Source organism: Streptomyces sp. SID5643 (assembly GCF_009872555.1).
Taxonomy (GTDB): Bacteria; Actinomycetota; Actinomycetes; order Streptomycetales; family Streptomycetaceae; genus Streptomyces; species Streptomyces iakyrus.
The window spans coordinates 1-56,686 of sequence record NZ_WWIC01000112.1; the positions used below are offsets into that span (position 1 = coordinate 1).

At 72.9% G+C, this 56,686-nt stretch carries 53 protein-coding genes, 2 pseudogenes and 1 riboswitch (1 of these 56 cut by a window edge); of the genes and pseudogenes, 20 read left to right on the plus strand and 35 right to left on the minus strand.

Features of this window, described 5'->3' with window-relative positions; all coding sequences use genetic code 11:
• From GTY56_RS14460 to GTY56_RS14475, 4 genes and pseudogenes are all read right to left on the minus strand, one after another.
• Positions 1 to 583 (minus strand): annotated as a pseudogene (locus tag GTY56_RS14460) (histidine kinase); the annotation flags it as partial.
• The gene (locus GTY56_RS14465) at positions 580 to 1,581 is read right to left on the minus strand and encodes a hypothetical protein (protein WP_161365764.1); all 1,002 of its coding nucleotides are present in this window, start codon (positions 1,579 to 1,581) and stop codon (positions 580 to 582) included. The pseudogene GTY56_RS14460 and the gene GTY56_RS14465, both read right to left, overlap by 4 nt.
• 90 nt (positions 1,582 to 1,671) lie before the next feature.
• Positions 1,672 to 2,145, minus strand: a complete 474-nt coding sequence (locus GTY56_RS14470; protein ID WP_161365765.1) for a GNAT family N-acetyltransferase — start codon at positions 2,143 to 2,145, stop codon at positions 1,672 to 1,674.
• A 3-nt stretch (positions 2,146 to 2,148) separates the two neighbouring features.
• Positions 2,149 to 2,922 carry an IclR family transcriptional regulator gene (locus GTY56_RS14475; protein ID WP_031109054.1) on the minus strand — a complete coding sequence of 258 codons (774 nt, stop codon included), beginning with the start codon at positions 2,920 to 2,922 and terminating at the stop codon, positions 2,149 to 2,151.
• A gap of 132 nt (positions 2,923 to 3,054) precedes the next feature.
• On the opposite strand from GTY56_RS14475, the gene GTY56_RS14480 reads away from it, so the two are divergent.
• From GTY56_RS14480 to GTY56_RS14500, 5 genes are all read left to right on the plus strand, one after another.
• Positions 3,055 to 4,584 carry an aldehyde dehydrogenase family protein gene (locus GTY56_RS14480; protein WP_161365766.1) on the plus strand — a complete coding sequence of 510 codons (1,530 nt, stop codon included), beginning with the start codon at positions 3,055 to 3,057 and terminating at the stop codon, positions 4,582 to 4,584.
• A gap of 124 nt (positions 4,585 to 4,708) precedes the next feature.
• Positions 4,709 to 5,317: a DUF1349 domain-containing protein gene (locus GTY56_RS14485; RefSeq protein ID WP_161365767.1), complete on the plus strand. Its 609-nt coding sequence runs from the start codon at positions 4,709 to 4,711 to the stop codon at positions 5,315 to 5,317.
• A gap of 47 nt (positions 5,318 to 5,364) precedes the next feature.
• A complete protein-coding gene (locus GTY56_RS14490) occupies positions 5,365 to 5,859 on the plus strand; it encodes a GNAT family N-acetyltransferase (protein ID WP_202510170.1) in 495 nt (164 codons plus the stop codon).
• 74 nt (positions 5,860 to 5,933) lie between these two features.
• On the plus strand, positions 5,934 to 6,650 hold the full coding sequence (locus tag GTY56_RS14495; protein ID WP_161365768.1) for a DsbA family oxidoreductase: 717 nt from the start codon (positions 5,934 to 5,936) through the stop codon (positions 6,648 to 6,650).
• A 96-nt stretch (positions 6,651 to 6,746) separates the two neighbouring features.
• Positions 6,747 to 7,799 (plus strand): aminotransferase class V-fold PLP-dependent enzyme, encoded by a 1,053-nt coding sequence (locus GTY56_RS14500; protein ID WP_161365769.1) that lies wholly within the window; start codon positions 6,747 to 6,749, stop codon positions 7,797 to 7,799.
• A 66-nt stretch (positions 7,800 to 7,865) separates the two neighbouring features.
• Here GTY56_RS14500 and thpD read toward each other — a convergent pair whose 3' ends face one another.
• From thpD to GTY56_RS14530, 6 genes are all read right to left on the minus strand, one after another.
• Positions 7,866 to 8,780 (minus strand): ectoine hydroxylase, encoded by a 915-nt coding sequence (gene thpD, locus GTY56_RS14505; protein ID WP_161365770.1) that lies wholly within the window; start codon positions 8,778 to 8,780, stop codon positions 7,866 to 7,868.
• Between the two features lie 7 nt (positions 8,781 to 8,787).
• Positions 8,788 to 9,186 carry an ectoine synthase gene (locus GTY56_RS14510; protein WP_031142802.1) on the minus strand — a complete coding sequence of 133 codons (399 nt, stop codon included), beginning with the start codon at positions 9,184 to 9,186 and terminating at the stop codon, positions 8,788 to 8,790.
• 44 nt (positions 9,187 to 9,230) lie between these two features.
• Positions 9,231 to 10,502 carry a diaminobutyrate--2-oxoglutarate transaminase gene (ectB, locus tag GTY56_RS14515; RefSeq protein WP_161365771.1) on the minus strand — a complete coding sequence of 424 codons (1,272 nt, stop codon included), beginning with the start codon at positions 10,500 to 10,502 and terminating at the stop codon, positions 9,231 to 9,233.
• Between the two features lie 58 nt (positions 10,503 to 10,560).
• Positions 10,561 to 11,067 (minus strand): diaminobutyrate acetyltransferase, encoded by a 507-nt coding sequence (ectA, locus tag GTY56_RS14520; RefSeq protein WP_030852474.1) that lies wholly within the window; start codon positions 11,065 to 11,067, stop codon positions 10,561 to 10,563.
• A 340-nt stretch (positions 11,068 to 11,407) separates the two neighbouring features.
• Positions 11,408 to 11,944 carry a DinB family protein gene (locus GTY56_RS14525; RefSeq protein ID WP_161365772.1) on the minus strand — a complete coding sequence of 179 codons (537 nt, stop codon included), beginning with the start codon at positions 11,942 to 11,944 and terminating at the stop codon, positions 11,408 to 11,410.
• A 51-nt stretch (positions 11,945 to 11,995) separates the two neighbouring features.
• Positions 11,996 to 13,099 carry an aminotransferase class V-fold PLP-dependent enzyme gene (locus tag GTY56_RS14530; RefSeq protein WP_161365773.1) on the minus strand — a complete coding sequence of 368 codons (1,104 nt, stop codon included), beginning with the start codon at positions 13,097 to 13,099 and terminating at the stop codon, positions 11,996 to 11,998.
• 131 nt (positions 13,100 to 13,230) lie between these two features.
• Here GTY56_RS14530 and GTY56_RS14535 point away from each other — a divergent pair, with 131 nt between their 5' ends.
• Positions 13,231 to 14,322: an amidohydrolase family protein gene (locus GTY56_RS14535; protein WP_161365774.1), complete on the plus strand. Its 1,092-nt coding sequence runs from the start codon at positions 13,231 to 13,233 to the stop codon at positions 14,320 to 14,322.
• A gap of 157 nt (positions 14,323 to 14,479) precedes the next feature.
• The gene (locus GTY56_RS14540) at positions 14,480 to 15,391 is read left to right on the plus strand and encodes an SCO1860 family LAETG-anchored protein (protein ID WP_161365775.1); all 912 of its coding nucleotides are present in this window, start codon (positions 14,480 to 14,482) and stop codon (positions 15,389 to 15,391) included.
• Positions 15,392 to 15,404: 13 nt separating this feature from the next.
• On the opposite strand, the gene cobC is transcribed toward GTY56_RS14540, so the two are convergent.
• The 15 genes from cobC to GTY56_RS14615 form a co-directional block, all read right to left on the minus strand.
• Entirely contained in the window at positions 15,405 to 16,460 is a 1,056-nt protein-coding gene (cobC, locus tag GTY56_RS14545; protein ID WP_161365776.1) for an Rv2231c family histidinol phosphate aminotransferase CobC, read from the minus strand.
• Complete coding sequence (locus GTY56_RS14550; protein ID WP_161365777.1) at positions 16,450 to 17,379, minus strand: CbiX/SirB N-terminal domain-containing protein; 930 nt, start codon at positions 17,377 to 17,379, stop codon at positions 16,450 to 16,452. Before GTY56_RS14550 ends, cobC begins: the two co-directional genes overlap by 11 nt.
• Entirely contained in the window at positions 17,376 to 17,963 is a 588-nt protein-coding gene (locus GTY56_RS14555) for a precorrin-8X methylmutase (protein ID WP_161365778.1), read from the minus strand. The genes GTY56_RS14550 and GTY56_RS14555 overlap by 4 nt, the downstream gene beginning before the upstream one ends.
• The gene (cobJ, locus tag GTY56_RS14560) at positions 17,960 to 19,651 is read right to left on the minus strand and encodes a precorrin-3B C(17)-methyltransferase (RefSeq protein WP_161365779.1); all 1,692 of its coding nucleotides are present in this window, start codon (positions 19,649 to 19,651) and stop codon (positions 17,960 to 17,962) included. Before cobJ ends, GTY56_RS14555 begins: the two co-directional genes overlap by 4 nt.
• Entirely contained in the window at positions 19,648 to 20,886 is a 1,239-nt protein-coding gene (gene cbiE, locus GTY56_RS14565; protein WP_161365780.1) for a precorrin-6y C5,15-methyltransferase (decarboxylating) subunit CbiE, read from the minus strand. The genes cobJ and cbiE overlap by 4 nt, the downstream gene beginning before the upstream one ends.
• Positions 20,883 to 21,701, minus strand: coding sequence for a precorrin-4 C(11)-methyltransferase (cobM, locus tag GTY56_RS14570; RefSeq protein WP_161365781.1), 819 nt, complete (start codon positions 21,699 to 21,701; stop codon positions 20,883 to 20,885). The genes cbiE and cobM overlap by 4 nt, the downstream gene beginning before the upstream one ends.
• Before the next feature lie 60 nt (positions 21,702 to 21,761).
• A complete protein-coding gene (gene cobI / locus GTY56_RS14575; RefSeq protein WP_202510171.1) occupies positions 21,762 to 22,493 on the minus strand; it encodes a precorrin-2 C(20)-methyltransferase in 732 nt (243 codons plus the stop codon).
• Complete coding sequence (locus tag GTY56_RS14580) at positions 22,490 to 23,875, minus strand: cobyrinic acid a,c-diamide synthase CobB (protein ID WP_161365783.1); 1,386 nt, start codon at positions 23,873 to 23,875, stop codon at positions 22,490 to 22,492. The genes cobI and GTY56_RS14580 overlap by 4 nt, the downstream gene beginning before the upstream one ends.
• Complete coding sequence (gene cobO / locus GTY56_RS14585) at positions 23,872 to 24,471, minus strand: cob(I)yrinic acid a,c-diamide adenosyltransferase (protein WP_161365784.1); 600 nt, start codon at positions 24,469 to 24,471, stop codon at positions 23,872 to 23,874. The genes GTY56_RS14580 and cobO overlap by 4 nt, the downstream gene beginning before the upstream one ends.
• Positions 24,471 to 26,468: a putative cobaltochelatase gene (locus GTY56_RS14590; RefSeq protein ID WP_161365785.1), complete on the minus strand. Its 1,998-nt coding sequence runs from the start codon at positions 26,466 to 26,468 to the stop codon at positions 24,471 to 24,473. The genes cobO and GTY56_RS14590 overlap by 1 nt, the downstream gene beginning before the upstream one ends.
• Positions 26,465 to 30,121 (minus strand): cobaltochelatase subunit CobN, encoded by a 3,657-nt coding sequence (gene cobN, locus GTY56_RS14595; RefSeq protein WP_161365786.1) that lies wholly within the window; start codon positions 30,119 to 30,121, stop codon positions 26,465 to 26,467. The genes GTY56_RS14590 and cobN overlap by 4 nt, the downstream gene beginning before the upstream one ends.
• Positions 30,118 to 31,626: a cobyric acid synthase gene (locus GTY56_RS14600; RefSeq protein ID WP_161365787.1), complete on the minus strand. Its 1,509-nt coding sequence runs from the start codon at positions 31,624 to 31,626 to the stop codon at positions 30,118 to 30,120. The genes cobN and GTY56_RS14600 overlap by 4 nt, the downstream gene beginning before the upstream one ends.
• Before the next feature lies 1 nt (position 31,627).
• Entirely contained in the window at positions 31,628 to 32,581 is a 954-nt protein-coding gene (locus tag GTY56_RS14605; RefSeq protein WP_161365788.1) for a cobalamin biosynthesis protein, read from the minus strand.
• Between the two features lie 103 nt (positions 32,582 to 32,684).
• Positions 32,685 to 32,823, minus strand: a riboswitch (cobalamin riboswitch).
• 130 nt (positions 32,824 to 32,953) lie between these two features.
• Positions 32,954 to 33,175, minus strand: coding sequence for a hypothetical protein (locus GTY56_RS14610; RefSeq protein ID WP_033310903.1), 222 nt, complete (start codon positions 33,173 to 33,175; stop codon positions 32,954 to 32,956).
• 34 nt (positions 33,176 to 33,209) lie between these two features.
• Complete coding sequence (locus GTY56_RS14615) at positions 33,210 to 34,451, minus strand: inorganic phosphate transporter (protein ID WP_161365789.1); 1,242 nt, start codon at positions 34,449 to 34,451, stop codon at positions 33,210 to 33,212.
• Positions 34,452 to 34,735: 284 nt separating this feature from the next.
• Here GTY56_RS14615 and GTY56_RS14620 point away from each other — a divergent pair, with 284 nt between their 5' ends.
• The 3 genes from GTY56_RS14620 to GTY56_RS14630 all read left to right on the plus strand — a co-directional run bounded on the left by GTY56_RS14620 (position 34,736) and on the right by GTY56_RS14630 (position 38,347).
• On the plus strand, positions 34,736 to 35,479 hold the full coding sequence (locus GTY56_RS14620; protein ID WP_161365790.1) for a class II aldolase/adducin family protein: 744 nt from the start codon (positions 34,736 to 34,738) through the stop codon (positions 35,477 to 35,479).
• A gap of 82 nt (positions 35,480 to 35,561) precedes the next feature.
• Positions 35,562 to 36,689 carry an alpha/beta fold hydrolase gene (locus GTY56_RS14625; RefSeq protein ID WP_161365791.1) on the plus strand — a complete coding sequence of 376 codons (1,128 nt, stop codon included), beginning with the start codon at positions 35,562 to 35,564 and terminating at the stop codon, positions 36,687 to 36,689.
• Between the two features lie 257 nt (positions 36,690 to 36,946).
• Positions 36,947 to 38,347: a hypothetical protein gene (locus GTY56_RS14630; protein ID WP_346345493.1), complete on the plus strand. Its 1,401-nt coding sequence runs from the start codon at positions 36,947 to 36,949 to the stop codon at positions 38,345 to 38,347.
• Positions 38,348 to 38,385: 38 nt separating this feature from the next.
• Here GTY56_RS14630 and GTY56_RS14635 read toward each other — a convergent pair whose 3' ends face one another.
• Entirely contained in the window at positions 38,386 to 38,802 is a 417-nt protein-coding gene (locus tag GTY56_RS14635; protein WP_161365793.1) for a VOC family protein, read from the minus strand.
• 222 nt (positions 38,803 to 39,024) lie between these two features.
• Between GTY56_RS14635 and GTY56_RS14640 the strand changes: the two genes are divergently transcribed.
• The 3 genes from GTY56_RS14640 (at position 39,025) to GTY56_RS14650 (ending at position 42,171) form a co-directional block, all read left to right on the plus strand.
• Positions 39,025 to 40,623 carry an ABC-F family ATP-binding cassette domain-containing protein gene (locus GTY56_RS14640; protein WP_062926080.1) on the plus strand — a complete coding sequence of 533 codons (1,599 nt, stop codon included), beginning with the start codon at positions 39,025 to 39,027 and terminating at the stop codon, positions 40,621 to 40,623.
• A gap of 375 nt (positions 40,624 to 40,998) precedes the next feature.
• Positions 40,999 to 41,217, plus strand: coding sequence for a helix-turn-helix domain-containing protein (locus tag GTY56_RS14645; RefSeq protein ID WP_010037790.1), 219 nt, complete (start codon positions 40,999 to 41,001; stop codon positions 41,215 to 41,217).
• Positions 41,218 to 41,367: 150 nt separating this feature from the next.
• Positions 41,368 to 42,171, plus strand: a complete 804-nt coding sequence (locus GTY56_RS14650; protein WP_161365794.1) for an enoyl-CoA hydratase/isomerase family protein — start codon at positions 41,368 to 41,370, stop codon at positions 42,169 to 42,171.
• Between the two features lie 22 nt (positions 42,172 to 42,193).
• Here GTY56_RS14650 and GTY56_RS14655 read toward each other — a convergent pair whose 3' ends face one another.
• Entirely contained in the window at positions 42,194 to 42,916 is a 723-nt protein-coding gene (locus tag GTY56_RS14655; protein ID WP_161365795.1) for a nucleopolyhedrovirus P10 family protein, read from the minus strand.
• Between the two features lie 87 nt (positions 42,917 to 43,003).
• Here GTY56_RS14655 and GTY56_RS14660 point away from each other — a divergent pair, with 87 nt between their 5' ends.
• From GTY56_RS14660 to amaP, 5 genes are read left to right on the plus strand one after another with little or no spacing between them, the layout of a single operon-like run.
• Positions 43,004 to 43,477 (plus strand): Asp23/Gls24 family envelope stress response protein, encoded by a 474-nt coding sequence (locus tag GTY56_RS14660; RefSeq protein ID WP_161365796.1) that lies wholly within the window; start codon positions 43,004 to 43,006, stop codon positions 43,475 to 43,477.
• A gap of 46 nt (positions 43,478 to 43,523) precedes the next feature.
• Entirely contained in the window at positions 43,524 to 43,706 is a 183-nt protein-coding gene (locus GTY56_RS14665) for a hypothetical protein (protein ID WP_033310926.1), read from the plus strand.
• The gene (locus GTY56_RS14670) at positions 43,703 to 44,086 is read left to right on the plus strand and encodes an Asp23/Gls24 family envelope stress response protein (RefSeq protein ID WP_161365797.1); all 384 of its coding nucleotides are present in this window, start codon (positions 43,703 to 43,705) and stop codon (positions 44,084 to 44,086) included. The genes GTY56_RS14665 and GTY56_RS14670 overlap by 4 nt, the downstream gene beginning before the upstream one ends.
• A complete protein-coding gene (locus GTY56_RS14675) occupies positions 44,083 to 44,766 on the plus strand; it encodes a DUF6286 domain-containing protein (protein WP_161365798.1) in 684 nt (227 codons plus the stop codon). Before GTY56_RS14670 ends, GTY56_RS14675 begins: the two co-directional genes overlap by 4 nt.
• Positions 44,763 to 45,350, plus strand: coding sequence for an alkaline shock response membrane anchor protein AmaP (amaP, locus tag GTY56_RS14680; protein WP_161365799.1), 588 nt, complete (start codon positions 44,763 to 44,765; stop codon positions 45,348 to 45,350). The genes GTY56_RS14675 and amaP overlap by 4 nt, the downstream gene beginning before the upstream one ends.
• 31 nt (positions 45,351 to 45,381) lie before the next feature.
• Here amaP and GTY56_RS14685 read toward each other — a convergent pair whose 3' ends face one another.
• From GTY56_RS14685 to GTY56_RS14720, 8 genes and pseudogenes are all read right to left on the minus strand, one after another.
• Positions 45,382 to 46,137, minus strand: coding sequence for an SDR family oxidoreductase (locus GTY56_RS14685; protein WP_161365800.1), 756 nt, complete (start codon positions 46,135 to 46,137; stop codon positions 45,382 to 45,384).
• 5 nt (positions 46,138 to 46,142) lie between these two features.
• Positions 46,143 to 47,924 (minus strand): glycoside hydrolase family 15 protein, encoded by a 1,782-nt coding sequence (locus tag GTY56_RS14690; RefSeq protein ID WP_161365801.1) that lies wholly within the window; start codon positions 47,922 to 47,924, stop codon positions 46,143 to 46,145.
• A gap of 159 nt (positions 47,925 to 48,083) precedes the next feature.
• The gene (locus GTY56_RS14695; RefSeq protein WP_346345494.1) at positions 48,084 to 48,881 is read right to left on the minus strand and encodes an SURF1 family cytochrome oxidase biogenesis protein; all 798 of its coding nucleotides are present in this window, start codon (positions 48,879 to 48,881) and stop codon (positions 48,084 to 48,086) included.
• Between the two features lie 49 nt (positions 48,882 to 48,930).
• Positions 48,931 to 49,164 carry a metallothionein gene (locus GTY56_RS14700; protein WP_078625432.1) on the minus strand — a complete coding sequence of 78 codons (234 nt, stop codon included), beginning with the start codon at positions 49,162 to 49,164 and terminating at the stop codon, positions 48,931 to 48,933.
• A gap of 98 nt (positions 49,165 to 49,262) precedes the next feature.
• Complete coding sequence (locus GTY56_RS14705; RefSeq protein ID WP_161365803.1) at positions 49,263 to 50,255, minus strand: DEDDh family exonuclease; 993 nt, start codon at positions 50,253 to 50,255, stop codon at positions 49,263 to 49,265.
• Positions 50,256 to 50,414: 159 nt separating this feature from the next.
• Positions 50,415 to 51,421, minus strand: a pseudogene (locus tag GTY56_RS14710) (CopD family protein).
• 150 nt (positions 51,422 to 51,571) lie between these two features.
• A complete protein-coding gene (locus GTY56_RS14715; protein ID WP_161365804.1) occupies positions 51,572 to 53,098 on the minus strand; it encodes a S8 family peptidase in 1,527 nt (508 codons plus the stop codon).
• 61 nt (positions 53,099 to 53,159) lie between these two features.
• A complete protein-coding gene (locus GTY56_RS14720; protein ID WP_161365805.1) occupies positions 53,160 to 54,689 on the minus strand; it encodes a S8 family serine peptidase in 1,530 nt (509 codons plus the stop codon).
• Between the two features lie 254 nt (positions 54,690 to 54,943).
• Here GTY56_RS14720 and GTY56_RS14725 point away from each other — a divergent pair, with 254 nt between their 5' ends.
• Both GTY56_RS14725 and GTY56_RS14730 read left to right on the plus strand, forming a co-directional pair.
• Positions 54,944 to 55,300, plus strand: a complete 357-nt coding sequence (locus GTY56_RS14725) for a DUF485 domain-containing protein (RefSeq protein WP_033310948.1) — start codon at positions 54,944 to 54,946, stop codon at positions 55,298 to 55,300.
• Positions 55,297 to 56,686: the 5' portion of a monocarboxylic acid transporter gene (locus GTY56_RS14730; RefSeq protein ID WP_161365806.1), read on the plus strand. The gene runs 254 nt beyond the window's last position; the window shows 1,390 of its 1,644 coding nt (coding positions 1–1,390); it begins with the start codon at positions 55,297 to 55,299; its stop codon lies off the right edge, out of view. Before GTY56_RS14725 ends, GTY56_RS14730 begins: the two co-directional genes overlap by 4 nt.

Here is a 56,686-nt window from a genome sequence, read left to right on the forward strand (position 1 = left end):
CGAGCAGCGGGGGCGCCCAGCGGGCCAGCAGCGCACCGCAGCCGGCCGCACAGCCGGCCAGGGCCACCAGCGAGAGCGCGCCCGCCACGGGCGCGAGCGCCAACGCCCAGGCGTGGTCCAGGACTTCGGGCAGCCCGAGCCGGTCGCCGCGCAACCCCGCGATGCCGGGCAGCAGGATCAGCACGACGGCGAACGGCGGCAGCGCCAGCGACATCCCCGCGATGATCCCGCCGAAGCCGAGATGCAGCGTGAACCAGGCCGCCGTACGGCGCTTCTCGCCCCGGGTCCGCGCCGGGGTGAGGGCGAGCCGGTCCGCGTCCACACCGCACAGCCAGCGCACGGCCGCCGCCTCCAGCGGCCGGGTCAGCGGGAACAGCGAGGTGACGGCCGCGAGCGGCAGGCCCACGGCGAACGAGCCGAGCTGGAGGGGCAAGGACCCGAAGACGTCCGTGGCGCCGGTGACCGGTCCGACGACGACCGAGCCGACCAGGACGTACGGCATGGCCAGCGCACCGCCGAGGATCAGATGGATCCACCGCAGGCGCGCCCGCCGGCCGAAGAGCAGCCGGGCGAGTGCGCTCACGCCGCCCGTCGCGCGGCCCCGGCCGAGCGCTCCGCGAAGTGATAGACGCCGATGGCGGCGACGAGGAGGCCCACGAGCATCTGGCCAGCGTAGGCGAGATGCATCAGCGGCGTGGGGCGGTCGGCGAGGTCCGCCGCGCCGCCGAGCGAGGCCAGCGACAGCCATCCGCCCCAGCAGGCCACGGCACCCGAGCCGACCCAGGCGAGAGCGAGCGGCACCGACACGGGCAGGGCCCGGCCGCGCCGGAACGCCAGCAGCACGGCACCGGCGACCGCCGCGAGGAGGAACGCGACATACACGGCCTCCAGGACGTAGAACTCACCGCCCCGCTCGGCCGCCCGCCCGTCACGCAGGCCGGCTGAGACCCCGCAGGCCCACAGGGCGTGGAGGGTGAGCGGCGGCAGGGCGAGCACGGCGGCGGCCACGGCGAGCACCCGGTGGGCCGGGCCGAGGGAGCCGGCGGGCAGCTCCCGCACCCGCCCGCGCCACAGGTGCCCCCAGCGGTCCCGGGCGTAGAGCGCGAAGAGGCCGCCGAGGGCGAGCCCCTGCGCGATGAACCCCGTGTACACGACGGCGAACACCCACTCGTCCAGGAACGCCTCCCGGCCGGCGGACGGGGCACCGCCGCCGAACGCCTTCACCACCAGCTGCGCCGGGAACCCGGCCATGATCGGCGCGAGCAGCCCGGTCGCGACCCACACCGGGAACACGAGCAGCCACGCGGGCACCCGCAGCCCCCACGGCCGGGTCAGCACCAGCGCCAGCACGATCACCCCGCTGTCCACCAGGACCGAGAGACCGTTGATCACGGCCATGCCGGCCCGGTCGTCGAGCAGCACGCTGCCCGCGGGTATCCCGATGTGACTCCCGGCGATCCAGGCCGCTTTGAGGGCGAGGTACGGCACACAGGAGACGACGGCGACGGCACGCAGGGCGCGCCGGGTGCGGCCGGGGCCGGCGGGGCGTGGAGCGGCGAGGGGAACGGTCGGCTGCGTCATGCGCTCAGGCTCCCGCGGGAAGGGCCGCGGACACCTCCTGCCCGGCGACGATCCGCCTCCGCCGGGCGGGGGAGAGGCGGGGAGGCCCGCTCAGCCCTCCAGGAGGAGCACCGTCTCGTCTATCTCGGCGCCGCGGGCCGGAGCGTACCCCCGGGCGGCCGCCACCACGCGGAACCCGCACTTCTCCAGCACGCGCAGCGACCCCGCGTTGTCCGACGCCGCCCGCGCGTACAGCGGGCGCTCGGGCACCTCGGCGAGCAGCGCACGCAGGGCCTGCGTGGCGATGCCCTTGCCCCAGTACGCGCGGTCGATCCAGTACGTCACCTCGCGCTCGCCCGGCACCCCGTACACCGCCGCGCTGCCCACCACGTCACCGTCGGCCAGGATCGTCCGCGCGACGACGTCGGGGGAGGAACGCTGCCGGGACCAGCGGGTGTCGAAGGCCGCCCGGTCGGCCGGGTCCTCCGGGGTGAACGCCGCCATACTCAGGGACTCGGGGTCGTTCATCTGCCGGAAGAAGACCGGCAGATCGCTGTCGTGGACCTGGCGCAGCTCGACATTCATGCCTCAGAGCCTACGGGTGGCCAGTGTCAGCCGGTCCCGGGCGTCGAAGAGCGCGTCCTTCACCAGCTGCTCGTGCGCCGGGGTCAGCCGGGCCACCGGCACCGAGCAGCTGATCGCGTCCCGCGCCGGCGTGCGGTAGGGGATCGCCACGCCGAAGCAGCGCAGCCCCAGGGTGTTCTCCTCGCGGTCCACGGCGAAGCCCTGCTCCCGGACCTGCCGCAGCTCCTCGATGAGCTTCTCCCGGTCGGTGATGGTGTGTTCGGTCAGGGCGGGCAGCGTCTCCGGGAGCATCTTGCGCACCTGCTCGTCCGAGTACGTGCTCAGCAGCGCCTTGCCGAGGGATGTGGAGTGCGCGGGCAGCCGGCGGCCGACCCGGGTGAAGGGGCGCAGGTAGTGCTGCGACTGGCGGGTGGCGAGGTAGACGACGTTGGTGCCGTCGAGGCGGGCGAGGTGGATCGTCTCGGTGGTGTCGTCCGAGAGCCGGTCCAGCGTGGGGCGGGCCGCCGCGACGACCTCGTCGCCGTCGATGTACGAGGTGCCGACCAGCAGGGCCCGCACGCCGATGCCGTACCGCGTGCCCGTCGCGTCCGTCTCGACCCAGCCCAGCTCGACCAGCGTGCGCAGCAGCATGTAGAGGCTGGACTTGGGATACCCGACGGCCTCCTGGACCGCCGCGAGGGAGTGCATGCCGGGGCGTCCGGCGAAGTATTCGAGCAGTTCAACTGTTCGTACCGCGGACTTGACCTGCGCCCCGCCGCCCGTCTCGCCAGCCGACATCGCCCTTGACCCCTTCGTTGGACGGGAAATAGTCTCCACAGCATATTCATCATCGGAGACAGCGTTCAGTATATCGAACGCCCCTGGTGGATGACCCAGTACTGCGGCAATACATGTGTGGAGGGACCCGCGGTGGCAGCAGCACCAGTCTGGAGTGTCGACCCCCGAACCGGGAAGCAGCGTGAACAGGTTGCGGTGGAGGCCACAGCCCAGGAGGTGGACGCCGCCGTCCGTGCCGCGCACGAGGCGCGCGGCTCCCTCGCGGACCGCACGGTCCGCGCGGCCTTCCTGCGCAGCGCCGCCGAGGAACTGGAGGCGGCCAAGGACTCTCTCGTCGAGACCGCCGACGCCGAGACCGCGCTCGGCCCGGTCCGGCTGACCGGCGAGCTCGCCCGCACCTGCTACCAGCTGCGGGCCTTCGCGGACATCGTCGACGAGGGCGCCTTCCTCGACGTCGTCATCAACCACCCCGACGACACCGCGACGCCGCCGATCCCGGACCTGCGCCGCTACAAGGTGGCGCTGGGCGTCGTCGCCGTCTACTCGGCGTCGAACTTCCCCTTCGCCTTCTCCGTCGCGGGCGGCGACACCGCGAGCGCCCTCGCCGCCGGCTGCCCGGTCGTCGTCAAGTCCCACCCGGACCACCCGGCACTGTCCGAGTACGTCGCCAAGGTGCTGCGCCGTGCCGCCGCCCGGCACGACATCCCCGAGGGCGTCGTGGGCCTGGTCCACGGCTTCGAGGCGGGCGTCGAGCTGATCAAGCACCCGCTGGTCGCGGCGGCCGGCTTCACCGGCTCCGTGCGCGGTGGCCGCGCCCTCTTCGACGCGGCGGCGGCCCGCCCGGTCCCGATCCCCTTCCACGGCGAGCTGGGCTCCCTGAACCCGGTCGTCGTCACCGAGGCCGCCGCCGCCGAGCGGGCCGAGGCGATCGGCGCCGGACTCGCCGGTTCGATGACACTGGGCGTCGGCCAGTTCTGCGTGAAGCCCGGCCTCGTCCTCGCCCCGGCCGGCGCCGCGGGCGACGCCCTGCTGAAGTCCCTGACCGACGCCGTCAGCGACACCGACGCCGGGGTCCTGCTCGACCACCGCATGCGCGACAACTTCGTGGCCGGCGTCGCCGAGCGGGCCGGGCTGCCCGACGTCGACTCCCCGGTCACCCCCGGCGCGGGCGGCGAGCACACCGTCAGCGCGGGCTTCCTCACGGTACCGGCGAGCAGGCTGGCCGCGGAGGGCGAGCATGACCTGCTCCTGGAGGAGTGCTTCGGGCCGGTCACCGTGGTGGCCCGCTACGAGGACGAGGCCGAGGTGAAGTCGGTGCTGTCGCGGCTGCCGGGCAACCTGACGGCGACGGTGCAGCTGTCCGAGGAGGAGGCGGCCGGCCAGGGCCGGGGCGCCGAGATCCTCGCGGAGCTGACGCCGCTGGCAGGACGGGTGCTGGTGAACGGCTGGCCCACGGGTGTCGCCGTCGCGCCGGCCCAGCACCACGGCGGGCCGTACCCGGCCACGACGTCGACGTCCACGTCGGTGGGCGGGACGGCGATCGAGCGGTGGATGCGGCCGGTTGCGTATCAGAACGCGCCGGAGGCGTTGCTGCCGGCGGAGCTGCGGGACGAGAACCCGCTGGGACTGCCTCGTAGGTTCAACGGGCGTTTGGAGCGTTGACGCCGTAGGGGGGCGGTGGATCGCGGGCTGCCGGGTCCGTTGTGGTTGATCGTGCCCACGCGGCGGAGCCGCAAATTGACACAGTCCCGCCCCCCTTGAGGCCGGACCTGGGAGACTCGGTCGAATGGATCTCGAGATTTCCGAACTCCCGTTCCCCCTGCGCACCTACGGGCCGGACGGTCACTGGTCCTGTGAGGACGGGGTGCTCACCGGGTGGGCCGGGGCGCGGCAGGACCGGTTCGTGCCGCCCACCGGTGAGGGGCTGGACCCCGCGTCCGACGCGCCCCGGCTGCTCGGGGCGCCGGAGGGCGACTTCCAGCTGATCGCCAAGGTCACCGTCGGGTTCGGCGCGGCCTTCGACGCCGGGGTGCTCTACGTCCACGTGGGGGAGCGGGCCTGGGCCAAGCTCTGCCTGGAGTACTCCCCGGACGTCCCCACCGTCTGCACGGTGGTGACCCGGGGTCACTCCGACGACGCCAACTCCTTCACGGTGGAGGGCAGTTCCGTCTGGCTGCGGGTGAGCCGCACCGGCCGTGCCTTCGCCTTCCACGCCTCCCGCGACGGCGAACGCTGGACCTTCGTCCGCCTCTTCACCCTCGGCGGGGAGAAGGAGACGGAAGCGGCCCTGGTCGGCTTCATGACCCAGTCCCCGATGGGGGAGGGCTGCGTGGTGACGTTCGACCACATCGAGTTCCGGCCTGCCTGGCCGGACGATCTGCGCGACGGCAGCTGAGGGCCGGGCCGGGAACCGCGTCCCGGCCCGGCCTCGTCCTCCGTTGCATGATCAACGACCGAGTGATCCCCGACCGTGTGATCCGCACCGTCCTGCCCGCGGAGGTGGCGGACGTCGTCGCGCTGCACGCGCGGGCCCGGGCCACGTACTACCCCGACGGGCTGCCGCAGGACGGCACCGACTGGTCCGCCACCTGGCGCAGCGCCCTCACCCGGCCGGACGGCCGGGTGCTGTGCGTCGTGGAGGCGGGCCGGATCGTCGGGCTGGCCTCCTTCCGCGTCCCCGAGGACACCCCGGCGGACACGGTGAAGCTGTTCCAGTTCCACGTCGACCCCGACCACTGGCGCCACGGCATCGGCAGCGCGCTGCACGCGGCCTGTGTGGAGGAGTGGCGGGCCGACGGCAGGCGTACGGCCGTGCTCGACGTGCACGTGGACAACGCGCGGGCGCAGGGGTTCTACCGGCGACAGGGCTGGGTCCCGGAACCGGCCGGGCCTGGAGATCACCACCTGCGCATGCGCTTGGTCCTTCCCGGGGAATGAAGCGACCTGCTTGAACGTTCATGCACCTGGCGGAGGGCGTCTCCGTACCCGTACGACCTGGAGAGAACCGAGACATGCGCGTCGAAATCTGGAGCGACATCGCCTGCCCCTGGTGCTACGTGGGCAAGGCCCGCTTCGAGAAGGCGCTGCGGGACTTCCCGCACCGCGACGACGTCGAGGTGGTGCACCGCTCCTTCGAGCTGGACCCGGGCCGCGCCAAGGGCGACATCCAGCCCGTGATCACGATGCTCACCAAGAAGTACGGGATGAGTGCCGCGCAGGCCGAGGCCGGGGAGGACAACCTGGGCGCCCAGGCCGCCGCGGAGGGGCTCGACTACCGCACCCGGGGCCGCGACCACGGCAGCACCTTCGACATGCACCGCCTGCTGCACTTCGCCAAGGAGCACGGCCGCCAGGAGCGGCTGCTCGACCTGCTGTACCGGGCCAACTTCGCCGAGGAGCGCTCCGTCTTCGACGACGACGAGCGGCTCGTGGAACTCGCCGTCGCCGCCGGACTGGAGGCGGCGGCCGTCCGCGCGGTGCTCGCCGACGCGGAGGCGTACGCCGACGAGGTGCGTGCCGACGAGCGGGAGGCCGCGCAGCTCGGCGCGAACGGTGTGCCGTTCTTCGTGCTCGACCGCAAGTACGGCGTCTCCGGCGCCCAGCCCGCCGAGGTCTTCGCCCGGGCCCTGACCCAGGCGTACGGCGAGCGCCCGCCCCTGGAGATCGTCGACGGCGGCGGGGACGCGGAGGCCTGCGGCCCGGACGGCTGCGCCGTTCCCCAGCGCTGAAACGCCCAGCTCGGAGCGCATCCATAAGCGCTCCTTAGCGGCATCACGCAGAAATCGGCAATGGACGGGGAGATCCCGGAGACGCAGAGTGGTCCCATGGAGACCTTCGAGAACCTCGTCCGTGCCGAGTTCGCCCCGAAGCACACCTACCTCAACACCGCGAGCAACGGGCTGCTGCCCGCCCGTACCGTGACCGCCGTGCAGCAGGCGGTGCGGATGCGCGCCGAGGGCACGCCCCTGGGTCCCCTCTACGAGGACGTGGAGGCCGCCCGCGCGTCCTTCGCCCGGCTGGCCGGCGTCCCGGCCGAGCGCGTCGCGACCGGGGCCTCGGTCGCCGAGTACGGTGCGCTGATCGCCGCCGCACTGCCCGCCGGCGCCGAAGTCCTCACCGCGGAGGGTGACTTCGCGTCCCTGGTGAACCCGTTCCATGTGCGCGGCGACCTCAAGGTGCGGGCCGTCCCCCTGGAGCGGCTCGCCGAGTCCGTCCGCCCCGGGACGGCGCTCGTCGCGGTCAGCGCGGCCCAGTCCGCCGACGGCCGCCTCGCCGACCTGACCGCCGTGCGCGCCGCGGCCAGGGCCCACGGCGCCCGCACCTACGTCGACGCCTCGCAGTCGGCCGGCTGGCTGCCGATGGAGGCCGGTGCCGACGACTTCCTCGCCGCCGTGGGCTTCAAGTGGCTCATGGGCCCGCACGGGGCCGCGTTCTTCGTCGCGCCGCAGGATTTCGGCGGGCTCACACCGCTGCTCGCCGGCTGGGTCGCCGGTGAGGTCCCCTGGGACAGCTGCTACGGACCGGTCGAGGAACTCGCCCACTCCGCACGGCGGTTCGACATCAGCCCGTCCCTCTTCACCTACGCGGGGCTGCGCGCCTCACTGGAGCTGCTGGAGGAGATCGGAGTCGACGTCGTGCACGCCCATGACGTCGGCCTCGCGGACCGCTTCCGCGCCGGGCTGGCCGGGCTCGGCCGGGAGCCCGTGCCCGCCCCGGGTTCGGCGATCGTGTCGGTGCCGGGGCTCGGCCACCGGCAGGGCGAACTGAGCCGGGCGGGCATCGAGGTCTCGAACCGGGCCGGCAACCTGCGGGCCGCGTTCCACCTCTACAACACGCCCGCGGACGTGGACCGGCTGCTGGAGGCCCTGGCGGCATGACAGAACCGGGTGGGGCCTCCCGTCCCACACGAGGAGGCCCCACCCGGCAGCTCTGTCACACAGCCGTCACTTCACCGGGGTGAAGTCCCGTGCTCCGATGAACTCCGGGCGGCGGATCGGGGCCGCGAAGGGTTCCACCGCCGTGTTCTCCACGCTGTTGAACACGATGAACACGTTGCTGCGCGGGAACGGCGTGATGTTGTCGCCGGATCCGTGCATGGCGTTGCAGTCGAACCAGGTCGCCGACCCGGCCTTGCCGGTGAACAGCTTGATGCCGTGCTGCGTGGCCATCTGGGTCAGCGCCTCGTCGGACGGCGTGCCCGCGTCCTGCATCTGCAGCGACTTCTTGTAGTTGTCCTTCGGCGTCTCGCCCGCGCACCCGAGGAACGTCTTGTGCGACCCCGGCATGATCATGAGACCGCCGTTGGTGTCGTAGTTCTCGGTCAGCGCGATCGAGACCGACACCGTGCGCATCCGCGGCAGACCGTCCTCCGCGTGCCACGTCTCGAAGTCCGAGTGCCAGTAGAAACCACTGGCGCCGAACCCCGGCTTGACGTTGATCCGCGACTGGTGGACGTACACGTCCGAGCCGAGGATCTGCCGTGCCCGGCCGACGACCCGCTCGTCACTGACCAGTTGGGCGAACACCTCACTGATCCTGTGCACCTCGAAGACCGAACGGATCTCCTTGGACTGCGGCTCCACGATCGACCGCTCGTCGGCACGGATGTCCGGGTCGTTGACCAGCCGGTTCAGCTCGTTGCGGTAGACGGTCACCTCGTCGTCCGTGATCAGCTGATCGATGGCGAGGAAGCCGTCGCGCTCGAAGGACAGCAGGTCGCCGGGCACGATCGGCCCGGGCGCGTCGGGCGCGCCCCAGACGACCGGGTCCTGCCGCGGGGTGGGCACCTCGGTGGCACCGCGGGTGGGATAGAGGTCGGGGATACCGGCGGTGGTGGTCGTGTCGGTAGTGGCGGTCATGGAAACGTCACACCTCCTCGGTGAGCAGCGGGTAGACGCCGTTCTCGTCGTGGTCCTCCCGTCCGGTCACGGGCGGGTTGAACACGCAGAGGCAGCGGAAGTCCTGCTTGACCCGCAGCGTGTGCCTCTCGTGCCCGTCCAGGAGGTACATGGTGCCGGGCGTGATGGTGTGCTTCTGCCCGGTCTCGTGGTCGGTCAGCTCGGCCTCGCCCTCCACGCAGACGACGGCCTCGATGTGGTTCGCGTACCACATCGACGTCTCCGTACCCGCGTAGAGGACCGTCTCGTGCAGGGAGAAGCCGACCTTCTCCTTGGCGAGGACGATGCGTTTGCTCTCCCACGTGCCGGACGCCGCCTTCACGTGCCGGTCGGTACCTTCGATCTCCTTGAACGAACGGACAATCACGGTGCTGCGATGCCTCCTAGATGGGTGGTGCTCTCGGTGCTGTGTCAGGCGGTCTCTCGGACGGCGCGAGCCAGCATGCTCAGGCCCTCGTCCAGCTCCTCGGGCGTGATGGTGAGTGCCGGGAGCAGCTTCACGACCTCGCTCTCCGGGCCGGACGTCTCGATGAGAAGTCCGAGCTCGAAGGCACGCTTGGCGACCTTGCCGGCGCGGGCCTTGTCGTGGAACTCCAGGCCCCACACCAGGCCGCGGCCCCGGTACTCCTTCACGTCGGCCAGGTTCTCCTCGGTGATGGAGATCAGCGCCTGCTCGACCTGCTCGCCGCGCTTGCGGGTCTGCTTCTCCATGGCGGAACCGTCGGCCCAGTACGTCTCCAGGGCCGCGGTGGCCGTGACGAACGCCGGGTTGTTGCCGCGGAAGGTGCCGTTGTGCTCACCGGGCTCCCACACGTCGAGCTCCGGCTTGAACAGGCACAGCGACATGGGCAGGCCGTAGCCGCTGATCGACTTGGAGACGGTGACGATGTCCGGCGTGATGCCCGCCTCCTCGAAGGAGAAGAACGCGCCGGTCCGGCCGCAGCCCATCTGGATGTCGTCGACGATCAGCAGCATGTCCTGCCGCTCGCACAGCTCGGACAGGGCACGCAGCCACTCGGCCCGGGCCACGTTGATGCCGCCCTCGCCCTGCACGGTCTCGACGATCACGGCGGCGGGCTTGTTGAGGCCCGAGCCCTGGTCCTCCAGCAGTCGCTCGAACCACAGGAAGTCCTCGACCGTGCCGTCGAAGTAGTTGTCGAACGGCATCGGGGTGCCGTGGACCAGCGGGATACCGGCGCCGGCCCGCTTGAAGGCGTTGCCGGTCACGGCCAGCGAGCCCAGCGACATGCCGTGGAAGGCGTTGGTGAACGACACGATCGACTCGCGTCCCTTCACCTTGCGCGCCAGCTTCAGCGCGGCCTCGACGGCGTTGGTGCCGGTCGGGCCGGGGAACATGACCTTGTACGGCAGGTCGCGCGGGCGCAGCAGCAGGTTCTGGAAGGCCTCCAGGAACGTGCGCTTGGCGGCGGTCGACATGTCGAGCCCGTGCGTGACGCCGTCGCGCTCCAGGTAGTCGATCAGCGCGCGTTTCAGGACCGGGTTGTTGTGCCCGTAGTTCAGTGACCCGGCTCCGGCGAAGAAGTCGAGGTACTCATGGCCGTCCTCGTCGTACATGCGGCTGCCCACCGCACGGTCGAAGACGGTGGGCCAGCCGCGGCAGTAGCTGCGCACCTCGGACTCGACGGTCTCGAAGACGCTCAGGTCGGGCTGGGTGATGGTCACGACGAATCGCTCCTCGGTACGTGGGGGAAGTCTGCGGGAGTGGGTGGGGCGGGAAGTCTCAGTGGGGCAGGGGGCCGATGCGGTACAGCACCTCTGCGTCGTGCGGCCCGTCGGGGAACAGGCCCGTGTCGAACAGCACCTCGCGCTCCAGCCGCGCGCCGTGACGCTCGGCGAACGACGTGAACAGGCGCTCCGAGGCCGTGTTGCCCGGAGTGATGGTGGTCTCCACCGTCGTCACCTCCAGCTCGGCCGTGGTCCGTGCGACCAGGCCGTCGAGCAGCGCGGCGGCCAGTCCGCGCCCGCGGTGGGCCTCGTCCACCGCCACCTGCCAGACCAGCAGGGTGCGCGGGCTGTCCGGCCGCACGTACCCGGTGATGAAACCCATCGGCTCGCCCTGCTCGTCGCGGGCGACGGCCGAGGTGGCGGCGAAGTCCCGGCACCACAGCAGATAGCTGTAGGACGAGTTCAGGTCGAGAACCTTCGAGTCCTTCGCCATCCGCCAGAGTGCGGCTCCGTCAGCCACGGTGGGGCGGTCGATTTGCGGGTCTGCTTGTACGGCAGTCATGCAAATTGAACTTACCCAGCGAAATTCAAAATTGCATCGCCGATGGGGGTTACATATGAACCGTGTCTGTGTTATCGCGCGAGCGCGAGGGTTCACGCGTCATGGCGGCAGGATGCCCGATATTGTCCGGTAATTACCGGGCAAAATGGTCACAGTGTGTAACGCGTCACAGGCGTGTAGGCCGCCCGGGGACTGCCAGAATTCCCCCTCCGGGTGTCCTCAAAATCTGCGCGTTTAGGCTCGGGAAAAGCGGGCAGAAGAAGACGGGAAGCCGTTCTTGAAAGAATTCATTTATTGTGTGCCAGCTTACATGTGAGATAGCGCGGAAAGCACGTGGAATTCAGGCCCCGGTCACTCCGTCGATACGTTCCCGCAGGAGATCGGCGTGACCGTTGTGCCGCGCGTACTCCTCGATCATGTGGATGAGCACCCAGCGCAGACTGACCTCCATCCCCGGCGCCGGCCCCTCGGCGACCCGCCCGATGTGGTCCAGCGGCAGCCCGGCGCACAGCTCCCGCCCCCGCGCGATCTCCCGCCGCCAGATCCCGAGCGCCTCGTCGAGCCCGCGCGCCGGATCGAGCGCGTAGCCGGTCGCGTCCTCGAACACCGGTGGCACGGCCACCCCGCCGGCCACCCGCTGGAACCAGTTCCGCTCGACCTCCGCGAGGTGCTGCACCAGCCCGAGCAGGGTCAGCGACGACGGTTCGGCCGCCGCGATCCGCACCTGCGCGTCGTACAGGCCGGCGCACTTCAGCTCCAGCGTGGCCCGGTGGAAGTCCAGCCAGCTCTCCAGCATGGCGCGCTCGTCACCGGTCAGGTGAGGGACGGGGCGGCCGTCGGGAAGGGTCGGGGCGGCTTGGGCGCGTGTGTCGGTCATGCCGGGAGCATGGCACGCGTCACTGACATCGCACTCTGCCCCGGCCGACGGCTACCTGCTCCACGCCCCCTCGACGGCCCGCAGCGCCGCCTCCACGTCCACGGTCAGTCCCTGCTCGGACAGCGCCACGCCCAGCGCCGCCAGACTCGCGCGCACGGCCCCGGGCGTCGCCTGTGCGCCGTAGTGGTTGACCCGGATCATCTCCTTGGCCAGCGCACCCCCGCCCGCGGCCAGCGGCACGGCCGGGTCCGCCGCCAGCGCCCGCCGGACCAGGTCCGCCGCCACCAGCCCGGACGGTGCCCGCAGCGTCGTGGCGACGGGCGCCGCGTCCCTGGCCTCGTACACGTACGGCTCCAGACCGCCGCTGAGCCCGACCGCACCGGCCCGGGTCGCCGCCGCGGCGGACGCGTGCCGGGCCATCACGGCGTCCGGGCCGGCCGCCTCGATCCGCTCCACGCACGCCTCCAGCGCCAGCATCTCCAGTTGCGCGGGCGCGTGCAGCAACGCCGTGCGGCCGCCGTCGATCCACCGCTCCTTCCAGTCGAGGAGCGACAGGTACGACCGGCGTGGGGCCTGCGGGTTGGCGGCCATCCGCGCCCAGGCCCGCTCGCTCACCGACACCGCCGACACCCCGGCCGGACCGCCCATCGCCTTCTGCGCGCCGATCACGCACAGGTCCACGCCCCACGCGTCCGGCAGCACCGGCTCTGCCCCGATCGACGCCACGGCGTCCAGGTAGAACAGCGCCCCGTGCGCCCGCACGACCTCGCCGATCTCCGCGACCGGGTTGGTGTTGCCGGTCGCCGCCTCCGCGTGCACCAGCGACACGAAGTCGATCCCGGGGTGTTCGGCGAAGGCCTGCCGGATCTCCTCGGCCGTCACCGCCGTGTGGAAGGGCACCGCCAGGTCGATCACCGTGGCGCCGCAGTCCCGCAGCCAGTCGCCGAAGGTCTGCCCGTAGGGCCCCGTGATGACGTTCAGCGCCGTCGTGCCGGGACCGGCCGCGGCGCGGATCGCACCCTCCAGCGGCAGCAGCGCCTCGCCCTGCATGATCACGACGTCCTGCTCGGTGCTCAGCAGCCGCGCAACACGGTCCTCGATCGCGGCGAAGCGGTCCGCGCCGAGCGGGGCCAGGTCCAGAAACGGATGCGTCACGGTGGGGCTCTCTTCACTCACAGGTTCGATCGCATCGAGGGTAACCGGCGCCCCTCCCGCGCCTGCGCGGCGCGTCCCCCGGACACCGGCCGCCTTCGAGGCCGGGCGGCCGGCTCACTAAGGTGCGGTGCATGAGCGATCGCGCGGTGCTGCACGTGAAGGGGCGGGTGCTCGTCGGGCCCGAGGACGTCCGGGACGAGCTGTGGATGGTCGACGGCCGCATCTCCTACGACCGTCCCGCCGGTGCCCGCGACGTCCGCACGGTCGTCGGCTGGGCCCTGCCCGGCCTCGTCGACGCGCACTGCCACGTCGGACTCGACCGGCACGGGCCGGTCCCCGAGGACGTCGCGGAGAAGCAGGCCCTGACCGACCGGGACGCGGGCACCCTCCTCATCCGCGACGCCGGTTCGCCCTCCGACACCCGCTGGATCGACGACCGCGAGGACCTGCCGAAGATCATCCGCGCCGGGCGGCACATCGCCCGCACCCGCCGCTACATCCGCAACTACGCCTGGGAGATCGAGCCGGAGGACCTGGTCGCCTACGTCGCCCAGGAGGCCCGGCGCGGCGACGGCTGGGTCAAGCTGGTCGGCGACTGGATCGACCGCGACCTCGGCGACCTGTCGGCCTGCTGGCCCCGCGGGGCCGTCGAGGCGGCCATCGCCGAGGCCCACCGCCTGGGCGCGCGGGTGACCGCGCACTGTTTCGCGGAGGACTCCCTCAGGGACCTCGTCGAGGCGGGCATCGACTGCATCGAACACGCGACGGGCCTGACCGAGGACCTCGTCCCGCTGTTCGCCGAACGCGGCGTCGCCATCGTCCCGACCCTGGTCAACATCGCGACGTTCCCGCGGCTCGCGGACGGCGGCGAGAGCAAGTTCCCCCGCTGGTCGGCCCATATGCGCAGGCTCCACGAACGCCGCTACGACACCGTCCGGGGCGCCTACGACGCCGGGATCCCGGTCTTCGTCGGCACCGACGCCGGAGGCGGCCTCGCGCACGGCCTGGCCGCGGCCGAGGTCGGCGAACTCGTCACCGCCGGCATCCCGCCCGTCGAGGCGCTCGCCGCGGGCACCTGGGCGGCCCGCTCCTGGCTCGGCCGCCCCGGCCTGGACGAGGGCGCCCCGGCCGACCTCGTCGTCTACGACGAGGACCCGCGGGCCGACGTACGGGTGCTGGCGTCGCCGCGCCGGGTGGTGCTGAACGGGCGCGTGGTCGGGTAGCCGCGGGGGTGACGGCGGGGAACGCCTGTGCCGTGGGATTCGAATGGATCCCCGGTCCCGCCACGTTGGAGTGAAGCGGCGTCAGATCGCTGACGCCGTACGCGCGGGGCGGCGATTCTTTCCGGGTCCCGAGCCTGTCTCCCCTGGAGTCCCCACCGTGAACAGCCCTTCCTTCCGCATGCCCGCACGTCGGCTGGCGACCGTCGCCACGGTCACGGCCCTCACCGCCGGGCCCGTGGCACTGACCGGCGTGAGCCCGGCGCACGCCACCGGCGACCACGGCCGCGCGAGCGCCGTCGTCCTGCGCACCGGCCTGGACGTCTCCCTGGTGAACAAGTCGGTGAACGTCCCCCTCGCCGTCTCCCTCAACGACGTACAGGCCCCGCGGAGCGCCGAGAAGACCACGCTGACCACGACCCTCGACGCGGTGGACGGCGGTCGGCCCTTCAACGTGCTGCGTGCGGAGGTGGCCGAGGCGAGAGCGACGACGACCGCCACGAAGGCCGAGGGGGCCACCACCCTGGCGAAGGCCCGTATCCACGTCCCCGGCCTGCCGCTGCTGTCCCTGATCGAGGTCGAGCAGGTCACCGCCAGGGCCACCTGCGAGGTGGGGAGGAAGCCGTTCGCCACGACCGGCCTGCCCGGCTCGGTGACCGTGCTCGGCAAGCGTGTCGCGCTGACCGCCGGCGGCCCGACGGACGTCAGCGTGCCGGGCGTCGGCGAGGTGCGCCTGCACCTCTCCAGCACGCGGACCACGGCCCGGACGGCCGCCGCCACCGCCCTCGAACTCAAGGTCTCCGTCAACCCGGCGAAGCTGAACGTCGCCGAGGTCGACGGCACCGTCACCCTGGCCGAGGCGACCTGCAAGACCCCGCAGCCCGCATCCGCCGCACAGCCCCCGGCCGAGCCGTCCACCCCGCCCGCCGGCCTGAGGCCGCAGGGAGAACCCGCCGAGGCGGACCTGGCCGAGACGGGCGGCAGCTCGGCCACGCCGTACGTGGTGGGCGCCGCCGTCGTCCTGCTCGCGGCCGGCGGGGGAGCGGTGGCCCTGGCCCGCCGCAGGGGCTGATCCCGCCCGGCCCTCAGTGCCCCAGAGCCTGTTCCAGGGCCCGCAGGAACCCGTCGGTCGTCCGGCGGTCCCGCACCGCCAGGCGGAGCCAAGCGTCGTCCAGGCCGGGGAACGTGTCGCCGCGCCGCACGGCGTGGCCGAGGTCGCGCAGGCGGCGGCGGACCGTGGAGGCCCCCTCCATCCGGACCAGGACGAACGGGCCCCGCGCGGGCCCGGTCACCCGCAGTCCGGCCGGGGCGAACCGGGCGAGGCCCGCCAGCAGGTGCTCCCGGTCCGCCGCGATGCGGTGCGCCGCGTGGGCCGCCTCCGCCAGCGCCCGGGGCCCCACGCACGCCTCGGCAGCGGCCAGCGCCGGAGTCGACACCGGCCACAGCGGCTGGGCCCGCTGAAGGTCCTCGACGGTCTCGGGCGCCGCCAGCACGTACCCGATCCGCAGCCCGGCCAGCCCCCACGTCTTGGTCAGGCTGCGCAGCACCACCAGGCCGGGCACGTCGACGCGCCCGGCCAGGGCCTCGTACTCGCCCGGCACCGCGTCCATGAACGCCTCGTCCACCACCAGCACGCGCCCGGGCCGGGCGAGTGAGGCGATCGCGTCCGCCGGGTGCAGCACCGACGTCGGGTTCGTCGGGTTGCCGATGACCACCAGGTCCGCGTCCTCGGGGACGGCCGCCGGGTCCAGCCGGAAACCGTCCTCCTCCCGCAGCAGCACCCGGCCGACCGTGTGCCCCGCGTCCCGCAGCGCCGCCTCCGGCTCCGTGAACTGAGGGTGGACGACGACCGGCCGGCGCACCTTCAGCGCCCGCGCCAGCAGCACGAACGCCTCCGCCGTACCCGCCGTCAGCAGCACCCGCTCCACCGGCAGTCCGTGCCGCGCGGCCACCGCCGCGCGGGCGGCCCGCCCGTCGGGATAGGCCGCGAGCCCGCCGAGGGACGCGGCGATGTGCTCCCGCAGCCAGCCCGGCGGCGTGTCCGCGCGGACGTTCACGGCCAGGTCGACGAGCGCCCGGCCGTCGTCACGGACCTCCGCGTCCCCGTGGTGACGCAGATCGTGTCCGCTCTCAGTGCGCATGCGAGTGAGCGCCGTGGTGGTGCCCGTGACCGTGCCCGTGGTGGTGGCCGTCGTCGTCCGGGTGGAAGTGCGGCTGCTGCGGCATGCCCACCTTGTCCTCGAAGCCCGGCAGCGCGATGCGGTACACGCACGAGTCGCAGTTCATCCGCAGATCGCCCTTGACGGCCTCCTCGTACCGCTCCCACACCAGGTCCAGCAGCTCCGGCTCCGGCCCGATGACGTCGGCCGACAGCACCTCGGCCTCCGGGTGGGCGGCGGCCCAGCCCTCCGTCTGCTGCCGCACCCGGTCCGGCAGGATGCCCGTGAACAGGAAGTAGGGCAGGACCACGATCCGCCGCGCGCCCAGCCGCACACAGCGGTCGAGACCGCTCGGCACGTCCGGCGCCGCCAGCGACACGAACGCCGTCTCGACACCCGCGTACCCGCGTCCCTCCCACAGCAGCCGGGCCGCCTTGTGCACCTCGGCGTTGGCGTCCGGGTCCGTGGAGCCGCGCCCCACCAGCAGCACCGTCACGTCGGAACGGTCCCCCGGCGTGCGGCCCGCCGACCCCAGGGCCTCGTCGAGACGCCGTTCCAGCACGTTCAGCAGCGCCGGGTGCGGGCCGAGCGGACGCCCGTAGGTGTAGGAGATGCCCGGGTGCCGCTCCTTCTCGCGGGCCAGGGCCGCCGGGATGTCACCCTTGGCGTGCCCGGCGGACACCAGCATCAGCGGGACGGCGGCGAACCGCCGTACGCCCTGGTCGACCAGTTCGGTGACGGCCTCGCCCAGCGGCGGCGGGGACAGCTCGATGAAGCCGCCCGCAACGGGCAGTCCGGGGTGCCGGGCCCCCAGCTCCCGTACGAAGTCGCGGAACGCCTCGGCTCCGGCGTCGTCCCGGGTGCCGTGGCCGGCGATGAGCAGGGCGGGCGGGGTGGTCACAGTTTCTCCTCGGCGGAAGTGGGGTGGTACAGCAGGGCGTTGAGCGCGGCGGCGGCGACCGCCGACCCGCCCTTCTCGGACACGTTGCTCACGGCGGGCAGTCCGCTCGCGCGCAGCGCGGCCTTCGACTCGACGGCTCCGACGAACCCGACGGGCAGCCCGATGACGAGCGCGGGGTCGGCGTCGAGCGTCAGCAGCTCCTCCAGCGCGGTCGGCGCGTTGCCGATCACCCAGAGGGCGCCGGGACCGACCTGCTCGTGGGCGAGCCGGATCGCGTGCGCGGAACGGGTCAGCCCCGGCCCGGACTCGGCGTCCCCGAGGCGGCAGACGGTCTCGCGCCGCGTGATGCCGGCGCCGACCATCGCCACGTCCACGACCACGGGCGCCCCTGCGTGCAGCGCCGCGTGCGCCTTCTCCAGGTCGGCCTCGTCCATGACGAGGTCGGAGGCGTAGTCGAGGTCGGCGGCGGAGTGGACGACCCGCTCCACGACCGCCCGGGTCAGCGGCGGGAAGTGCGAGGTGTCCAGCCGGGCGCGCATGCGCCGGTAGGACTCCACCTCGATGGGATGGACGACACGGTTCACTCGGAGCCCTCCTGCGCCGACTGCCAGCGGTAGCCGCGCGGGGTCACCATGCGCCCCGCGATGTCCCGGGTCGCCGTGTTGCCCACGGTCACGACCGTCATCATGTCGACCGTCGCCGGGTCGAGGGAGCCCAGCGTGGTGAGCCGGCTCGACTCGTCCGGACGCGAGGCGTTGCGCACCACACCGACCGGCGTCTCCTGCGTGCGGTGCTCGGCGAGGATGCCCAGCGCCTTCGGGAGCTGCCAGTCACGGCCACGCGAACGGGGGTTGTAGAAGGTGACCACGATGTCCGCCTCGGCAGCCGCCCGCACCCGCCGTTCGATGACCTCCCACGGCGTGTGCAGGTCGGACAGGCTGATCGACACGTGGTCGTGGCCGAGCGGGGCGCCCAGGATCGCGCCGGCCGCGAGCGCCGCCGTCACGCCGGGCACACCGACCACGTCGATGTCGTCCGAGGCCTCGGCCAGCGCCGGGGAGGCCATGGCGTAGACGCCCGCGTCCCCGCTGCCGATCAGCGCGACGGCCTGCCCCTTGCGGGCCTCCTCGACGGCCGTGCGCGCCCGCTCCTCCTCGGCCCCGAGCCCCGACTCCAGGATCCGGGTGCCGGGCCGCAGCAGATCGCGGATCTGGTCGACGTACTGGTCGAGCCCGACGAGCACGGAAGCCCGCCGCAGTTCGGCCTGCGCACGCGGCGTCAGCAGGTCCCGCGCGCCGGGCCCGAGCCCGACCACCGCGAGCCGCCCGCGCCCGGGCCGCCGTACGACGGCACAGGTCGCCATCGCCGGGCTCGCGGCCGACTTCCGCTTGGGGACGAGGAGTTCGCCCCCGCCGACGAGCGCGGCGGCCTCTGCCACGGACGGCGTCCCGACGGCCGCGAGCGGCGCGTCGGACGGGTTGGGCACGTCCACCCCGGCCAGTTCCCCGGCGGAGTACGTCACCAGGGGCACCCCGAGCCGCCGCGCGGCCCCGACGATGCCGGCCTCCTCGGCCTTGGCGTCGACGGTGGCCAGCTCGGCGACGGACGCCTCGGACAGCCCGGCCTCCCGCAGGGCGTCCCGGACCAGCCCCAGGACCTCCTCCACGGGCGCGCCCTTCGACGCTCCGACCCCGACGACCAGCGTCGGCGGACGCAGCACCGCCTCGCGCTCGGCCGCCTCAACGAGCCGGTCCGTCAGCCGGATCGTGCAGGCCCCCTGGTCCGCGACCGGCAGCGGCGGCAGCGGCCAGGCCACCTCGGCCCGCAGCGCCACTGCCTCGCCGTCCAGCAGCGCCCGCGACACCCCGGCGACATCGCCCTCCACGGGCAGGCCGAGGGTGTCCAGGCCCGCCAGGCCCACGGCGTCCGTGGCCGTCGTCACGACCGGCTCGGCACCCAGCAGGTCACCCACCGCGCGGGCCAGTTCGTTGGCGCCGCCCGCGTGCCCGCCCAGCAGGGACACGGCGAACCGTCCGCCCTCGTCGACGCACACCACGCCCGGGTCCTCGGTCTTGCCGGACAGCAGCGGTGCCACCAGCCGCACCACCGCCCCCGTCGCCAGGAAGCACACGAGCTGCTCGCACTGCGCGAACGCGGTCCGTACGGCGTCCCCGACGGGACCCTCGTACACCCGGGTGCGGTCCGGCCACGCGGCGGCCAGCCGGTCCCGGGCAGCCGCTCCCGCCGCGGTGGCGGAAATGAGGCCGATCACTGGGCGACTCCTTCTTCGACAGCTGCCGGGGGCCGGACGCCCCACAGCAGGAAAACGGGGTTGGTGGCCGCGAGCCGGGTCACGTCCCCGGGCAGCGGCGCGAGCCGCGACGACTGCAACAGCACGCCGTCGCAGCGGAAACCGGCACTCGTCAGGGCCTCGCGCGCGGCCGGCACCCGGTCGAGCGCGGCCATGGCGACGACCACCGTGCGCCGGGCACGCCGCGCGCACGCGGCGACGACGGCGGGCAGTTCGCGCCCGCCGCCCCCCACGAACACGGCGTCGGGGGTCTCGTCGAGCTCCGCCAGCGCCTCCGGCGCCGTGCCGGGCACCACCCGCACGTCCACACCGTGCGCGGCGGCGTTGGCACGGACCCGCCCGGCCCCGTCCGTGGTCTTCTCCACGGCGGTCACGGCCGCACCGAGCCGCGCGCACTCCACGGCCACGGACCCCGAGCCCGCGCCCACGTCCCACACCAGGTCGCCCGGGCGCGGCCCCAGCCGGGCCAGGGCCAGCGCCCGCACCTCGAACTTGGTGATCATCGAGTCCCGGTGGGCGAACTCCGCCTCCTCCAGGGCCCAGCCGGCGGGCCGCTCCCCGGGCCCCGCGACCGTCCGCACGGCACCGAGCGCCCGCGCCTCGTCCAGGCACAGCACCACGTTCACCGCCGTACCCCAGTCGCGGGCGGCCGCCTCGGCGGGCGTCACCCGCTCCACGCGCTCCGCGTCCGAGCCGAGCCCGGAGGCGACGACCAGCACCCTTGCCGCGTCTTGCAACGCGGCACCCAGCTCCGCCGGCCCCGCGCCCGGCCCGGTCAGCACGGCCGTCTTCGCCTGTGCCCGGCACACGTTGACGGCCGTCCGCAGCTCCCGCCCGTGGGCGCTCACCACCACGGCGTCGTCCCAGGGCAGCCCGATCCGCGCGAACGCCGCGGCGACCGACGACACCCCGGGCCGCACGTCCAGCCGCTCCGGCCCGAACCGCTCCGCCAGCACCCGCACGATCCCGAAGAACCCGGGGTCGCCGGAGGCCAGCACCAGAACGGGACGGTCCTTCGCGACGTACGCGCCGATGGTGTCCAGGGCCGGCGCGAGAGGCCCGAGCACGACCCGCTCCGCCGTCTCCGGCAGCCGGGCTGCGTCGAGATGCCGCCGCCCGCCCACCACCAGCCCGGCACCGGCGAGGATGTCGTCGCAGGGCGCCGCCCCCGTCCCCGTGCCGACCACCGTGATCACGTACTCGCCCCCCGCTCGCGCAGTGCCCGCCGGGCCTCCGGGTCCGCCTTGCGGTAGCCGTGGAAGTGACCCGGGTGGTACAGGTGCGAGCGCGTGCCGTGCGCGTCCAGCGCCGGCCCGACCAGGAACAGGGTGTGCTTCCAGAGCTTGTGCTCCTTGACCGTCTCCTCCAGGGTGCCGATCGTGCACTTCACGACCAGCTCCTCCGGCCAGGTCGCCTGGTACGCCACCACCACCGGGGTCGTCGTCGGGTAGCCGCCCTCCAGCAGCTCCCGCACGAGCTGCCCGCTGCGGGCGGCGGAGAGGAACACCGCCATGGTGGTGCCGTGCTTGGCGAACTCCCGGACCTCCTCCCCGGGCGGCATCGGCGTCTTGCCGCCACCGAGCCGGGTCAGCACGACCGACTGCGCGACCTCCGGGATGGTCAGCTCGCGCTGGGCGAGCGCCGCGACGGCCGAGAAGGAGGACACCCCGGGCACGATCTCGGTGGCGATGCCGATCTCGGCACACCGGTCGACCTGCTCCTGCGTACCGCCCCACAGGGCCGGGTCACCGGAGTGGATACGGGCGACCTTGAGCCCCTCGCCGCGGGCCCGCTCGTACACGCCGACGACATCCTCCAGGGACATCGTCGCCGAGTCGAGGATCTCCGCGTCCTCACGGGCGTGTTCGAGGACCTCCGCCTGGACCAGGCTGGCCGCCCAGATCACGACGTCGGCCTCGGCGATGGCGCGCGCGGCACGGAACGTCAGCAGGTCGGCGGCGCCGGGGCCGGCACCGACGAAGGTCACTTTGCCGGCAGGGGCGTCGGCCATGGGATGGGTCCTCTCGTACAAGGGGTGAAGGGGGGCGGGGCGTCGGGGGGGCGGGGTGCGTCAGAGCTTGCCGCCCCGGCCGCCCTCGCGCCGGGCGGGTGCGATGAGCGTCGACAGGTAGGGCAGGGGCGTCTCGTCGAGCTCGGCGGCCGGGCGCACGGACTCCTCCGGGAGCCCCAGCGCCGATCCCCACACGGCGTCGGCGAGCCGCCCGGTCTCCCGCAGCGCCTCGGCGACCTCGTGCGCCTGCCGCCCGAACTTGTAGGCGACCACGGTCCCGGGCCCCGCCAGCGCGTCCTTCAGGACGGCCGACCCGGCGGTGACGGGCACGAGCGTGAGCGGCTCGGTCCCCTCGGTCAGCACCGCGCCCGACCGGGCGGCGAGGTCCTGCATGGCGGTGATCCCGGGCACGGTCTCGACGACGGTCCCCGGCACCAGCTCGGCGATGGTCTGCGCGAGGTAGGTGAACGTCGAGTACACGTTGGGGTCCCCGATGGTCGCGAAGGCCACCGACGGGTGCCGCCGCAGCAGTTCGGCGACCCGCTCTCCGGCCGCGTCCCAGGCGGCCTCGCGCCGCCCCCGGTCGCTGCGCTCGTTGAGCGCGAACACGACCCGGACGATCTTCTCCCCGGGCACGTAGTGCAACACGGTCGCCTCGGCCCGCCCCTGCTCCATGGTGTCCATCACGGGCACGACGACGACGTCCGCCTCCCGCAGGGCGTTCACGCCCTTGACGGTCACCAGCTCCGGATCCCCGGGGCCCACCCCGACTCCGACCAGCCTGTTGCTCATGACGTCCGGCACCTCTCCACGAACCGACGGGCGACACCGGGCTCGGACGCCCAGTGCGTGTGCAGATAGCTCGCGTGCACACCGCGCTGTACGAATCCTTCGACCCGCGGCCGGGGGCCGCGGACCCCCCAGGCGGGCTCCGCTCCCGAGCCGGGCTCCACGACGGTCCGGTGGAACTCGTGCCCGCGCATCCGTGTCCCGGCGGCCGCGAGCACACTGTCGCCGACGGCGACGGCGTCCCGGTACCCCAGGGTGAGCCGCTCGCTCATCCGCGCCCGGGCGTCCAGCACGCCGCACATCGGCAGCCCGTCCAGCTCCCGGCACAGGTACAGCAGCCCGGCGCACTCGGCGGCGACGGGGGCACCGCTCTCCGCGAGCGCGGCCACGGCCTTCCGCAGGGGCTCGTTGGCGGACAGCTCGGAGGCGTACATCTCGGGGAACCCGCCCCCGATCACCAACCCGGCAGTCCCTTCGGGCAGTTCCTCGTCCCGCAGGGGGTCGAAGGTGACGACCTCGGCCCCGGCGGCGGCGAGGAGCTCGGTGTGCTCGGTGTAGGAGAAGGTGAAGGCGGGCCCACCGGCGATGGCGACGACGGGTGCACGCTGCTGATCCGCTTCGTCCGACCGTGTTGCGTGGTGGGTGGGCGAGGCTGGGGTCCAGGGGGCGGAGCCCCCTGGTACGGCACCGGCAGTACGTGCCAATGCCTCCAGCGCCTTCAGGTCACACCCGTCGGCCACCTGCGCAGCCATCGCCGCGACAGCCTCGACCGCCGCACCCTGCCGTTCGGCAACAGGCACCAGCCCGAGGTGTCGTGACGGCGTGGAAACCTGCGCAGCCCGCCGCAACACCCCCAGCACCGGCACCCCCGCCTGCTCCAACGCCTCCCGCAGCAACTCCTCGTGCCGGTCGGAGGCGACCTTGTTCAGGATCACGCCCCCGGCCCGCACCTCCGGGTCCCAGGAGGCGAACCCGTGCACCAGCGCCGCCACCGACCGGGACTGCGACGACGCGTCCACGACCAGCACCACCGGCGCCCGCAACAGCTTCGCGACATGAGCGGTGGAGGCGAGTTCACCCTCGCCGGCCGCCCCGTCGTACAGCCCCATCACGCCCTCGACGACCGCGATGTCACACCCTCGCGCCCCGTGCAGGAACAGCGGCCCGACCAGCTCGGGCCCGCACAGGTACGCGTCGAGGTTCCGTCCCGCCCGCCCGGTCGCGAGCGCGTGGTACCCGGGGTCGATGTAGTCCGGCCCGACCTTGTGCGGGGACACGGCGAGCCCCCGACCGGCGAACGCGGCCATCAGTCCCGTGGCGACGGTCGTCTTGCCACTGCCCGAGGAGGGCGCGGCGACGACCAGCCGTGGGACGGAAGCACTCACCACTCGATGCCCCTCTGGCCCTTCTGGCCCGCGTCCATCGGGTGCTTGACCTTGGACATGTCGGTCACGAGATCGGCGAAGTCCACCAGCTTCCCGGGCGCGTTCCGCCCGGTGATGACGACGTGCTGCGTCCCGGGCCGGTCGCGCAGCACGGAGATCACCTCGTCCGTGTCCACCCACCCCCAGTGCATCGGGTACGCGAACTCGTCGAGCACGTACAGCTTGTACGTCTCGGCCGCCAGGTCCCGCTTGACCTGCTCCCAGCCCTCCCGGGCCTTCTCCTCGTTGTCCATCTGGGCATCGCGCTGCACCCAGGACCAGCCCTCGCCCATCTTGTGCCAGTCGACGGACCCGCCCTCCCCGGAGGCGCCGAGCACCCGCAGCGCGTTCTCCTCGCCGACCTTCCACTTCGCCGACTTGACGAACTGGAACACCCCGATCGGCCACCCCTGGTTCCAGGCCCGCAGTGCGAGCCCGAAGGCGGCGGTGGACTTGCCCTTGCCGACGCCCGTGTGCACGACGACCAGCGGCCGGTTCCGCCGCTGGCGGGTCGTCAGCCCGTCGTCCGGCACCACACTCGGCTGTCCCTGTGGCATTACGCGGCCCTCCTCTGCACGTCCTTCACGAGCCCGGCGATGCTGTCCGCCCGCAGCTCGTCCAATGTCACGGCCGTACCGCCCAGTTCACCGGCGAGCTGTCCGGCCAGCCCGAGCCGCACCGGCCCCGACTCGCAGTCCACGACGACCGAGGCGACCCCGTCGGCCGCGAACAGCCGCGCCGCGCGCCCGGCCAGGGCGACCGGCTCGGGGCCACCGGTGGCCCGCCCGTCCGTCACCAGCACGACCAGCGGCCGCCGCGCGGGATCGCGCAGCCGCTCCACGCGCAGCACGTCGTGTGCGCGCAGCAGTCCCGCCGCGAGCGGCGTACGCCCGCCGGTCGGCAGCGTCTCCAGCCGGGCCGCCGCCGCGTCCACCGACGAGGTCGGCGGCAGCGCGACGTCCGCGCCCGTGCCGCGGAAGGTCACCAGGCCCACCTTGTCGCGCCGCTGGTAGGCGTCCAGCAGCAGCGACAGCACGGCGCCCTTCACGGCGCTCATCCGCTGCCGTGCCGCCATCGACCCGGAGGCGTCCACGACGAACAGCACGAGGTTGCCCTCGCGCCCCTCGCGGGTGGCCTGCCGCAGGTCGTCCCGGCGTACCACCAGGCCGGGCCCGGACCGTCCGCGCGCCCGCTGGTGCGGCGCCGCGGCCTGCACGGTCGCCGCCAGGTGCAGCTTGGTGAGCGCGCCCCGGGGCCGCCGGGCCCCGGTCGTCCGCCCGTGCTCGGTCCGCGCCCGCGAGCGCCGCCCGGCCGCACCCTCGCCGATGCCGGGCACACTCAGCACCTTGGTGCGAAACGGCTCCGAGGCCCGTACGGCCGACTGCTCACCGGCGCCCGAGGGCTGCGGCTGCCCGTTCTCCCCGGCCTCGGGCCGGGCCGCGCTGTCGCCGTCGCCCTGGGGCGCGTCGTCGGGCTCCGGCTGTCCGCCGCCCCCGCCGGGCCCGTCAGGACCGGGGTCCGGGTCCGGGTCCTCGTCGTCCGAGCCGCCGAACTCCTCCAGCGTCTCGTCGAGCTTGTCCTCGTCGAGCCCCGGCGCGTCGAAGGGGTTGCGCCGCCGCCGGTGCGGCAGCGCGAGCAGCGCCGCCTGGCGGACGTCCTCCGCGAGCACGTCCGTGCGCCCGGCCCAGGCGGCCAGCGCCGTGGCGGTCCGCGCCATCACGATGTCGGCGCGCATGCCGTCGACCTCGAAGGCCGCACAGGTCGCCGCGATCTGCCGCAGTGCCCCGTCGCCCAGCCGCACGGACGGCAGCAGCTCCCGTGCGGCGACGATCCGGGCCCGTACGGCGGCCTCCTCGTCGGCCCAGCGCGCGGCGAAGGCGGCCGGGTCGTCGTCGTAGGCCAGCCGCCGCTTGACGACCTCCACCCGCTGGTCGGGCTCGCGCGAGGCCGCGACCTCCACGGTCAGCCCGAACCGGTCGAGCAACTGCGGCCGCAGCTCGCCCTCCTCGGGGTTCATGGTGCCGACGAGCAGGAAACGGGCGGCATGCCGCACCGAGACGCCCTCGCGCTCCACGTACGAGGCGCCCATCGCGGCGGCGTCCAGCAGCAGATCGACCAGGTGGTCGTGGAGGAGGTTGACCTCGTCGACGTAGAGGATCCCGCGGTGCGCCTCGGCCAGCAGGCCCGGCTCGAAGGCCTTCACGCCCTCCGACAGGGCCCGCTCGATGTCCAGCGCGCCCACCAGCCGGTCTTCGGAGGCACCCACGGGCAGTTCGACCATGCGCGCGGGCCGCTCGGCACCGCCACCGGTCTCGTGGGGGCCGTCCGGGCACCCCGGGTCGGGGGAGGCGGGGTCGCACGAGAAACGGCAGCCGGGGACGACCGGAACCTCGGGCAGCAGCGCCGACAGGGCCCGCACCGCCGTCGACTTGGCCGTGCCCTTCTCGCCGCGCACCAGCACACCGCCGACCGCCGGGGACACGGCGTTCAGCAGCAGCGCGAGCCGCAGGTCGTCCTGGCCGACGACGGCCGTGAACGGAAAGGGGGTGGTCACTTCTCGTCGCCCTCCAGGTCGCCTTCGAGTTCCAGGTAGGTGGCGCGCAGCCGCTCCAGGGTGTCCGCGTCCGGCTCGGCCCACAGTCCGCGCTCCGCGGCCTCCAGCAGCCGTTCGGTGATGCCGCGCAGCGCCCAGGGATTGGACTTCTTCATGAAGTCCCGGTTCTCCGGGTCGAAGACGTACTCGGCGCTGAGCTTCTCGTACATCCAGTCGTCCACGACCCCGGCCGTGGCGTCGTACCCGAACAGGTAGTCCACGGTCGCCGCCATCTCGAAGGCGCCCTTGTAGCCGTGCCGCCGCATGGCCGCCATCCAGCGCGGGTTGACCACCCGGGCGCGGAAGACACGGTGCGTCTCCTCGCCGAGCGTGCGGGTCTTCACCTGGTCCGGGGTGGCCGAGTCGCCGACGTACGCCTCGGGGCTCTCACCCGTGAGGTGCCGCACCATGGCCACCATGCCGCCGTGGTACTGGAAGTAGTCGTCGGCGTCGACCAGGTCGTGCTCACGGGTGTCGACGTTCTTCGCGGCGACGGCGATCCGCTTGAACGCCGTCTCCATGTCCCCGCGCGCGGCCCGCCCGTCGAGCCCCCGCCCGTAGGCGTAGCCGCCCCACACCGCGTACACCTCGGCGAGGTCCGCGTCGGAGCGCCAGTTGCGGGCGTCGATCAGCGGCAGCAGACCCGCCCCGTAGGCGCCCGGCTTGGAGCCGAAGATGCGGGCCGTGGCCCGGCGGCGGTCGCCGTGCTCGGCGGTGTCCTGGTCGGCGTGGGCCCGGACGTAGTTGGACTCCGCGGGCTCGTCCAGCTCGGCCACCGTCCGCACGGCGTCGTCGATCAGGCCCACCACGTGCGGGAACGCGTCCCGGAAGAAGCCCGAGATGCGGACCGTCACGTCGATGCGCGGCCGGCCGAGCTCCGCCGGGGGGATCACCTCGAACCCGGTCACCCGCCGCGAGGCGTCGTCCCACACCGGCCGGCAGCCCAGCAGCGCCAGGATCTCGGCGATGTCGTCGCCCTGGGTGCGCATCGCCGAGGTGCCCCACACCGTCAGTCCGACGGACGTCGGGTACGCGCCGGTGTCCTGGAGGTACCGCTGCACCAGCGAGTCCGCGAGCGACTGCCCGACCTCCCAGCTCAGCCGGGACGGGATGGCCTTGGGGTCGACGGAGTAGAAGTTGCGGCCCGTCGGCAGGACGTTGACCAGCCCGCGGGTCGGCGAGCCGGAGGGGCCCGCCGGGACGTAGCCGCCGTTCAGCGCCCGCAGGATGTGCCCGATCTCGTCGGTGGTCCTCTCCAGCCGGGGCACGACCTCGGTGCAGGCGAACTCCAGCACGGCGACCGCTTCGGGGAGTTCGGTGCCGAGCACCTCCCGGACCAGCGGCGCGCTCCCGTCGACCGCCCAGCCGCGCTCCTCCATGCCCTCGGCGATCCGCCGGCACAGCTGCTCCAGCAGGTCGATGGCGTCGGCGGCGCTGCGGGCCGGGCCGTCCACCAGGTCCGTCAGCTCGACGGGCACCTTCACCGGAGCGCCCGGCTCGGCCAGCAGCTCCTTCTCCACCAGCCCGAAGTGCTGCGCCAGCGACGCCCGCAGGCCCGGCAGCGCGTTGGCCTGGCCGCCCCACACCTGCGAGGCGCGCAGCACGGCCAGCACGAGGTTGACGCGCGGTTCACCGACCGGCCCGCCGCCCAGGATGTGCAGGCCGTCGCGGATCTGCACGTCCTTGATCTCGCACAGATAGCCGTCGATGTGCATGACGAACTCGTCGAACTCCGCGTCGTCCGGCTGCTCGTCGACGTGCAGGTCGTGGTGGAGCTCGGCGGCCTTCACCAGCGTCCAGATCTGGGCGCGCACCGTCGGGGCCTTCGCCGGGTCCAGGTCGGAGACGAGCGCGTACTCGTCGAGGAGCTGCTCCAGCTTGGCCAGGTCGCCGTAGGTGTCGGCACGGGCCATCGGCGGCACCAGGTGGTCGACGACCGTGGCGTGCCCGCGCCGCTTGGCCTGGGTGCCCTCGCCCGGGTCGTTGACGATGAACGGGTAGACCAGCGGCAGGTCCCCGAGGACCGCGTCCGGCGCGCAGCCGCCGCTGAGCCCGAGGCCCTTGCCGGGCAGCCACTCCATGGTGCCGTGCTTGCCCATGTGGACGATGGCGTCGGCGCCGAAACTGTTCTCCAGCCACCGGTAGGCCGCCATGTAGTGGTGCGACGGCGGCATGTCCGGGTCGTGGTAGATCGCGATCGGGTTCTCCCCGAAGCCGCGCGGCGGCTGGATCATCACCACGACGTTCCCGAACTGGAGCGACGCCAGCACGATGTCGTCGCCGTCGACGTAGAGGCTGCCCGGCGGCTCGCCCCACGCCTCCGTCATGGCGTCCCGCAGCTCCGGGTCGAGCTTCTCGAACCACGCCCGGTAGTCCGCCAGCGGCACCCGCGCGGGCGCGGCGGCCAGCTGCTCCTCCGTCAGCCACTCCACGTCGTGCCCGCCGGCGTTGATGAGCCGGTGGATCAGCTCGTCCCCCTCGTCCGGGTGCCCCTCGACGACGTACCCGGCGTCCCGCAGCGCGTCCAGCACCCGCACCGCCGAGGCCGGGGTGTCAAGACCGACCGCGTTGCCGACCCGCGAGTGCTTGGTCGGGTACGCGGTGAAGACCAGCGCGAGCTTCTTCTCGGCGTTGTCCTTGTGCTTCAGCCGCGCGTGCCGGACGGCGATACCGGCGACGCGCCCCGCACGCTCCGGGTCGGCGACGTAGACGGGCACGTCGTCCGGGCCCTGCTCCTTGAAGGAGAACGGCACGGTGATCAGGCGCCCGTCGAACTCCGGGATCGCCACCTGCATCGCGGCGTCCATGGGGGAGAGGGCGGCGTCCGAGCCGGCCCAGGCCTGCCGCGACGACGTCAGGCACAGGCCCTGGAGCACGGGGATGTCCAGTTCGGCGAGGGCGCCGATGTCCCAGGCCTCCTCGTCACCGCCCGCCGAGGCCTGCGAGGCGTGGGTGCCGCCGGCCGCGAGGACCGTGGCGACCAGGGCGTCGGCCTGCCCGAGGATCTCGTACAGCCCCTCGTCCGCCCCGCGCAGCGAACCGCAGTACACGGGCAGCGCGTTGGCGCCCCGGGCCTCGATCGCGTCGCACAGGGTGTCCACGAAGGCGGTGTTGCCGCTCAGCTCGTGGGCCCGGTAGAAGAGCACGCCGACGGTCGGGCGGCCCTCCACGCGGGTGCGCTCGCCGTGGACGCCGTACTCGGGCATCTTCCGCGGCTCGACGAACCCCTCGCCCGTCAGCAGCACGGTGTCGGAGAGGAACCGGGCGAGTTCGGTCAGGTTCTCCGGCCCGCCCTCCACGAGGTACTTCAGCGCCTCCGCGACGACTCCGGCCGGGACGGACGACTCGGCCATCAGCTCCGCGTCCGGCACGGCCTCGCCGCCGAGCAGCACGGTCGGGATGCCGGAGGCCTTCAGCGCGGCGAGCCCGTCCTCCCAGGCCCGCTTGCCGCCGAGCAGCCGGACGACGGCGATGGACGCGCCGTCCAGCAGGGCCGGAAGCTCCTCCCGGACGTCCACGCGGGTCGGGTTGCCGATCCGGTAGTCGGCACCGGAGGCGGCCCGGGCCGCCAGCAGGTCCGTGTCGGCGGTCGACAACAACAACACAGTGCTCATGCGGGTGCTCCCGGTGGAATGAAGGGCAGTCCTTGCGGCGCGCCGGACTCGATGAGCCGCCACAGCGCGTCGGTGTCCGCGTGCTGTTCGATCAGGTCGCCGAGCCGGTCGAGCTGCTCCTCGCGCAGCGCGGCGAACGAGGTGTCCGGCGCGGGCACGAAGCGGCGGCCCGCGGCGGCCGCCACCTCGCGCAGAAAGGCCCGCCGGAAGCCGTCCGACTCCAGCGAGCCGTGCCAGTGCGTGCCCCAGGTCTGGCCGACCCGGCAGCCGTCCAGGAAGGGAGTCCCTCCCGTGACGTCGGCGACCCCGTGGTGGATCTCGTAGCCCTCGACGTGCTCATCGAGGGCCTCGCCCTGCGGCCGGGTGAGGGTCTTCTCGCGGGCGAACCGCACCCGCACGGGCAGGATCCCGAGCCCGTCGACATGGCCCCGGCGGCTCTCGACGTCGTCCTCGATGTGCTCGCCGAGGATCTGGAAGCCGCCGCAGATGCCGAGCACGGGCCGCTGCTCGGCGGCCCTGCGGACCAGGGCGTCGGCGAGCCCGCGCTCGCGCAGCCACTCCAGCGCCCGGACCGTCCCGCGGGTGCCGGGCACGATGACGAGGTCGGCGTCGGACAGCTCCTCCGGCCGGTCCACGAACCGCACCACGACGCCCGGCTCGGCGGCCAGGGCGTCCACGTCCGTGAAGTTGGACATCAGCGGCACGGCGCAGACCGCGACGCGCAGCACGTCCTCGCCGACGGGCGGGGCGACGACGGACTCCCGCACGGCCCCCCGCAGGGAGACCCTGAGGCCGTCCTCCTCGTCGATCCCGAGCCCGTGCCGGAACGGCAGCACGCCGTAGGTGTGCCGCCCGGTGAGCCCGTGCAGCATGTCCAGGCCCGGCTCCAGCAGGGAGACGTCCCCGCGGAACTTGTTGACGAGGAACCCCGCGACACAGGCCTGGTCCTCCGGCGACAGCAGCGCCACCGTCCCGAAGAACGAGGCGAACACACCGCCCCGGTCGATGTCGCCGACGACGAGCACGGGCAGCCCGGCGTTCCGGGCGATCCCCATGTTCACGATGTCCGTCCGCCGCAGATTGATCTCGGCGGGAGAACCGGCCCCCTCACAGATCACCGCGTCATACGTGCCCCGCAACTGCTCCAGGCAGTCCAGCACCGTTCCGAGCAACTGCTGCTGCCGCCCGCCGTGGTAGCCGCGCGCGCTCAGCTCCCCGACCGGCTTGCCCAGCAGCACGACCTGGCTGCTCTGCTCGCCGCCGGGCTTGAGCAGCACCGGATTCATCAGCGCGGTCGGCTCGATGCGGCAGGCCTGCGCCTGCATGGCCTGCGCCCGCCCGATCTCGGCCCCCTCCGTCGTCACGAAGGAGTTCAGGGACATGTTCTGCGCCTTGAAGGGCGCGACCTTCACGCCCTGCCGCACCAGCCACCGGCAGATCCCGGCGGTCACGACGCTCTTGCCGGCGTCGGAGGTGGTGCCGGCGACCAGAAGCCCACCGCTCATGTCATTTCCCCCTTCTCGATGCCCGCGCGCTCATCAGCAACCGCGCACCGGCGCACACCCCGAGCGCGAGCCACGTGACGCGCTTCGACAGCCGCACGGCCCGCTCGACGTCGTGCGTACCGACGGCCCGTCCCCGTGTGTTCAGCATGGGCCGGTGCTCCACCCGCCCGCCGTACGACAGCGTCCCGCCGAGCCGCACCCCGAGCGCCCCGGCGAACGAGGCCTCCACGGGCCCGGCGTTGGGACTCGGATGCCGCACCGCATCGGCCCGCCAGGCGCGCACGGCCCCGCGCGGATCCGGTCCGGCCAGCACCGCGAGTACGGCGGTCAGCCGCGCGCCCGGCCACCCCGCGAGGTCGTCCAGCCGCGCGGAGGCCCACCCGTACCGGCGGTACCGGGCCGACTTGTGCCCGACCATGGCGTCCAGGGTGTTGACGGCCCGGAACCCGAGCAGCCCCGGCACCCCGCCGACGGCCCCCCACACCAGTGCCCCCACCACCGCGTCGGAGGTGTTCTCGGCGACGGACTCGACCACGGCCCGGGCCATGCCGGCGGCGTCGAGGGCCTGCGGGTCCCGCCCGCACAGATGCGGCAGCCGCGCCCGGGCCGCCTCGACGTCCCCGGCCTCCAGGGCCTGCCCGATGGTCCGCGCCTCCCGGGCGAGTGAAGTCCCCCCGACGACGGCCCAGGTGGCGGCGCCGGTCAGCGTGACGGAGGCGACGGGGGACGTCCGTACGGCCCGCGCGGCGACGGACCCGAGGGCGACGGCCCCTCCGGCACACACGGCGGTGTGCAGCGCGCCCCACCCTCGGTGGTCCCGCCACAGCACCCGTTCCACGGCACCCGCGGCCCGCCCGAACGCGGCGACCGGATGCCCCCGGCGAGGATCACCGAGCAGCCGGTCACCGATCAGACCGGCGGCGGCACCGTACGCGAAGACGCGACCGGCACCCATGGGCTCAGCCGGCCAGAAGGGCGGGCGGGGGTGGGGTGGTGAACCTCGATCGGCAGCCGCGCATGGCGATATGTGTCCTCACTCAGGGTGTCCACGCCCTGGTTCGACGAGACCGGCGGTGAGAGTTCCTGGCTCCCGGGGATCACTACCCCGGTGACAGTGGCGGGACCGCGCCGGACTCGCACCGGCTTCCTCTCCTGCCGCCGTATTGGCCCCGGCAGTCCACCACGGCCGCGAACCGCCGTCAACTTGCCGTTGACCTGCGAGGGGAGAGTGTGGAGAACCCCACACCGGCCCCTGTGCACACACGACGACCGGGCGGCACGGGAGTCAGGTCCCGTGCCGCCCGGCGGACGATGTGCGGTCGGGCCGTCAGGCCACGATCAGATAGATGCCGTACCCGACGGCTGCCGCGCACGCCGCGAAGCACGCGTAGGCGCCGGTGACCGCGAGGCCCGCGGACCCGCCCTGGGCCACCGCCCGCTCGCGGCGGGACAGACCGGTGATGCCGAGGGTGAACAGGGCTACGAGAGCCACGGTGACCACGAGGCTGACGCCGAACACGGAGCCGAGGGCCGCCCAGTCGATCTTCATATCGGAGACTCTTCCTTGTTGCCGGTGGGCGGGGTCAGACCGTGGTGGTCGTGGAGGCCGTCCGCTCGGCGGTGGCCTGGGCGGGGAACGACGGCACGGACTCCGCCGGCGTGCCGGCCGGCGGCGGCGTGACCGCGGCCATCGCCGTGGTGACCACGCCCGCGGGCTCGGCGTCGTCGGTGTCGTTGACGTTGGTGTGGTCGACGATCTCCCGCCGCGACACCTTCCAGATGGCCGCGCTGGACGCGACGAGGAAGACGGCCACCACCGCGGTGCCCCAGGCGCCGAAGCCGGTGACGTACTCGGCGAGAGCGCCCACCAGGGCCGCCGCCGGCAGGGTCAGACCCCAGGCGACGAACATCCGCGTCGCGGTCGACCAGCGGACGACACCGCCCTTGCGGCCGAGCCCCGCGCCCATCACGGCGCCGGAGACGGAGTGCGTCGTGGAGAGGGAGAAACCGAGGTGCGAGGAGGCCAGGATGACCGTGGCCGCGGAGGTCTGGGCGGCGAAGCCCTGCTGCGGCTGGAGGTCGGTCAGGCCCTTGCCCATGGTGCGGATGATGCGCCAGCCGCCCAGGTAGGTGCCGAGCGCGATCGCGATGCCCGCGGAGAGGATGACCCACATGGGCGGGTCGGAGTCGGGGGCGAGGGTGCCGCCGGCGACCAGGGCGAGGGTGATGATGCCCATCGTCTTCTGCGCGTCGTTGGTGCCGTGCGCCAGGGAGACCAGGCCCGCCGACGCGATCTGGCCGGCCCGGTAGCCCTTCCGGGACGCCTCGCCGTCGGCCTTCTTGCCGAGGGAGTACGTCAGCCGGGTGGCCAGCATCGCCGCGATGCCCGCGACCAGCGGGGCGGCGATCGCCGGGATCAGGACCTTGGTGACCAGCACGTCACCGTGCACCGCCCCGACGCCCGCCGAGGCGATCGTGGCGCCGATCAGACCGCCCATGAGGGCGTGCGAGGAGCTGGACGGCAGACCGACCAGCCACGTCAGCAGGTTCCAGAGGATCGCGCCGACCAGGGCGGCGAAGATGACCTCGGGCCGGATGCCGGCCTCGTCGACGAGGCCCTTGGAGATCGTGTTGGCGACTTCGACGGACAGGAAGGCGCCGACCAGGTTGAGGACCGCGGACATGGCCACCGCAACCTTGGGCTTCATGGCGCCCGTGGAAATGGTGGTGGCCATCGCGTTCGCGGTGTCGTGGAAACCGTTCGTGAAATCGAACGCGAGTGCGGTTACCACCACAATCGCGAGGATCAGCGAGAAGCTTTCCATTTACCCAGGCAATCGTTCGAGGTCGTTGGCGGGACGACCGTAGGCAACCTGAGTGAACGGAAGATGAACTGGGGAGGGCGCAGGGGTGACCGCACAGGGGGTCGGGGCGACGCCCCTCGACGGCCGCTCCGGCGCCCGGTGGGCAGGCGCCCCGCGCGGTACCCCGTCAGCTGATCGAGTGACCCGTTGAAGGGGTTCTGCTCACCCGGCAGGATTCCGCCGCCGTCGCCCCTAAGGGCCCCCGGCCGGCAGCGCGTTGAGCCCCCGCCTGGCAGGATCGCGGCATGGCTGAGCAGCGAGGTGACGAGCGAGGCGGCGAGCGGGGCACGGGGGGCGCCCGGGAGTACGGACGGGAGGCGGGGGAGCCGCGGCGCAGAAGCGCGCGCCCCGAGGAGGCGCACGCCTGGGAGGACCTCGTCGCGGCGGCCCGCCGGACGGTCGCGGACGGACTCGTCGTCGGCACGTCCGGCAACGTCTCCGTGCGCGTCGGGGACACCGTCCTGGTCACACCGTCCGGCGTCCCCTACGACCGGCTGACCCCGGACGACGTGACCGGCGTCGGCCTCGACGGCCGGCAGGTCCTCGGCACCCTCGTCCCCACCAGCGAGCTGCCCATGCACCTCGCGGTCTACCGCACCACCGGCGCCCGGGCCGTCGTCCACACCCACGCCGTCCACGCGACCGCCGTCTCGACGCTCGTGAGCGAACTCCCGCTGATCCACTACATGGCCGCGGCGCTCGGCGGCCCCGTCCGAGTCGCCCCGTACGCCACGTACGGCACGGACGAGTTGGCCGAGAACATGCTCCGCGCCCTCGACGGCCGCTCCGGCTGCCTCCTCCGGAACCACGGCACCGTCACCCACGGCACCACCCTCGATCAGGCATACGACCGCACCGCCCAGCTGGAGTGGATGTGCCGCCTGTGGCTGACCGCCTCCTCGGTGCCCGGCCAGGCACCGAGCCTGCTGTCGCGGGAGCAGCTGGCGGAGGTGGAGGAGCGCCTGCGCGGATACGGCCAGCGGGGCTGAGCCGTCCCTGCGGCCGCCGCGGACGTCACCCCGCCGCTCCGCCCCACTGGTCGCCCGCGGAACCGGCCGGGACACTGGAGCCGTGCGCACTGCCAAAGCGACGGCCGCTGCCGTCACCGCCGTCATCGGCGCCGGTGCCGCCGCGGTGGCCGCCGGCCGGCTCGCCAGCGACGCCGCGCTCAAGGCGCCCCCCGGCAGGCCCCTGCCGACCGAACCCCGGCTCACCGTGCACGGCACCGCCGCCGGGCGGATCAGCCTCACCCGGGACCTCGCCGCCCTGCGCCCCGGCCGCTACGGCCTGTCCGGCAACGGCTCGCACGCGGTCGTCGGCCCCGTCCTGACCGGCGCCCCGCACCCCGTCGACACCGTCGTGCGCCGCCTGGAGAGCGTCACCCACGGCACGCTGAAGCCCGGTGACAAGGTCTGGCTCACGCCGAACGTATACGTCGGCAACCCGGATGCCGCCCTGGGACTCGAACACGCCGACGTCGACGTCCCCGGCGAGCTCGGCGCCCTGCCCGCGTGGTTCGTGCCGGGCAAGCGGGACACCTGGGTGATCGCCGTGCACGGCCTGGGCGCCACCCGCGAACTCGCCATGAACGTCATGCCGTTCCTGCACCGCAACCACTTCCCGGTGCTCGCCCTCGCCTACCGCGGCGACCTGGGCGCACCCCGCCCGCCCGACGGCCTCAGCCACCTCGGCGAGACCGAGTGGCGCGACCTCGACGCCGCCATCCGCTACGCCGTACGCCACGGAGCACGCCAGGTCGTCCTGCACGGCTGGTCCACCGGCGCCACCATGGCCCTGCGCGCCGCCGCGCACTCGGGGCTGCGCGCCCGTGTCTCCGGGCTCGTCCTGGACTCCCCGGTGCTCGCCTGGGAGACCACCCTGCGCGCCCTGGCCTCGGCCCGTCGCACCCCGGGGGTGCTGCTGCCCCTCGCGGTCCGGGCCGCCCAGGGCCGCACCGGCCTGTCCGGCGGCCGTGCCCCGGGCCCGGTCCCGTCCGGCGGGCCGGGCGTCCCGGCGCTCGTCATCCACGGCCCGGACGACACCGTCGCCCCCTGGCAGCTCTCCCGCCGGCTCGCCGACGCCCGCCCCGGCACGGTCGCCCTGCGCACCGTCCGCAACGCACCCCACGGAGCCATGTGGAACGCCGACCCGGAGGCCTACGAGGAGGCCCTGCGGCGCTTCCTGACACCCCTCATGTGACGCCGTTCCCGCCCACGCGCCGGCGCGGCATCCCGTTCCGGCGTCTCACGCACCCCCCGTTCACGCCCCCTTCGCCCCGTCGCAACCGCATTCCGCCGCCCCTTGCGCCGACCGGTCGCGAGGATTCCGTTTAGCGTCGTACCACTGGCCGGTTCCCGGCCCTCGACCACTCCCGGGAACCGGTGCGTTGGCCATCCCCGTCGCCCGCCGTGACATTCCGTTTGGGTTTTCGGACCGTCAACCGGAAGACTGCACCCGTGACGTCCCGTATCCCGCGCGACTCCAGGCTTCGACTCGTCCGCCCGCGACCCCTGGCCGCCGCCCCACCAGCGATGAACCAGCGGCGCTCGCGCCGCCCCGCACCACGCCCCCCGGAGGGCACCCCGGCACCGGCGGAGCTGGCCAGAATGGCTCGCTCAGGTCTCGCCGACGCGGCCCGCGTCGCCCGCTGGGCCGACGCCGCGCTCGGCCCCGGCCGGGACAGCGCCACCGACGACGGCAAGGCCACCCTCTCCGACGCGACGGCCGAACGGGCCGCCCGCGAACTGGGCCTGACACCGGCTCAGGTCAGAGCCGACTGGGACACCGCCCGCCTCGCCGGCCTCGTCGAGGTGCACGGCGACAGTGCCCGCTCCGGCTGGCGGCTGCGCGCCTGGGACCGCGACGACAGCGCCGTGCTGCGCGGCTGGGTCGCCCTCTTCGACGCCTGGTCGCTCGCCCACCCGGAGCCCGCGGAGCACGAGCCCGCCGCCGTCGCCGAGGTCGTCTCCGCCATGCCGCAGGCGCTGTCCTTCCTCCAGCTGTCCGCCGGGCCCGTCCCCGTGGAGCAGCTCCTGGACCTCCTGGAGCAGCGCGTCACCGAGCTGCGCACCGCCCGCTGCGAGATCCCCTACGGCCCCCAGCCCGAGCCGCCGGCCGAGCCGGAGCCCACCGACGCCCCGCTCGCCCCCCTGCTCGACTGGGCCCTGCGCGCCCTCGCCTCCGTCGGCGCCCTCACCTACGGCGACGGCCAGGCCACCCTCACACCGCTCGGCAGCTGGGCCGTCTGGGTCAAACTGGAGCAGATCTGCGTCGCCGCGCAGAGCCCCGCCGGGAACATCGAGCAGGCCGCCGACGACATGCTCCGCGGCTGCGCCCAGCTACGCCCGAACGCGGCCCGCGCCGAATACCGCGCCTGGCTCGCCGCCCGCCCCGTCGGCAGCGCCGTCACCGAACTCCTCGGCGCCGCCCGCGGTGAGGACGCCCTGCTGCGCGGCCTCGCCTTCGAGGCGCTGCGCGTGGTCGGCGCCCCCGCCGAGCCGGACGTCCGCGGCGTGCTGGACGAGCCCACGCTCCGGCCGTACGCGCTGCTGTGGCTGGCCGAGCACGACGGCGCCGACCCCGAGGACGCCCACGAGGTCCTCACCCGCGAGGAGGCGACCTGGCTGTGGGTGGACACCGCGGCCGCCGTCGCCGACCACGGGGAGGCGCCGCTGCTGGTGCGTCACCTGGAGTCCGCGGTGCAGCCGACCGTCCCGATGCTCCTGGAGGAGGTGCGCGCCGTGGGACATCCGCGCACCGTGCAGGTGCTGGTCGCCCTCGCCGCCGCACATCCCGACCCGGCCCTGGCCAAGGCCGTCCGCCGGGCCGCCTTCCAGGTGCACACCGGCGGCAGCTAGGGGAGCGGGGCAGCCGGTCCGGCCGAGTGCGGGAGACCTCAGCCCGTCGTGATCTCCGGCGCGTACGTCCCGAAGCTCCACACATTGCCTTCGAGGTCGCGCGCCATGTAGTCCCGCGAGCCGTAGTCCTGGTCCGTCGGGGGCATCAGCACCTCCACGCCGTGCTCCACGGCGTGGCGGTGGTGCCCGTCGACGTCGTCCACCACCACGTACACCCCTGTGGTGCCCGCGTTCCTCATCGCCGTGCCGAACAGACCGCCCCGGCCCTTGCTGCCGACCATCACCGCGCCGTTGCCCTGCGCCAGCTCGGCGTGCAGCACCGAGCCGTCCTCGCCCTCGTACACCGACAGCTCCGTGAAGCCGAAGGCCTCCGTGAGCTGCCTGATCGCCGCCTTCGCGTCCGCGTACAACAGCGTCGGGTAGACGCTCGGACGCCCGCCGGACGTGCCTGCCATGGCGATCACTTCCTCGGGACTCGCGGGGCTGTCGCCCTCAGTGTTCCACCGACCCCCGGCGACGGCCCCGCGTCCGGCCACCGGTGATCGAACACCCGCACACAGAAAAAGTGGTTGCACGCCCCCGTTAGAATGTCCCCATGGCCATTCTCCTCGCGCATTAGACGGCGGGAACGTCCTCAGCCGTCCATCCCGCCCCCGTATCCGCCCTGGAGTCTGTCCGTGATCTCCGCCTCCGGTATCGAGCTGCGCGCCGGTGCCCGCGTCCTCATCGAAAACGCCTCGTTCCGCATCGCCAAGGGCGACCGCATCGGCCTGGTCGGCCGCAACGGCGCGGGGAAGACCACCCTCACCAAATGCCTGGCGGGCGAGGGCATGCCCGCCGGCGGCACCATCACCCGCTCCGGTGAGGTCGGCTACCTCCCGCAGGACCCCCGCACCGGCGACCTCGACATCCTCGCCCGCGACCGCATCCTGTCCGCGCGCGGCCTGGACGTTCTGATCCGCAAGATGCGCGACAACGAACAGCGCATCGCCAACGGCCAGGGCGCCACCCGCGAGAAGGCGCTCAGGCAGTACGAGCGCCAGGAGACGGAGTTCCTCACCAAGGGCGGGTACGCCGCCGAGGCCGAGGCCGCCACCATCGCCGCCGCGCTCAACCTGCCCGACCGGGTCCTCGGCCAGCCGCTGCACACGCTCTCCGGCGGTCAGCGCCGCCGTATCGAGCTCGCCCGCATCCTGTTCTCCGACGCGGACACCCTGCTGCTCGACGAGCCCACCAACCACCTCGACGCCGACTCGATCGTCTGGCTGCGCGACTACCTGAAGACCTACCGCGGCGGCTTCATCGTGATCTCCCACGACGTCGACCTGGTCGAGACGGTCGTCAACAAGGTGTTCTACCTGGACGCCAACCGCGCCCAGATCGACATCTACAACATGGGCTGGAAGCTCTACCAGCAGCAGCGCGAGGCCGACGAGAAGCGCCGCAAGCGCGAGCGGCAGAACGCCGAGAAGAAGGCCTCCGCGCTGCACTCGCAGGCCGACAAGATGCGGGCCAAGGCCACCAAGACCGTCGCCGCGCAGAACATGGCCCGCCGGGCGGACAAGCTGCTGGCCGGCCTGGAGGCCGAGCGCAAGTCCGACAAGGTCGCCAAGCTGCGCTTCCCCGAGCCCTCCCCGTGCGGCAAGACCCCCCTCATGGCCGAGGGCCTGTCGAAGTCCTACGGGTCGCTGGAGATCTTCACCGACGTCGACCTGGCCATCGACAAGGGCTCGCGCGTCGTCATCCTGGGCCTCAACGGCGCGGGCAAGACGACCCTGCTCCGTCTGCTCGGCGGTGCGGAGCAGCCCGACACCGGCAAGGTCATCGAGGGCCACGGCCTCAAGCTCGGCTACTACGCGCAGGAGCACGAGACCCTCGACCCCGAGCGCACGGTCCTGGAGAACATGCGCTCCGCCGCGCCCGACCTGGACCTGGTGGAGGTCCGCAAGACGCTCGGCTCGTTCCTGTTCTCCGGCGACGACGTCGACAAGCCGGCCGGGGTCCTCTCCGGCGGCGAGAAGACCCGCCTCGCCCTCGCCACCCTCGTGGTGTCCTCGGCGAACGTGCTGCTCCTCGACGAGCCGACCAACAACCTCGACCCCGCCAGCCGCGAGGAGATCCTGGGCGCGCTGCGCACCTACAAGGGCGCGGTCGTCCTCGTCACGCACGACGAGGGCGCCGTCGAGGCGCTCCAGCCGGAGCGGATCATCCTGCTGCCGGACGGCGTCGAGGACCTGTGGGGAGCCGACTACGCGGATCTCGTCGCCCTGGCCTGAGCGTCGGTGCCGCTTGATCGAATGCGTGATCAACGGTGTGGCGAGTGCGTGATCAACGGCGTATGGATCATTCGGCCCAGTGGTGATCCATCATCTGTGTGAGATCTCCTCGTACCGAGGTGTGTCCTACATCGATTTCGCGGCCGAGTCCCCGATTCTTCCGGGCTCGGCCGCACCGCCTTTCTGACCTGGCCTTTTCCTCCACCATCCGTTCGGCCGCAAGGACAGCACTCTTCGGAATTCCATATTCCGGATGTGGGGATGTGCTCCTGTCGTCACAACCTTGTCTCACCGACCTTGCCGAATGGGTGGCCATCAAGGCCCGGAGGGGTGATCATGAGGAGACCAGAGCGCACTTCCCATGAGGAGGCACGGGTGGCCGAGACTCTGAAGAAGGGCAGCCGGGTGACCGGCGCCGCGCGCGACAAGCTCGCGGCAGACCTGAAGAAGAAGTACGACGCCGGTGCGAGCATCCGGGCGTTGGCCGAGGAGACCGGCCGCTCGTATGGCTTTGTGCACCGCATGCTCAGTGAGTCGGGCGTCACGCTGCGAGGGCGTGGCGGGGCGACCCGGGGCAAAAAGGCCACGGCCTGACCCCGGGTGGCCCCTCGGCTCCGATGGTGGCCACCCGGTCGGTCGTCTGATCGGCCGGGTGGTTACTGTGCAGTCACTTAAGTGTGGCCTGCCACGGCGTCACAGCCGTCGCGGGTCGTGCAAGACGACCGCACCCATCGGAGGCGTCCCATGGCTTCGTCCGACCAGGACCTCGTTCCCGTACTCGACAAGGACGGCGTACGGCTCACCGTCGACGACGCGATCGCCACGGTGACGCTGACCAACCCGGCCAAGCGCAACGCGCAGAGCCCCGCTCTGTGGCGGGCGCTGACCGAGGCCGGGCGGCAGCTGCCGGGCTCCGTCCGCGTCGTGGTGCTGCGGGCCGAGGGCAAGTCCTTCTCGGCCGGGCTCGACCGACAGGCGTTCACGCCCGAGGGCTTCGACGGCGAACCGTCGTTCGTGGACCTCGCGCGCGGCGCCGACGCCGAGCTGGACGCGACCATCGCCGAATACCAGGAGGCGTTCACCTGGTGGCGGCGCAGCGACATCGTCTCCGTCGCCGCTGTCCAGGGGCATGCCGTCGGGGCGGGCTTCCAGCTCGCCCTCGCCTGCGACCTGCGCGTCGTCGCCGACGACGTGCAGTTCGCCATGCGCGAGACCAGCCTCGGACTCGTGCCCGACCTGACGGGCACGCATCCGCTGGTGGGCCTCGTCGGCTACGCCCGCGCGCTGGAGATCTGCGTGACCGGGCGCTTCGTCGCGGCCGAGGAGGCCGTGAACACCGGCCTGGCCAACGTCGCCGTGCCCGTCGCCCAGCTCGACGACACCGTGCGCGACCTGGCCGCGGCCGTGCTCGCCGCGCCCCGCGACGCGGTCGTCGAGACCAAGGCCCTGCTGCGCGGCGCCCAGGACCGCACCTACGAGGAGCAGCGCGCGGCGGAGCGCCAGTCCCAGGCCCGCAGGCTGCGGGACCTCGCGGGCCTGGGGGACTGAGAGCGCCGGGGCGGGGTGCCGGTCAGCCGATCGCGCTCACCACGACCGCCACCGTCGGATGATCCGGCAGTGTCCTCCTGACCACCGTCCGGACCTCGCGGGCCACGTCCCGGGCCCGCTGGTCCGCGCTCACCGCCAGCTCCAGCCGGACATGACGGTGCGGCAGCGCGGCGCCCTCGCGGGGAAGTTCCTCGATGTGCACGGGACGGCCCAGTGTGCCGGTCAGCCGCAGCACGCCCGGCACCGCCAGCGCGGCATCGGCCGCGCGGGCCTCGTCACCCCCCTCGGGCCGTGCCGCACGCGGAGGCTCGGCCGGGCCCGCCGCGGGCCCGGCCGCCGCGGGCGTCTCCTCGTCCAGCAGCCCCATCACCTTCAGGTCCACCTCCGTCACCGTCAGACCGAGCCGCTCGGTCGCGGCGGTCCCCAGCGTCGCCCGCAGCAGGGACGCCGTCGTCGGCAGCGGCTGCGCAGCCGTCGCGGCGAACTCCGCCGTCACCCGCAGCGGCCCGGGCGGCAGCGCACTCGGCGGAGCGGGCACCGCCGGCTCAGCGGTTTCCTCCGCGTCGGCCACCACGACGCGGAGCGCGTCGAGGCGCACGCCCGGAGCGTCCCGGGCCGCGCTCCGCAGCACCGCCTCGGCTGCCCGTTCCGTGATCCACGCGCCGTCCCGCGCGTCACCCAACGGCAGAAGCCTGCCGATCCCCAGCTGATGTCTCACTGTCTGCGCCCATCGGTCGGCCGTCATTCCTCCAGCCTGCCGTATGAGAGGCGCGCTCCCACGCAACCGTGCTTACGGTGGTCCCAGGAGGACGACCGAAAAGGACGTGCGGCGATGACTGACATGACCGACAACCGGGGCGGGGAGTCCGAGACGCCGGCGGCGCGCAGGAGCCCGCTGGTCAAGCGTGGCGGAGGAGACCCCGGTTCCCGGGGCCGTACCACCATCGCGGACGGCGTGGTGGAGAAGATCGCCGGGCTCGCCGCCCGCGACGTCGACGGTGTGCACGCCATGGGCAGCGGTCTTTCTCGCACCTTCGGCGCCGTGCGCGACCGGGTGCCCGGCGGCGCGAAGTCCGTGACGCGCGGGGTGAAGGCCGAGGTCGGCGAGGTCCAGGCCGCCCTCGACCTGGAGATCGTCGTGGAGTACGGCGTGTCGATCGCCGATGTGGCACGCGGCGTACGGGAGAACGTCATCACCGCCGTTGAGCGGATGACCGGCCTGGAGGTCGTCGAGGTCAACATCGCGGTGAGCGATGTGAAGCTGCCCGACGAGGAGGAAGAGGAACCGGAGCGCCGGATCCAGTGAGGCGCTGGCCATCGGACAACACAGCGGCTGAGGAGCTGAGGAGCGCATGAGCATGGCCGTGGTCGGCATGATCGCCGGCATGGCACTGGCTTTCGCCGGATACTTCGGCGGATTCGGTGCCTTCGTGCTGGTGGCGGCATTGGGCGCCGTCGGCTTCGTCGTCGGCCGGTTCCTGGACGGGGACATGGACTTCGGCGACTTCTTCCGTGTCCGTGAACGGCGGCGGTGACGCCCGTGAGCACGGGGGCCGGTGAACTCGACAGACCCCTGGCGGTCGTCCCGCCGGGTGAGCGCGGCGCGACCCGGATCGCCGACCGGGTCGTCGCGAAGATCGCCTCGCAGGCGGCCCGTGAGGCCGTCGGCACGCTGCCGCCCGACGCCGGCCGGCCCTCCGCGTCCGTCGTGGTCCACCACGAGATCGCCCACGTCCGGGTCGACATCGAACTCGACTACCCCTGCGACATCGGCGCCCGCTGCCGCAAGGTGCGTCACCACGTCGTCGAACGGGTGGGCGCCCTGGTGGGCATGCAGGTGCCGGAGGTCGTCGTCCAGGTGGAGCGGCTGCACCTGGCCGCGGCCCCCGGCGCGGTACAGGGGAGGACCCGATGAGCGGACCCGAGCGCACGGAGCCCCCCGAGGGCACCACACAGCGCCTGCCCGTCGTCGACCACCAGGAGCCGGAGAACGGCGACGGGACCGACCGGTCCGAGTCGCCGGGTGCGGCCGAACCCGGGGGCGAGGGTGGCCGGGTGGGCCGCTTCTGGTCGGCGCGCCGCGTCCCCGCGGGCATCGTCGCCCTGCTGCTCCTGGGCCTCACGGGACTGTTCCTCTACGACATCGTCTCCGTGCGCGCCGGCCGGCCCGGCATGTCCTGGCGGCGGGAACTGGCCGAACAGCTCGCCGAGCGGCCCCTCGACGACACCTGGGTGCTGGTCGGCGCCGGGGTCACCGCCGTCCTCGGCCTGTGGCTGCTGATCCTGGCCGTCACCCCCGGCCTGCGGGACGTGCTCCCGATGCGGCGCACGCACACCGGCGTGCGCGCCGGACTGCACCGGGACGCCGCCGCCACCGCGCTGCGCGACCGGGCCATGGAGGTGGCCGGCGTGCAGTCGGCGCGGGTACGGGTGCGCCGCAGGCGTGCGGACGTCCGCGCCCTGTCGCACTTCCGGGAACTGGACGACGTACGAACCGATCTGGACGCCGTGGTCGCCGACGCGGTCGGCAAATTGGGGCTGTCCCGGCCGCCCTCGCCGTCGGTGCGGGTCCGGCGGCCCGGCCGGAAGGGGTGAGAGCGGTGCTCAGGACCGTCAACCGCGTGTTCCTCGGCCTGGTGGGCCTGGTCCTGCTCGTGCTGGGCGGCTCCGTCCTGGCCGTGGGACTCGGCGCACCCGTGCCCTCGTGGTGGATCCACCACAGCGAGCACGACGTGCTGCTGAGCGACGCCGAGCGCACCCGCTGGCGTGACGACGGCTGGTGGTGGCCGGTCGTCATCGCCGCCCTCGCGGTCCTGCTGCTGCTCGCCCTGTGGTGGCTCGTCGCCGTCCTGCGCCGGCGCCGCCTCGCCGAGGTCCTCGTCGACACCGGCGACGGAGAGGGCGCGCTCGTGCGTGGCCGGGCCCTGGAGAACGCCCTCACCCAGGAGTCGGTCCGTATCGACGGCGTGGGTGGAGCCCACGCCCGTCTGAAGGGCCGTCGCGCCACCCCCGAGGCCCATGTCCACCTCGCCCTGGAGCCGCACGTGGACCCCGGTACGGCCCTGGACGACTTCACGACCGGCGCCCTCACCCACGCCAGGACATCGGCAGGCCTCGCCGCACTTCCGGCGGAGGTGAGGCTGAAGGGCGTCAAGCACGGGGCGGAACGGGTGAGTTAGGGCCCCAGGACGCGCGAGCCGGTCACGGCCCTCAGAAGCCGTGCCGCGCGCCACCGTCCACCGGCACCATGACCCCGGTCAGATAGGAGGCCGCCGGCGACATCAGGAACGCCGCCACCCGCCCGAACTCCTCCGGAGTCCCGTACCGCCGCAGCGGAATACGCGATTCCGACGCCGCCCGGGTCGCCTCGGGGTCAGCCGAGAGCGCGTCCAGCTGCCGTACCCGGTCCGTGTCGATCCGCCCCGGCAGGACACCGACCACCCGGATGCCCCGCGGCCCCAGCTCGTCGGAGAGCGACTTGGCGAATCCCGCGAGCCCCGGCCGCAGCCCGTTGGAGATGGTCAGCCCCGGAATCGGCTCGTACACCGATCCGGACAGCACGAACCCGATGACACCTCCGGCCTCCATCTCGGCGGCCGCGGCGCGAGCCAGCCGGACCGCCCCGAGGAACACCGACTCGAACGCCGTCTGCCACTGCTCGTCCGTGTTGTCCGCGACGAACCCGGCCGGCGGCCCGCCCACGCTGACGAGGACACCGTTGAAACGGCCGAAGCGCTCCCGTGCGGTGCCGATCAGCCGGGCCGCCGCCTCCGGGTCCGCGTTGTCGACGGCCACCCCGACCGCGTTCGGTCCCAGCTCGGCCGCCGCTTCGGTGACGCTCTTCTCGTCCCGCCCCGAGACGACCACCTTCGCCCCGTCCGCGACGAGCTGACGCGCGGTGGCGTTGCCGAGGCCGCGCGTGGCTCCGGTGACGACGTACACCCGGTCCTTCAGTCCAAGATCCATGGTCCCTATCCTGCCCCGTCCGCACCGAACAGGGCGAGGGCGGTGTTCACCAGCCCGATGTGACTGAAGGCCTGTGGGAAGTTGCCGAGGTGCCGGCCGGTCACCGGGTCGAACTCCTCGGACAGCAGCCCGACGTCGTTGGCGAGCCCCGCCAGCCGCTCGAACAGCTCGCGGGCCTCCTTCGTGCGCCCCGTCATGTACAGGGCGTCCGCGAGCCAGAACGAGCACACCAGGAACACGCCCTCGCCGCCGGGCAGCCCGTCGTCCGTGTCGGCCGTGCTGTAGCGGAGCAGGAAGCCGCCGTGGGTCAGTTCGTCGCGGACCGCGTCGATGGTGCCGATCACCCGCGGATCGTCCGGCGGCAGGAACCCGACGCGCGGGATGAGCAGCAGCGCCGCGTCCAGTTCGCGTGAGCCGTAGGACTGCGTGAACGTGTTGCGTTCCGGGTCGTAGCCCTTCTCGCACACCTCCTGGTGCACCTCGTCGCGCAGCGCGCGCCAGCCGTCCAGGTCGCCGTCCAGCTCCGGGTGCTGCTCCAGGGTGCGCACGGCACGGTCGGCGGCCACCCACACCATCACCTTCGAGTGCACGAACTGGCGCCGGCCGCCGCGCACCTCCCACAGTCCCTCGTCCGGCTGCCGCCAGTTGGTGCGCAGGAAGTCCATCAGGGCCGTCTGCAACGCCCACACGTCGGGCTGGGCGGACAGGCCCGACTCGCGAGCGAGGGACAGGGAGTCCATGACCTCGCCCCAGACGTCCAGCTGGAGCTGGTTCACGGCGTCGTTGCCGATGCGTACGGGGGCGGACCCGACGAAGCCGGAGAGCCACGGCAGCTCGAACTCGGGCAGCCGCCGCTCGCCCGCCACGCCGTACATGATCTGCAGGTCCGCCGGGTCGCCCGCGACCGCGCGCAACAGCCAGTTCCGCCAGGCCTCGGCCTCCTCCTGATAGCCCGCCGCGAGCAGCGCGTTCAGGGTGAGGGTGGAGTCGCGCAGCCAGCAGAAGCGGTAGTCCCAGTTGCGCACCCCGCCCGGCTCCTCGGGCAGCGAGGTGGTGGGGGCGGCGACGATGCCGCCCGTCGGGGCGTAGGTGAGCGCCTTGAGGGTGATCAGGGAGCGGACGACGGCGTCCCGGTGCGGGCCGTCGTAGCGGCAGCGCGACGCCCAGGCCTGCCAGTCCTCCACGCTGTGGCGCAGTGCGTCGTAGGGGTCGACGAGCGGGGGGCGCGGCTCGTGGGAGGGGTGCCAGGTCAGGACGAACGCGACCTTCTCGCCCTTCTTGACGGTGAACTCCGCGTGGGTGCCGAAGTCCTCGCCCCAGCTGGTCACCTCCGGCTCGCTGCGCAGCCAGGCCGAGTCCGGGCCGGCGACGGCGACGCGGTGGCCGTCGACCCGCCGCACCCAGGGGATGATCGAGCCGTAGTCGAAGCGCAGCTTCAGGACGCTGTGCAGCGTCACCTCGCCGTCGAGGCCCTCGACGATGCGAACGAGGTCGGGGGCGCGGTCGCGCTGGGGCATCAGGTCGGTGACCCGGACCACCCCTTGCTCCGTCTCCCATTCGGTGTCCAGGACGAGGGTGTCGGGGCGGTACGCACGCCGGGTGCAGCGGTCCGCACCCACGGGGGCGATGCGCCAGAACCCGTTGTCCTCGTCACCGAGCAGTCTGGCGAAGCAGGCGGCCGAGTCGAAGCGGGGCAGACACAACCAGTCGACGGATCCGTCCCTGCCGACCAGGGCGGCGGTCTGCTCGTCGCCGATGAGCGCGTAGTCCTCGATGCTGGGGTGCACGGAGTGCGGGTTCCCGGCAACTCGGCGTGGCAATCAGGGCGGGGGCCGGGGGAGTGATGTGTCCCGGACACCGGGGCGGCACCTGCCATGCGCCCCCGGCGTGTGCGCCGCGCCCGGCACGCCGGCTCGGGCCGGGCGCCGCCTGCGCGCGCCGGGGCGCTACACCGCGGCCGGCTCGGACGTCGTCGGGTCGGGTCGCTCGGCCGCCTTCTGGGCCCGCTCCCGGGCCTCGCGGCGGGCCAGGACCACCCAGCCGACCGGGACGGCCGCGGAGAACAGCCACCACTGGACGGCGTACGCGTAGTTCAGCGCGGCGTCCTCCTTGCCGGGGTCGCCCAGCAGCTCCGGGGTGTCGCCCTTGGGTTCGGGAGCCGTCTGGGAGATGTAGCCGCCGAGCACCGTGGCGCCCAGGCGGCGGGCCTGCTGCTCGCTGTTGATCAGCATGATCTGCCGGTCCGGCAGGCCCTGGAGGTTCTTGATGCCGCTCGCCGCGGTCGTCTCGTCGGGCATCAGCCGCCCCTCGACGGTGACCTCACCGCCCGGCGGCGCGGGGACCTTCGGGAACGCGGTCTGGCTCGGGCCGTCGGAGGGGATCCACCCCCGGTTGACCAGCAGCACCTTGCCGTCGTCCAGGACGAAGGGGGTCAGCACGTGGTAGCCGACCTCGTCGTCGGAGTTGGTGCGGCGCCGGACGACGACCTCGTCCTCCGTGTCGAAGCGGCCCTTCGCCGTCACGGTCCGGTACCGCTCGGTGCTGGTCACGGTGTGCCCGGGCGCCGTCAGCTTCTCCACGGGCACCGGGTCGGCGGCCAGCGCGTCGGTGACCAGCTGGTTCCGGGCGGCGCGCTCCTCGTAGCGGTGCATCTGCCAGATACCCAGCCTGATCATCGTGGGGATGAGAAGCAGGGCGATCAACGTGAGGATCACCCACTGCCGGGACATCAGGAAGCGGTACACCCCACGACCGTACAACTCGGTCGTGGGGTGCATTCAGGTGGGTACGGGTTCACACCTTGTCGACGATTCCCACCTTTCCCTCCGCGCGGGCGCAGTGGGCGCCGCAGTACCAGTGGCCCTCGACCTCGACGCCCTGGCCGATGATCTGCACCCGGCAGTGCTCGCAGATGGGGGCCATGCGGTGGATCGCGCAGGAGAAGCAGTCGAAGACGTGCACCGCGCCCTGCGCGTGCACCTCGAAGGTCATTCCGTACTGATTGCCACATACCTCACAGGTCGCCATGGGCCACAGGGTGAGCCGTCCTCCCCGCGCGGGCGAGCGGCCGCCGGGCGAGTCGTCCGGCAATCACCCGTCCGTACGGTCACTCCTCCGGCGGATGCTCACCCCTCCGACGCCGGCTCCACGTCCGCGAGGAGCTGCCCGAACGCCGCCTCGTCGACGACGGGCGTACCGAACTGCCGGGCCTTGACGACCTTGGACGTGCCCGAGTCCGGGTCGTTCGTGACGAGCAGGCTGGTCAGCCGGGACAGGCTCGTGGCCACATGCAGCCCGGCCTCGGTCGCACGGTCCTCCAGCAGGTCCCGCTCGGTGGAGGTGTCACCGGAGAAGGCGACCCGCATGCCCTGCTTGAGCCGCCCGCCCGTCTCGTACCGCCCGGGGTTGGGGTAGGGGCAGGCGGGGCGCTTGCGGGGCGGGCGCCAACTGCTCGGCCGGTAGCCACCGGGGCCGGCCTGCTGCCCGATCCGGGGCGCGGCGGCGCGGTCCGTCCACTCGGTCAGCGGCCGGCACTCGTGCAGCGGCAACCGTACGTTGTTCGCCGCCGCGGCCCGCAGGCTGGGCCGGAACGCCTCCGCCAGCACGCGCGCGTCGTCCAGCGCGTGGTGCGCACGCTGCTGGACGACGCCGAAGTGCGCGGCGAGGGACTCCAGCTTGTGGTTGGGCAGCGGCAGCCCGAGCTCCTTGGACAGCGCGATCGTGCACAGCCGCTGCTTCACCGGCGCCTCGCGCTCGGCGCGTGCGTACTCCCGGGCGATCATCTGCCAGTCGAAGACGGCGTTGTGCGCGACGAGCACCCGCCCCGCGAGCCGGGCGGTGAACTCCTCGGCGATGTCCGGGAAGAGGGGCGCCCCTTCGAGTGCCTCGCTCGTCAGCCCGTGGATCCACACCGGGCCCGGGTCGCGCTCGGGGTTGACCGTCGTGTACCAGTGGTCCTCGACCTCGCCGCGCTCGTCCAGCCGGTAGACCGCCGCGGAGATGATGCGGTCGTCCCGGGCCAGGCCCGTGGTCTCCACGTCAACGACCGCGTACCCCGTGGGATACGCGGCCGGCCACGGCGTGGCAGAGAACACTGCGGTCGTCAGGTCTTCCAGCATGGTCCCTGAGGATACGGGCCGTGACTGACACCGCCGTCCGCCAGGTGCGCCCCCGGCCCCTGCCGATGCTCCCTCAGGCGGGTTGTCCGGTCTGTCCGTTCGCGAGGCGTACGTCTGATCGATACTCAGTCGATCGCCGCGGATCCGGTCGCGCCGCCGTCACCAGCGGATGGGCACCGGCAGCGCCGTCAGCAGTCCGGACGCCGCGACGGCCAGACCCAGGACTGCCACCTCGGCCCGGGCGGGCGCACAGGCGGTCAGCGGGTCGGCCGCCCGGCGCAACCGCCGCCGGGCCCACAGGGCGAGGGCGGCGACGACCGCCACGAGCAGCACTTTGGCGAGCAGTGCGCGCCCGTACGCCGTTCCCGTCAGCTGCTCCAGGATCGTCTCCGGCGGCATCCGGCGCAGCGAACTGCACACGCCCGTCGCGGTGATGGCGGCGAGCAGGACGAGCGCCACGCGCGCGTAGAGACCCAGCAGGGCCGCCCCCGCCGTACGGGGCCACAGCCGGAGGGTGCGCAGGGCGTGCAGCAGACCGCCCGTCCACAGCGCCGCGCACGTCAGATGGACGAGCGTCAGCCCGGAGCCGGTCAGCGGGCCGTCCTCCGTCGTGGGGTGTGCGCGCAGGGCCTCGGCGACGACCACGGCGGCCAGCGGCCACACCTGCGTGACCGGCCGGCGTGACAGGGCGCACAGCCCCGCCACGAGGAACGCGTTGACCTCCAGCAGGGCGAGCTTGCCGTCCCGGGACGCGTAGAGCCCGCCGGCGTCGATGTCCGCCAGGTGGTCCGGCACGAGATTGCCGGTGGCCACGACGGAGGCGAGCCCCAGGGCGCCGGCGAACCGGCGGCGGCCGCGGCGGGGGACCAGCTGCGGGGCGCCGGATGCCCCTCCCCGCCGGGCAGCGAACGCGCCAGCCGGTTCACGAACAGCTCGCCGACGGGTATGCACAGCGCGGCGAACAGCACCGTACGCAGCAGGGCTATGCCACCGGCGCCGGGTGCCCCGGCCTCCCCGGTGCCGTGCAGCGCGGCGGACGGGCCGAGCAGCGGGATCAGCGCGGCCAGCGCCACCAGCACCAGCACGGCGACGGCCCGCCCCGCACCGGGGGGCCGCAGCGGCCCGCGCGAATCGGTCACCCGGGGTACGGGTCTTGGCGAAGTCACCCCAGGATCTTCACCAACCTCCACACGGCCGGGCAAGTCGAACAGAACTCGATCAACCCGGGGCGCGGCCACCCACCACAGCCGCACTTCCGGACACGGAACGGGCCGGACAGGTGCCCCCGCCCGGCCCGTTCCGTCACCACACGAGCTCTACTTGGTCACCGCGTCCAGCGCGTCCGCGATGCCCCAGCCGTAGAAGCCGTTGCGGTTCTTGGAGCCCTCGCACACCGCGTCGATCTTGCCGTCGGCGTCGATGTCGTAGGGGTCCGTGCACGGCGTGGCGTCCGCCTCCGCGTACAGCAGGGCCTTCACCAGGGCCGGGGAGGCGTACGGGTGCGTCGACTTGATGAGGGCGGCGACGCCCGCGACGTGCGGGGACGCCATCGACGTACCGGCCATGTAGCCCCACTTGCCGCCCGGCAGCGTGCCCAGGATGAGGCCGCTCGTGGCCGGCGCCTCCGGCTTCTGGTAGGCGGTCGAGTCACCGCCCGGGGCGGCTATGTCCGCGACGCCCAGACCGTAGTTCGAGAACGACGACTTGATGCCCTTCGCGCCCGTCGAGGCCACCGTGACGACACCCGGCAGCTGGGTCGGGATGTCGAGGCACTTCGAGGGGTCGACGACCCGGTCGCCCGGCGTGGTGTCGTTCGGCGACGACGGGTCGGTGATCTCGTCGGAGGCGAGGTCGTAGTTCTCGTTGCCGGCCGCGGCGACGTTGACCGCACCCTTCCGCTCCGCGTACTTCGCGGCCCGCGTGACGGCGTCCACCAGCGCCTTCTGGTCCGGGTCGTTCTTGCAGTTGAAGTACCAGGGGTCCGTGTAATAGCTGTTGTTCGTCACGTCGACCCCGTGCTCGGCCGCCCACACGAAGCCGCACACCACGGCCTCCGTGTAGAAGAAGCCGTCCGGGTTGGACACCTTGATGCCGGAGACCTTCACCCCGGGCGCGACACCCGTCATGCCGACGCCGTTCTTCGCGGCGGCGATCTCACCGGCGACGTGCGTGCCGTGCGGGCTCTCCGCGGCACCGGGCCGCCAGGCCCCGTCGGCCGTGTCCGGCTTGCCCGACACACAGTTGACCGACGCCTTGCGGTCGAAGTTGGGCGCGATGTCGGGGTGCGTGTCGTCGACCCCGGTGTCGATCACGGCGACCGTGACCTTCTTGCTGCCCAGCGTCTTCTCGTGCGCCTTGTCCGCCTTGATGGCGGGCAGGTCCCACTGCTGCGGCTGCAACGGGTCCTGCCCGGCGGGCGCTTCGGCCTTCGCGACCTCGGCCGCGCTCAGCACCTTCGGCGCGCCCAGGTCCCCCGTCGACGCCGAGGGCAGCGGCGCGGTGCGGGTGGCGCCCGCCGACTGCACGCCGCGCACCTTGCGGATGGTCTTGGCGAAGTCGGCGTTCGAGGAGTGGACGACGATGACGCCGATCTGGTCGTACGACGTCACGACCGTGCCGCCGGCCTTGGCGACGGCCTTCTTCACGTAGGCCGAAGTGCGGTGCCCCGGCTTGACGTTGACGACGTAGCTGAGCGGGGTCGCCTCGGCCCGGGCCGAGGCGGGAGCCGGGGCGTCCTCGGCGGCCGTGGCCATGGTGTTCGGCAGGAAGGCGAGAGCCGTGGCCATGGCCATCCCGGCCGGGATCGCGACGGCGCGGCGGTAGCGCGCGTACGGCGCAGTCATGGTGTCTCCAGTTCGTTCTGGTACGTGCTGATCGTGCGGAGGGTCTCGGTGGCGAGCCGGGTCACTTGACCGCGCGCAGCGCGTTGACGATGCCGTGGCCGTAGAAGCCGTTGAGGCGCTCGCCGCCCTCGCAGACCGCGTCCTGCGTGCCGTCGCCGTCCTGGTCGTAGGAGGCGGGGCAGGCGGTCTCGTCGGCCTGCGCCTTCAGCAGCGCCTGGAGCTGGGCCGGAGAGGCCCAGGGGTGCTTGGACTTCAGCAGCGCGGCGACGCCGGAGGCGTGCGGCGAGGCCATCGAGGTGCCCTGAAGGAAGCCCCACGCGCCGTTCGGCATGGTGGACAGGATGCGGCCGTCCTTCGAGGGCGTGTCCGGGATCTGGTAGCGGCGGTCACCACCCGGCGCGGCGACGTCCACGACACCCTTGCCGTACGTCGAGAAGTACGACTTCACGTTGTCGACGCCCGTGGAGCTCACCGTGACGACACCCGGCAGCTGCGTCGGGATGTCGAAGCACTCGTGCGGGTCGATGGTGCGCTCGGCGGGCGTGGTGTCGTTCGGGCTGGAGTCGTCGACGATCGCGTCCGCGTCCAGGTCGTGGTTGGAGTTGCCGGCCGCCGCGACGTTCAGCGTGCCCTTCTTCTGGGCGTACAACTGCGCCCTGTTGACCGCGGTGACGACGGCCCGCTGGTCCGGGTCGTCCATGCAGTTGTACAGCCACGGGTCGACGTAGTAGCTGTTGTTGGTGATCTCGACGCCGTGGTCGGCGGCGAACACGAACGCGCAGACGACGCTCTCCGGGTAGAAGAGGCCGTTCGCCCGGTCGGTCACGTTGATGCTGGACACCTTCACACCGGGAGCGACGCCCGCGACGCCGACGCCGTTGCGGGCGGCGGCTATCTCACCCGCGACATGCGTGCCGTGGTAGTCCTCGGGCGTGTACGGCCGCCAGGCACCCTCGCTGGTGTCGGGCTTGCCGCCGGCGCAGTTGGCGGACTGCGACGCGGAGAAGTTCGGGGCGATGTCGGGGTGGGTGTCGTCCACGCCCGTGTCGATCACGGCGACGGTCACCTTGCGGCTGCCCGGGTTGATCGCCGCGGCCTTGTCGGCGCCGATCGCCCGCAGGTCCCACTGGTCGGCCTCAAGGGGCTCGCTCTCGGGCGTCTTCGCCGAGGCGGCCTCGGTGCGCTTGGCCTGGGCGGCCGTCAGGTACTCGACCGCGCCCTCCTCCTTCGTCCCCGCGGCCGCCAGCGGCGCGGTCCGCGTCGCACCCGCGGACTGGACCCCGCGGGCCTTGCGGATGGTCTGGGCGAAGTCGGGGTTCGAGGAGTGGACGACGATCACGCCGATCCTCTGGTACGTGGCCACGACCGAACCGCCGGCCTTCACGATCGCCTTCTGCACCGAGGCGATGGTGTGGCGGTCCACCTTGGTGTTGACGACGTACGCCAGCTTCGGCGCGTCAGCCGTCCGGGTGGCCGGTGCCGCCTGCGGGGCCGCCGACGCGACGGCGGGCAGGAAGCCCAGAGAGGCCGTCAGGGACAGCGCGACGGGCACGGCGAGAGCAAGCCGGCGTCTGGAACGCAAGTGAGACATGGGGTCTCCACATCCTCCGGAAACGAAACCGGCCCGAGGCACAGGTGGTGCTCGGGCAGGTACATGACGTGGTGGTGCAGGGTGAAGCTATCCCGGCCTCTCGCTGGCCAGCAACGCTTTGTCGAAACGACTTCGGAAAGAACGCCGGGCGTTTGAACCGGTTCTCGCGTGCCGCCGTGACGTTGAACAAGGAGCGCGAGGACTCTCGCCTCCGCCCCCGTTACCGACCGCTTCCGTCATTGCGAGGAGACTCCGTGGCCACCGACGCACCGCCCCCCTCGAAAGAGCAACACAAGCTCCCCTCACCCGAGGAGTTCGCGGAGGTGCAGGAGAGCGCGGAGTTCGGTGAACTGCGCCGCTCCTACCGCTCCTTCGCCTTCCCGCTGACCGTCGGCTTCATCACCTGGTACCTGCTGTACGTCCTGCTCTCGAACTACGCGGGCGGCTTCATGGGCACCAAGCTGTTCGGCAACATCAACGTCGCCTTCGTCCTCGGCGTCGCCCAGTTCGTCACCACGTTCCTCATCGCCTGGTGGTACTCGCGGCACGCCGCCGCGAAGCTCGACCCCAAGGCCGAGGCCATCAAGACCCGGATGGAGAGCGGCGCATGAGCCCCGTACAGCAGACCTTCCTCGCCCAGCAGCACTTCATCGCGGCGAACGAGGCCAGCGAGCACCGCCCGCTGATCATCACCCTGTTCGCGCTGTTCGTCGTCGCCACCCTCGGCATCACCATCTGGGCGGGCCGCCAGACCAAGGACGCCGCCGACTTCTACGCCGGCGGGCGTCAGTTCAGCGCCTTCCAGAACGGCCTCGCCGTCTCCGGCGACTACATGTCCGCCGCGTCCTTCCTCGGCATCGCGGGCGCCATCGCCCTCTTCGGATACGACGGCTTCCTCTACTCCATCGGCTTCCTGGTCGCCTGGCTCGTCGCCCTGCTCCTGGTGGCCGAGCCGCTGCGCAACTCCGGCCGCTACACCATGGGCGACGTCCTCGCGTACCGCATGCGCCAGCGCCCGGTCCGCACCGCCGCAGGCACCTCCACGATCGTCGTGTCGATCTTCTACCTGCTCGCCCAGATGGCCGGCGCGGGCGTCCTCGTCTCGCTGCTGCTCGGCATCACCTCCGACGCCGGCAAGATCCTCATCGTCGCCCTCGTCGGCATCCTGATGATCGTCTACGTCTCCATCGGCGGCATGAAGGGCACCACCTGGGTCCAGATGATCAAGGCCGTGCTGCTCATCGGCGGCACCATCCTGATCACCTTCCTGGTGCTGCTGAAGTTCAACTTCAACATCTCCGACCTGCTCGGCACGGCCGCCGAGAACAGCGGCAAGGGCGCCGCCTTCCTGGAGCCCGGCCTGCAGTACGGCGCCACCGGCACCTCCAAGCTGGACTTCATCTCCCTCGGCATCGCCCTGGTCCTCGGCACCGCCGGCCTGCCGCACATCCTGATCCGCTTCTACACCGTGCCCGACGCCAAGGCCGCCCGTAAGTCCGTGAACTGGGCGATCGGCATCATCGGCGGCTTCTACCTGATGACCATCGCGCTCGGCTTCGGCGCCGCCGCGCTCATCTCCCAGGACGAGATCATCGCGTCCAACCCGTCCGGCAACACGGCGGCACCCCTGCTCGCCCTGCACCTCGGCGGCGTCGACTCGACCTGGGGCGCGATCCTGCTCGCCACGATCTCGGCGGTCGCCTTCGCGACCATCCTCGCCGTCGTCGCCGGCCTCACCCTCGCCTCCTCGTCCTCCTTCGCGCACGACATCTACGCCAACGTCATCCGCAAGGGGAAAGCCTCCGGAGCCGAGGAGGTCCGCGCGGCCCGCTGGGCGACCGTCTTCATCGGCGTCGTCTCCATCGGCCTCGGAGCCCTCGCCCGCGACCTGAACGTGGCCGGACTGGTCGCGCTCGCCTTCGCCGTCGCGGCCTCCGCCAACCTGCCGACGATCCTCTACAGCCTGTTCTGGAAGCGCTTCACCACCCAGGGCGCCC

Coding starts and splice junctions, on each gene's coding strand:
- GTY56_RS14465 (WP_161365764.1), bottom strand. CDS start 1,581: ATGACGCAGCCGACCGTTCCCCTCGCCGCTCCACGCCCCGCCGGCCCC.
- GTY56_RS14470 (WP_161365765.1), bottom strand. CDS start 2,145: ATGAATGTCGAGCTGCGCCAGGTCCACGACAGCGATCTGCCGGTCTTC.
- GTY56_RS14475 (WP_031109054.1), bottom strand. CDS start 2,922: ATGTCGGCTGGCGAGACGGGCGGCGGGGCGCAGGTCAAGTCCGCGGTA.
- GTY56_RS14485 (WP_161365767.1), top strand. CDS start 4,709: ATGGATCTCGAGATTTCCGAACTCCCGTTCCCCCTGCGCACCTACGGG.
- GTY56_RS14490 (WP_202510170.1), top strand. CDS start 5,365: ATGATCAACGACCGAGTGATCCCCGACCGTGTGATCCGCACCGTCCTG.
- GTY56_RS14495 (WP_161365768.1), top strand. CDS start 5,934: ATGCGCGTCGAAATCTGGAGCGACATCGCCTGCCCCTGGTGCTACGTG.
- GTY56_RS14500 (WP_161365769.1), top strand. CDS start 6,747: ATGGAGACCTTCGAGAACCTCGTCCGTGCCGAGTTCGCCCCGAAGCAC.
- thpD (WP_161365770.1), bottom strand. CDS start 8,780: ATGACCGCCACTACCGACACGACCACCACCGCCGGTATCCCCGACCTC.
- ectA (WP_030852474.1), bottom strand. CDS start 11,067: ATGACTGCCGTACAAGCAGACCCGCAAATCGACCGCCCCACCGTGGCT.
- GTY56_RS14525 (WP_161365772.1), bottom strand. CDS start 11,944: ATGACCGACACACGCGCCCAAGCCGCCCCGACCCTTCCCGACGGCCGC.
- GTY56_RS14535 (WP_161365774.1), top strand. CDS start 13,231: ATGAGCGATCGCGCGGTGCTGCACGTGAAGGGGCGGGTGCTCGTCGGG.
- cobC (WP_161365776.1), bottom strand. CDS start 16,460: ATGCGCACTGAGAGCGGACACGATCTGCGTCACCACGGGGACGCGGAG.
- cobM (WP_161365781.1), bottom strand. CDS start 21,701: ATGGCCGACGCCCCTGCCGGCAAAGTGACCTTCGTCGGTGCCGGCCCC.
- cobI (WP_202510171.1), bottom strand. CDS start 22,493: ATGAGCAACAGGCTGGTCGGAGTCGGGGTGGGCCCCGGGGATCCGGAG.
- cobO (WP_161365784.1), bottom strand. CDS start 24,471: ATGCCACAGGGACAGCCGAGTGTGGTGCCGGACGACGGGCTGACGACC.
- cobN (WP_161365786.1), bottom strand. CDS start 30,121: ATGAGCACTGTGTTGTTGTTGTCGACCGCCGACACGGACCTGCTGGCG.
- GTY56_RS14600 (WP_161365787.1), bottom strand. CDS start 31,626: ATGAGCGGTGGGCTTCTGGTCGCCGGCACCACCTCCGACGCCGGCAAG.
- GTY56_RS14605 (WP_161365788.1), bottom strand. CDS start 32,581: ATGGGTGCCGGTCGCGTCTTCGCGTACGGTGCCGCCGCCGGTCTGATC.
- GTY56_RS14610 (WP_033310903.1), bottom strand. CDS start 33,175: ATGAAGATCGACTGGGCGGCCCTCGGCTCCGTGTTCGGCGTCAGCCTC.
- GTY56_RS14615 (WP_161365789.1), bottom strand. CDS start 34,451: ATGGAAAGCTTCTCGCTGATCCTCGCGATTGTGGTGGTAACCGCACTC.
- GTY56_RS14620 (WP_161365790.1), top strand. CDS start 34,736: ATGGCTGAGCAGCGAGGTGACGAGCGAGGCGGCGAGCGGGGCACGGGG.
- GTY56_RS14635 (WP_161365793.1), bottom strand. CDS start 38,802: ATGGCAGGCACGTCCGGCGGGCGTCCGAGCGTCTACCCGACGCTGTTG.
- GTY56_RS14650 (WP_161365794.1), top strand. CDS start 41,368: ATGGCTTCGTCCGACCAGGACCTCGTTCCCGTACTCGACAAGGACGGC.
- GTY56_RS14655 (WP_161365795.1), bottom strand. CDS start 42,916: ATGACGGCCGACCGATGGGCGCAGACAGTGAGACATCAGCTGGGGATC.
- GTY56_RS14660 (WP_161365796.1), top strand. CDS start 43,004: ATGACTGACATGACCGACAACCGGGGCGGGGAGTCCGAGACGCCGGCG.
- GTY56_RS14665 (WP_033310926.1), top strand. CDS start 43,524: ATGAGCATGGCCGTGGTCGGCATGATCGCCGGCATGGCACTGGCTTTC.
- GTY56_RS14675 (WP_161365798.1), top strand. CDS start 44,083: ATGAGCGGACCCGAGCGCACGGAGCCCCCCGAGGGCACCACACAGCGC.
- GTY56_RS14685 (WP_161365800.1), bottom strand. CDS start 46,137: ATGGATCTTGGACTGAAGGACCGGGTGTACGTCGTCACCGGAGCCACG.
- GTY56_RS14700 (WP_078625432.1), bottom strand. CDS start 49,164: ATGGCGACCTGTGAGGTATGTGGCAATCAGTACGGAATGACCTTCGAG.
- GTY56_RS14705 (WP_161365803.1), bottom strand. CDS start 50,255: ATGCTGGAAGACCTGACGACCGCAGTGTTCTCTGCCACGCCGTGGCCG.
- GTY56_RS14715 (WP_161365804.1), bottom strand. CDS start 53,098: ATGACTGCGCCGTACGCGCGCTACCGCCGCGCCGTCGCGATCCCGGCC.
- GTY56_RS14720 (WP_161365805.1), bottom strand. CDS start 54,689: ATGTCTCACTTGCGTTCCAGACGCCGGCTTGCTCTCGCCGTGCCCGTC.